Annotated in this window: 42 protein-coding genes (2 of these 42 only partly in view); 24 read left to right on the forward strand and 18 right to left on the reverse strand. The window is 68.3% G+C overall.

All coding sequences use genetic code 11. The features are described 5' to 3' along the window. Window positions 1-89: the 3' end of an MFS transporter gene (locus FBZ88_RS21850; RefSeq protein WP_186464546.1), read on the forward strand. It extends 1,168 nt beyond the left edge of the window; 89 of the gene's 1,257 nt are visible here — the last part of the coding sequence; its start codon lies off the left edge, out of view; the stop codon is at window positions 87-89. Continuing rightward, entirely contained in the window at window positions 86-1,078 is a 993-nt protein-coding gene (locus FBZ88_RS21855; RefSeq protein ID WP_145619248.1) for a dipeptide epimerase, read from the forward strand. Before FBZ88_RS21850 ends, FBZ88_RS21855 begins: the two co-directional genes overlap by 4 nt. A gap of 27 nt (window positions 1,079-1,105) precedes the next feature. Here the strand turns inward: FBZ88_RS21855 and FBZ88_RS21860 are convergent, their stop codons facing one another. After that, on the reverse strand, window positions 1,106-1,510 hold the full coding sequence (locus FBZ88_RS21860) for a group II truncated hemoglobin (RefSeq protein WP_145619249.1): 405 nt from the start codon (window positions 1,508-1,510) through the stop codon (window positions 1,106-1,108). Between the two features lie 377 nt (window positions 1,511-1,887). Here FBZ88_RS21860 and FBZ88_RS21865 point away from each other — a divergent pair, with 377 nt between their 5' ends. Next, complete coding sequence (locus tag FBZ88_RS21865) at window positions 1,888-4,083, forward strand: glycoside hydrolase family 3 C-terminal domain-containing protein (RefSeq protein ID WP_211102764.1); 2,196 nt, start codon at window positions 1,888-1,890, stop codon at window positions 4,081-4,083. A gap of 61 nt (window positions 4,084-4,144) precedes the next feature. On the opposite strand, the gene FBZ88_RS21870 is transcribed toward FBZ88_RS21865, so the two are convergent. The 13 genes from FBZ88_RS21870 to FBZ88_RS21930 form a co-directional block, all read right to left on the reverse strand. Further along, window positions 4,145-4,447 carry a hypothetical protein gene (locus FBZ88_RS21870; RefSeq protein WP_145619250.1) on the reverse strand — a complete coding sequence of 101 codons (303 nt, stop codon included), beginning with the start codon at window positions 4,445-4,447 and terminating at the stop codon, window positions 4,145-4,147. A gap of 188 nt (window positions 4,448-4,635) precedes the next feature. Further along, window positions 4,636-4,983 (reverse strand): hypothetical protein, encoded by a 348-nt coding sequence (locus FBZ88_RS21875; RefSeq protein ID WP_145619251.1) that lies wholly within the window; start codon window positions 4,981-4,983, stop codon window positions 4,636-4,638. Beyond that, the gene (locus tag FBZ88_RS21880) at window positions 4,970-5,224 is read right to left on the reverse strand and encodes an Imm74 family immunity protein (RefSeq protein WP_145619252.1); all 255 of its coding nucleotides are present in this window, start codon (window positions 5,222-5,224) and stop codon (window positions 4,970-4,972) included. The genes FBZ88_RS21875 and FBZ88_RS21880 overlap by 14 nt, the downstream gene beginning before the upstream one ends. A 37-nt stretch (window positions 5,225-5,261) precedes the next feature. Continuing rightward, window positions 5,262-5,621 (reverse strand): hypothetical protein, encoded by a 360-nt coding sequence (locus FBZ88_RS21885; protein ID WP_145619253.1) that lies wholly within the window; start codon window positions 5,619-5,621, stop codon window positions 5,262-5,264. A 14-nt stretch (window positions 5,622-5,635) separates the two neighbouring features. Continuing rightward, window positions 5,636-5,890: a hypothetical protein gene (locus tag FBZ88_RS21890; RefSeq protein ID WP_145619254.1), complete on the reverse strand. Its 255-nt coding sequence runs from the start codon at window positions 5,888-5,890 to the stop codon at window positions 5,636-5,638. 41 nt (window positions 5,891-5,931) lie between these two features. Further along, entirely contained in the window at window positions 5,932-6,351 is a 420-nt protein-coding gene (locus FBZ88_RS21895; protein ID WP_145619255.1) for a hypothetical protein, read from the reverse strand. A gap of 4 nt (window positions 6,352-6,355) precedes the next feature. Beyond that, window positions 6,356-10,738, reverse strand: a complete 4,383-nt coding sequence (locus FBZ88_RS21900; RefSeq protein WP_145619256.1) for an RHS repeat-associated core domain-containing protein — start codon at window positions 10,736-10,738, stop codon at window positions 6,356-6,358. A gap of 2 nt (window positions 10,739-10,740) precedes the next feature. Next, window positions 10,741-11,190: a DcrB-related protein gene (locus tag FBZ88_RS21905; protein ID WP_040847883.1), complete on the reverse strand. Its 450-nt coding sequence runs from the start codon at window positions 11,188-11,190 to the stop codon at window positions 10,741-10,743. A 12-nt stretch (window positions 11,191-11,202) separates the two neighbouring features. Then, entirely contained in the window at window positions 11,203-12,066 is an 864-nt protein-coding gene (locus FBZ88_RS21910; protein WP_145619257.1) for a hypothetical protein, read from the reverse strand. A gap of 54 nt (window positions 12,067-12,120) precedes the next feature. Then, the gene (locus FBZ88_RS21915) at window positions 12,121-13,839 is read right to left on the reverse strand and encodes a type VI secretion system Vgr family protein (RefSeq protein WP_145619258.1); all 1,719 of its coding nucleotides are present in this window, start codon (window positions 13,837-13,839) and stop codon (window positions 12,121-12,123) included. Between the two features lie 7 nt (window positions 13,840-13,846). Then, complete coding sequence (locus FBZ88_RS21920) at window positions 13,847-14,317, reverse strand: hypothetical protein (protein ID WP_145619259.1); 471 nt, start codon at window positions 14,315-14,317, stop codon at window positions 13,847-13,849. A gap of 6 nt (window positions 14,318-14,323) precedes the next feature. Further along, on the reverse strand, window positions 14,324-15,475 hold the full coding sequence (locus FBZ88_RS21925; protein WP_145619260.1) for a DcrB/PsbP domain-containing protein: 1,152 nt from the start codon (window positions 15,473-15,475) through the stop codon (window positions 14,324-14,326). Further along, window positions 15,472-17,922 (reverse strand): type VI secretion system Vgr family protein, encoded by a 2,451-nt coding sequence (locus FBZ88_RS21930; RefSeq protein ID WP_186464547.1) that lies wholly within the window; start codon window positions 17,920-17,922, stop codon window positions 15,472-15,474. The genes FBZ88_RS21925 and FBZ88_RS21930 overlap by 4 nt, the downstream gene beginning before the upstream one ends. A gap of 971 nt (window positions 17,923-18,893) precedes the next feature. Between FBZ88_RS21930 and tagH the strand changes: the two genes are divergently transcribed. The 21 genes from tagH (at window position 18,894) to FBZ88_RS22040 (ending at window position 45,850) form a co-directional block, all read left to right on the forward strand. Then, the gene (tagH, locus tag FBZ88_RS31400) at window positions 18,894-20,579 is read left to right on the forward strand and encodes a type VI secretion system-associated FHA domain protein TagH (RefSeq protein ID WP_186464548.1); all 1,686 of its coding nucleotides are present in this window, start codon (window positions 18,894-18,896) and stop codon (window positions 20,577-20,579) included. Between the two features lie 118 nt (window positions 20,580-20,697). After that, window positions 20,698-21,273: a type VI secretion system lipoprotein TssJ gene (gene tssJ / locus FBZ88_RS21940; RefSeq protein WP_145619263.1), complete on the forward strand. Its 576-nt coding sequence runs from the start codon at window positions 20,698-20,700 to the stop codon at window positions 21,271-21,273. 10 nt (window positions 21,274-21,283) lie between these two features. Next, window positions 21,284-22,627: a type VI secretion system baseplate subunit TssK gene (gene tssK / locus FBZ88_RS21945; protein ID WP_145619264.1), complete on the forward strand. Its 1,344-nt coding sequence runs from the start codon at window positions 21,284-21,286 to the stop codon at window positions 22,625-22,627. Next, complete coding sequence (gene icmH / locus FBZ88_RS21950; RefSeq protein ID WP_145619265.1) at window positions 22,627-24,018, forward strand: type IVB secretion system protein IcmH/DotU; 1,392 nt, start codon at window positions 22,627-22,629, stop codon at window positions 24,016-24,018. Before tssK ends, icmH begins: the two co-directional genes overlap by 1 nt. Beyond that, window positions 24,015-27,608 (forward strand): type VI secretion system membrane subunit TssM, encoded by a 3,594-nt coding sequence (gene tssM, locus FBZ88_RS21955; RefSeq protein ID WP_145619266.1) that lies wholly within the window; start codon window positions 24,015-24,017, stop codon window positions 27,606-27,608. The genes icmH and tssM overlap by 4 nt, the downstream gene beginning before the upstream one ends. Continuing rightward, complete coding sequence (tagF, locus tag FBZ88_RS31055; protein ID WP_246138797.1) at window positions 27,590-29,164, forward strand: type VI secretion system-associated protein TagF; 1,575 nt, start codon at window positions 27,590-27,592, stop codon at window positions 29,162-29,164. The genes tssM and tagF overlap by 19 nt, the downstream gene beginning before the upstream one ends. Further along, entirely contained in the window at window positions 29,161-30,447 is a 1,287-nt protein-coding gene (locus FBZ88_RS21970; protein ID WP_145619267.1) for a serine/threonine-protein kinase, read from the forward strand. Before tagF ends, FBZ88_RS21970 begins: the two co-directional genes overlap by 4 nt. After that, a complete protein-coding gene (tssA, locus tag FBZ88_RS21975; protein ID WP_145619268.1) occupies window positions 30,444-31,577 on the forward strand; it encodes a type VI secretion system protein TssA in 1,134 nt (377 codons plus the stop codon). The genes FBZ88_RS21970 and tssA overlap by 4 nt, the downstream gene beginning before the upstream one ends. Window positions 31,578-31,653: 76 nt before the next feature. Next, a complete protein-coding gene (gene tssB, locus FBZ88_RS21980) occupies window positions 31,654-32,163 on the forward strand; it encodes a type VI secretion system contractile sheath small subunit (RefSeq protein ID WP_040845788.1) in 510 nt (169 codons plus the stop codon). Next, window positions 32,163-33,656, forward strand: coding sequence for a type VI secretion system contractile sheath large subunit (tssC, locus tag FBZ88_RS21985; RefSeq protein ID WP_145619269.1), 1,494 nt, complete (start codon window positions 32,163-32,165; stop codon window positions 33,654-33,656). The genes tssB and tssC (FBZ88_RS21985) overlap by 1 nt, the downstream gene beginning before the upstream one ends. Further along, window positions 33,656-35,107, forward strand: coding sequence for a type VI secretion system contractile sheath large subunit (gene tssC / locus FBZ88_RS21990; protein ID WP_145619270.1), 1,452 nt, complete (start codon window positions 33,656-33,658; stop codon window positions 35,105-35,107). Before tssC (FBZ88_RS21985) ends, tssC (FBZ88_RS21990) begins: the two co-directional genes overlap by 1 nt. Before the next feature lie 14 nt (window positions 35,108-35,121). Beyond that, complete coding sequence (locus FBZ88_RS21995) at window positions 35,122-35,946, forward strand: type VI secretion system accessory protein TagJ (RefSeq protein WP_145619271.1); 825 nt, start codon at window positions 35,122-35,124, stop codon at window positions 35,944-35,946. Window positions 35,947-35,949: 3 nt separating this feature from the next. Beyond that, window positions 35,950-36,441, forward strand: a complete 492-nt coding sequence (gene tssE / locus FBZ88_RS22000; RefSeq protein ID WP_004273669.1) for a type VI secretion system baseplate subunit TssE — start codon at window positions 35,950-35,952, stop codon at window positions 36,439-36,441. Further along, window positions 36,434-38,269, forward strand: coding sequence for a type VI secretion system baseplate subunit TssF (gene tssF / locus FBZ88_RS22005; RefSeq protein WP_145619272.1), 1,836 nt, complete (start codon window positions 36,434-36,436; stop codon window positions 38,267-38,269). The genes tssE and tssF overlap by 8 nt, the downstream gene beginning before the upstream one ends. Continuing rightward, window positions 38,266-39,351, forward strand: coding sequence for a type VI secretion system baseplate subunit TssG (gene tssG, locus FBZ88_RS22010; protein ID WP_040848419.1), 1,086 nt, complete (start codon window positions 38,266-38,268; stop codon window positions 39,349-39,351). The genes tssF and tssG overlap by 4 nt, the downstream gene beginning before the upstream one ends. A 218-nt stretch (window positions 39,352-39,569) precedes the next feature. Beyond that, window positions 39,570-42,212 carry a type VI secretion system ATPase TssH gene (gene tssH / locus FBZ88_RS22015; RefSeq protein WP_246138798.1) on the forward strand — a complete coding sequence of 881 codons (2,643 nt, stop codon included), beginning with the start codon at window positions 39,570-39,572 and terminating at the stop codon, window positions 42,210-42,212. Window positions 42,213-42,357: 145 nt separating this feature from the next. After that, a complete protein-coding gene (locus FBZ88_RS22020; RefSeq protein ID WP_040848882.1) occupies window positions 42,358-42,834 on the forward strand; it encodes an Hcp family type VI secretion system effector in 477 nt (158 codons plus the stop codon). Window positions 42,835-42,937: 103 nt separating this feature from the next. Then, a complete protein-coding gene (locus FBZ88_RS22025) occupies window positions 42,938-43,798 on the forward strand; it encodes a hypothetical protein (protein ID WP_145619274.1) in 861 nt (286 codons plus the stop codon). A 135-nt stretch (window positions 43,799-43,933) separates the two neighbouring features. Continuing rightward, the gene (locus FBZ88_RS22030; protein WP_145619275.1) at window positions 43,934-44,425 is read left to right on the forward strand and encodes a hypothetical protein; all 492 of its coding nucleotides are present in this window, start codon (window positions 43,934-43,936) and stop codon (window positions 44,423-44,425) included. A 40-nt stretch (window positions 44,426-44,465) separates the two neighbouring features. Next, window positions 44,466-45,416, forward strand: coding sequence for a hypothetical protein (locus tag FBZ88_RS22035; protein WP_088875536.1), 951 nt, complete (start codon window positions 44,466-44,468; stop codon window positions 45,414-45,416). After that, the gene (locus FBZ88_RS22040; RefSeq protein WP_145619276.1) at window positions 45,413-45,850 is read left to right on the forward strand and encodes a hypothetical protein; all 438 of its coding nucleotides are present in this window, start codon (window positions 45,413-45,415) and stop codon (window positions 45,848-45,850) included. Before FBZ88_RS22035 ends, FBZ88_RS22040 begins: the two co-directional genes overlap by 4 nt. A gap of 4 nt (window positions 45,851-45,854) precedes the next feature. Here the strand turns inward: FBZ88_RS22040 and FBZ88_RS22045 are convergent, their stop codons facing one another. The 4 genes in view from FBZ88_RS22045 to FBZ88_RS22060 are tightly spaced (at most 35 nt apart) and all read right to left on the reverse strand, a layout consistent with a single transcriptional unit that may run on beyond the window. Further along, window positions 45,855-46,292: an ATP-binding protein gene (locus tag FBZ88_RS22045; protein ID WP_145619277.1), complete on the reverse strand. Its 438-nt coding sequence runs from the start codon at window positions 46,290-46,292 to the stop codon at window positions 45,855-45,857. Window positions 46,293-46,302: 10 nt separating this feature from the next. Next, window positions 46,303-46,635, reverse strand: a complete 333-nt coding sequence (locus FBZ88_RS22050; RefSeq protein WP_145613769.1) for an STAS domain-containing protein — start codon at window positions 46,633-46,635, stop codon at window positions 46,303-46,305. Between the two features lie 12 nt (window positions 46,636-46,647). After that, window positions 46,648-47,841, reverse strand: coding sequence for a PP2C family protein-serine/threonine phosphatase (locus FBZ88_RS22055; protein WP_186464549.1), 1,194 nt, complete (start codon window positions 47,839-47,841; stop codon window positions 46,648-46,650). 35 nt (window positions 47,842-47,876) lie between these two features. After that, window positions 47,877-57,671, reverse strand: partial view of an Ig-like domain-containing protein gene (locus FBZ88_RS22060; RefSeq protein ID WP_145619279.1) — the 3' end only. The gene runs 10,341 nt beyond the window's last position; only the last 9,795 of its 20,136 coding nucleotides appear in the window; its start codon lies off the right edge, out of view; its stop codon occupies window positions 47,877-47,879.

The following is a 57,671-nucleotide window of genomic DNA, read 5'->3' on the forward strand; positions in this document are numbered from 1 at the left end:
CGCTGACGCTGGTCATCGCCCCCCTGGCCGGGGCCGCCATCCTGCTTTTCCTCCATGCCGCCCGAACCGCTCGGAGTGTCAGTCGGTGAGCCTGTCCGTCACCTATCGCCGGGACGCCATGCGCATGCGTGAGCCGTTCCGTATTTCTGGCTATTTGCTGCATGCCATGCCCGCCACGGTCGTCACCGTGGGTGACGGCACCCACTTCGGCCGGGGCGAGGCGGCGGGCATCTATTACCTGAACGACGACCCGCCGCACATGGAGCGGGAGATCGAGCGGGTGCGCGATGCCCTTGAGGCCGGGGTGGACCGCCAGGGCCTGCAGTCCCTGCTGCCACCCGGCGGCGCCCGCAACGCGCTGGACTGCGCCCTGTGGGAGCTGGAGTCCCTTCAAAAGGCCACGCCCGTGTGGCGGCTCGCCGGGGTGCCGGAGCCCAAACCCCAGGTCACCACCTTCACCCTGCCGGCCGACGACCCGGCGGAGATTCTGCGTCGCCTGGAAGCCTTCACCAGCGCCACTTCCATCAAGCTGAAGCTGGAGGGCGACCTGGCGGCGGACACGGAACGGGTGCGCGCCGTGCGCCGAGCCAGGCCGGACGTCTGGCTGTCGGTCGACGCCAACCAGGGTTTCGGTGCGAAGGACTTGGAACCGCTGGCCGCCATGCTGGTGGACCAGGACGTGGCGCTGCTGGAACAGCCGGTGCGCCGGGGTGCCGAGTACCTGCTGGACGGCTGGGACGCGCCCCTGCCCGTGGCGGCGGACGAGAGCATCCTGGACCTGAAGGAACTGCGCGAACAGTACCGCCGCTTCGACGTCGTCAACATCAAGCTGGACAAGTGCGGCGGCCTGACCGAGGCGCTGGCCATGGCGGCGGAGGCCCGGCGCCTGGGCCTGGGCGTCATGGTGGGCAACATGGCGGGATCGGTCCTGGCGGCGGCCCCCGGCTTCGTCCTGGCGCAACTGTGTAACGTGGTCGACCTGGACGGTCCCTATTTCCTGGCCGAGCCGGGGGCGGACCGGGGCATTTTCAACGCCGGGAGAGTGATGATTCCAGCCGATTTCTGGGGCGTGGGCTGACCTTCGGTTTCCATTGTGCCCCGTCCCTCAGCCCGGCTGCTGGTTGCGCATCCAGTCGGCCAGCGGGGCCAGGGCGCCCAGGATGGCCTGGCGGCCGCGCGGGTCGGGAATGGTCTCATCCAGCGCCCGCTTCATGCACAGCAGCCAGGCGTCCCGTTCCGCCTCGCCCACCGAAAAGCCCATGTGGCGGGCACGCAGGCGGGGGTGGCCGCGCTCGGCGGAATAATCACCGGGCCCGCCCATCCACTGAGCCAGGTACAGCGTCAGCACGCGTTTGGTCTCGGTCAGATCCGGCGGGTGGATGGCGCGCAGGTCGCGCGCCTCCGGCAGGGTATCCATGGCGTGGTAGAAGGCTTCCACCAGGCGGCCGACGGGTTCCATCCCGCCGATCCATTGGTAAAGGGTGGTCTTCTGGTCACTGTCGCCGGTCATGTTCTGGGCCCTGGTGGGAACGCTGGCTTCCCTATATGGGATGCCCCTACGCGAAGTGGAGCGTTCTACCGCAAAGCCCTTCCCGCCGGAAGCGCGGGCGGACCGGGGCCAGGGGTGTGCGGCGGCGACGCCAATAGTCATGGGATATCCAATATCCGGGAATTATCGCCTTCGCCCATCCGGCCAGGGCTGGTATGAAGAAGAGTGCGCACCCGCCCGGGTACGCCAGGGAGGTCCGCGCCAGCGGTGTCGCCACCGGCGACGTCGCCTTGACGACTAAACGAAAATTGGAAACGTCCATGTCGGTTAAACATCACCTGCTGCTCTCGACTGCGTTGCTTATGACAACGCTTACCCATGCCGGATTCAGGTCCGCATTGGCCGCCGATGCGCCGGCCGCCACGGTCGCGCCGGTCACCGGCCCCTGGCAGGACGCCGCCCAGTCGCCCGAGGCGCGCACCAGCGCCCTGCTGAAGGTGATGACGCGGGAAGAGAAGCTGCAGCTGGTGTTTGGTTACTTCTCCACCGACTTCAAGCCCAAGGCCTACACCCGCATCGAGGGCGGCATGGCTGATTCCGCCGGCTACATCCCCGGCATCGCCCGCCTGGGCATTCCCGCCCAGTCGCAGACCGACGCCGGCGTTGGCGTGGCCACGCAGGCCAGCCCCACCCCGCGCCTGCGCACAGCACTGCCGTCCGGCCTGGCCACCGCCGCCACCTGGAACCCGGAGATGGCTTTCGCCGGCGGCGCCATGATCGGCGACGAGGCCCGCCGCTCCGGCTTCAACGTGCAGCTGGCCGGCGGCACCAACCTGATGCGTGAGCCGCGCAACGGCCGCAACTTCGAGTACGGGGGCGAGGATCCCCTGCTGGCCGGCACCATCGTCGGCCATGCCATCAAGGGCATCCAGTCCAACAACATCATCTCCACGCTGAAGCACTATGCCTTCAATGATCAGGAGACCAGCCGCAACTTCATCGATGTGAAGGTCGATGAGGCGGCCGGCCGCCAGTCCGACCTGCTGGCCTTCGAGATCGCGCTGGAGACGGGCAAGCCCGGCTCCGTCATGTGCTCCTACAACCGCGTCAACGGCGCCTATGCCTGCGAGAATGACTGGCTGCTGAACCAGGTTCTGAAAAAGGACTGGGGTTTCAAGGGTTTCGTCATGTCCGACTGGGGTGCGACCCACTCCACCGCACCGGCCGCCAACGCCGGCCTGGACCAGCAGTCGGGATATCCCTTCGACAAGTCGCCCTATTTCAAGGACGCGCTGGATGAGGCGGTGAACAACGGCCATGTCAGCGCCGCCCGCCTGGATGACATGGCCGGCCGCGTGCTGCACGCCATGTTCGCCAACGGCCTGTTCGAGCATCCGCTGAACGGCGACCAGGCGGCCACCATCAACTATGCCGCCCATGCCAAGGTCACCCAGGCTGACGCGGAGGAGGCCATCGTCCTGCTGAAGAACCAGGGCGACGTGCTGCCCCTGGCCAAGACGGTGAAGACCATCGCCATCATCGGCGGCCACGCCGACGTGGGCGTGCTGTCCGGCGGCGGTTCGGCCCAGGTCTACCCTTATGGCGCCCCGACCAACGGCCTGATCATCCCCAACGAGGGTCCCGCCTCCTTCCCCGGCCCCGTGGTCTACGACCCGTCTTCGCCCCTGAAGGCGCTGGAAGGCCTGACCCAGGCCAAGATCACCTATATCGACGGCAAGGACGCCAAGGCCGCCGCCAAGCTGGCCGCCGGCAGCGACGTCGCCATCGTATTCGCCACGCAGTGGACGGGTGAGAGCCAGGACGCCGTCGATCTGAACCTGCCGGGCGATCAGGACGCCCTGATCAAGGCCGTGGCCGGCGCCAACAAGAAGACGGTGGTGGTGCTGGAGAACGGCGGCCCGGTGGTGATGCCCTGGCTGGACCAGGTGGCCGGCGTGGTCAACGCCTGGTATCCCGGCACCAGCGGCGGCGAGGCCATCGCCCGCGTGCTGGCCGGCGAGGTCAACCCCTCCGGCCACCTGCCGGTCAGCTTCCCGGCCTCGGTCGACCAGCTACCGCGCAAGGTGGTGGATGGCGACCGCAAGGACAAGGCGGAGCATCCGCACGTCGATTACACCATCGACGGCGCCGCCATCGGCTACAAATGGTATGAGAAGAAAGGCCTGAAGCCGCTGTTCCCCTTCGGCTATGGTCTCAGCTACACCACCTTCGCCACGTCCGACTTGGCGGCCGCCCCCGAGGGCAAGGGCCTGAAGGTCAGCCTGGCCTTGCGCAACACCGGCAGCCGCGACGGCAAGGCCGTGGCCCAGGTCTACGTGGCCCCGGCCGCCGGCGGCTGGGAAGCGCCGAAGCGCCTGGGCGCCTTCCACAAGGTGGCGCTGAAGGCCGGTGAAAGCCAGAGCGTGAGCCTAACCGTGGATCCGCGCCTGCTGGCGACCTACGACGTCGCGGCGCACGCCTGGAAGATCAAGGGCGGCGACTACACGGTGATGACCGGTACCTCGTACCAGGACATCACGTCCAAGGTGACCGTGCACCTGCCCGACGCCACCCTGCCGGCGGCTGTGCAGTAATAGTGTTCGGCGGTTGACGTACGGGGAGGCGTCCTGCGGGGCGCCTCCCTTTCTTTTAAGCTCAGCCGGCCAGGCCGGCCTCGCTGCGGCAGATGGCGGCGATGGGCTTGGCCTTGTCCATCAGCAGGGCCGGCGGGGCGGTCACGCCCTTGCGCTCCTGCTCCGCCAGCACTGTCACGTCGGCATCGCTCAGGGCCTTGTTCACCCGGGTGGCGGTGCAGTCGCAAAAGCTGTGCAACTTGGCGTCGGTCACATCGGCCGGTGATGAGCTCCGCGCCGCCTTGAAGCACTGCGCGGCGAAGTTGGCTGCCATGGTGGCGCGGAACTCCGCCACCTCCGACGGCGGCTGCGATGACGTCCGCATGAAGGCGACCCCGAAACCGACCGCGCCGCAAAGGGCGACTATGGCGGCGGTCATCCAGGTCCTGTTCATGGGCATCGGCGGCTCTCCGTTCTATGTATCCCGAGTGTACAGGGATTTTAGACGGATGGGGCGGGTTTGTCGGGCAGGCTTGAGCTAAATGTTTTGAATCAAATACGGTTCCGTTGCCGTCACGCTTCGCGGATCCGAAAACTACTGGGATTATTCCAGGATATTACCCTGAACGGTTGGCGGATGTGCCCCGCGTCCCGATAATGGGCGACCACCTCCGCCGGACACCAGTCGCGCCCATCGGTGAACAGCGCACCGATGTCAATCAGCGCCCGGATGAGGGCGATCCTGTCCGCTACCGACAGGATGCTGCGCACCACCTGCCCGTCCTGCGGCAGGAAGCCCAATCGGCTCAGGCCTGCCTCATCGGTGGGTGTCATGGCCCGCGCCACCGCGCGTCCTCCGGCCAGTTCGGTGATGATGATCCCCTCGTCCGGCATGGCGGGCGGCGGCTCATTCGAAGTCAACGAGCGTCCCCCGGGTGTCGAAATGGCTCTGGATGGCCCTCACGATGTTTTCCTTCTCCACCCCGGTGGCCGGCCGCCGCGCGCCGGCCGAATCCAGCATGAAGATGGCGTTCAGGTAGACGACATAGCCGGGCAGGAACTGGTCGCCGGGCGCGAGGCCCTCGCCCTCGGCCACCGCCTTTCCGGCGTGGCTTTCCAGATAAATGCCTCCGCGGCAGACGGTGGTCACAGTGTAGTCCATCTTCGGTCTCTCGCAGGACGATCAGGCGCCGGCCCCATCAATAGGCCCGCCCTAGCCGGACCAAGGCGCGCTTCTGGGAGTCATAACCGAAATGCCAGTTCGGCCACTGTTCCGCCGGCATTTCCGCCGTGCAGACCACGGACATCCCGGCCTCGATGTGACGGGAGAGGTATTGGAAGACGTGGCCCGGTGGCGGGGGCAGCTCCGCCAGCGGCATGCCATCGCGGCCGAAGACCGTCAGCCTATGCGGCAGGGCGGGCGGGTCGGCGGTCAGGACGAACAGCATGTCACCCTGCGCATGGGCTGAATCGGCGCCGGGAACGGCTAGGGTGAGGGGGCCGTCCTTTCGCACCCAGCAAACGCTTCTGCCCTTCCGCACCGTCATCAGTCCATCCATGGCACCCTCCGCCCCTACGTCGCCACGCCGCGGTCTTCGCCCGGTGGCGTCATCAGCCGGTCGTCGGCCTGGCGGCGTCGGCACAGGGTCACCAAGGGCAGCGCTGCCGAAAGGTCCTGCCGATAGAGCTCGAATTCCGCCGGGCTGTTCTCGTAGTGCTCTTCGTAATCGACCAGGCGGTTACTGACCGGGATGGACAGATAGAACCGGCCGCCATCGCGTTCCACCCCAATGCTGAAGCGATGGTCGCGGCTGACGGCGATGTTCATGGCCCGTTCTCCGATTCGATCGTGCCGCTGGCATCAGTTTGTTATGCCCAAGCAATGATGACGCTGCAGGAGCCGCCGCGGGCGTCGTAGCTGGATGCGATCGTACCCCAGGGGAATACGTACCGCGTAATTCCCTTGTCGTGCATGGTTGGCGGTCCGAGCTTGTCCGACAGATATTGGTTATGGATATGAACTAAGTCTTCAATAGGCACGCCCTTCTGATTGAAGGAAAAACTGATTTTTTCCAGGGAACCTTGGGCGAAGGCCAAGGAGAAATGAGCGCGGTTTCCATCAATGTTACATGGCCCGATCAGCAGATATTTCCAGCCGGTTCCCATGTCATCTTCTCGGACGATTGGGAAACCGGCGGCTTTTACGGCGGAATAGTCCAAGCCCTTATGGAGCGATGGTTCATTCTCAAGCTCGACCGTGCCGCAGGTGATGTTGATGTTTGCTTTCATTGTCTCACTTGGCGAATGGTATTGAATACAAGGGCTTGAGAGAAGTCTTGTAGCTGGGAATGAAGATTTGATCCACGCCGCCTGTGCCATATTGCGGATTGGCCAATGTCTTTCCGGTCGCGGCGGGCGTGTCTTCCATCACCTCATAAACCGTGACGCCGCTACGGTACTTCGGATAGTCGGGATTATCGATGTTTGGCCGGATTTGTAGGCCATTGTAGTACCCTTCGGCAGTGCCTCCCGTCGCTTCAAAGCCTTCCAGCGTGGTGTGATACTCCGATGGCCCTGGCGAAGCGCCAACCACCAATTTCCCCTTGGGTAGAGTTATGTCGCGGTAATCATCGACGCCGGGGTATTTTTCATTGCCCTGCCATGCCTTGGCCTGCTGCGCAGGCGTAAGAGCTTCTTCCTCCAGCCCGCACGCCAACCCCATCGGATCGACCCACTGTACCGGGTTGGGGGCGTAGGCGGCGATGTTGCTGCCGCCGCGCAGGCGGATGGGGTCCTGGGTGATGAAGCAGCCTTCGGCCGGGGCGTAGTAGCGGTGGCGGTTGTAGTGCAGGCCGGTTTCGGGGTCGTGGTACTGGCCCTGGAAGCGCAGGGGGTTGGGGATGGTGGCGACGGCTTGGCGGGCCAGGGCGCCCCAGGCCTTGTAGTCGGCGGCCCACACCACCTCGCCATTGTCGTTGGTCAGCTCCTGGGGCGTGCCCAGATGATCCAGGTGGTAGTGGTAGGCCTGGGCGCGTTGTCCCGGTTCCGCCCGGCGCAGCTGGGCCAGGGGGCGGAAGGTGCCGGGTTCGTAGACGTAGACGGTGGCCAGGGGGTCGGCGGGCGTGGGGGCCGCCTCTGCCGCCTTGGTCTCCACCGGGGCGCTTTCGGCCAGCAGCGTGTCGCCGTCCCAGAAGAAGGTGGTGCGCTGAGCGGCGGCGGGTGGGGCGGTGCCGGCATCGTTGGCCGGGGTGGGGGCCGTATGCGCGCTTTCCTTCCACACGCGGCGGCCGAAGGCGTCATAGCCGAAGCGGGTGAGGGTGGTGCCCCGGCGGCCGCTCTCCTCCACCGCCGTCAGGCGGTTGCCGGCATCATAGCGGTAGTCCACGGTCACGGCGCCGCCGGCGGCGCGCCATTCCTTCACCCGGTTGCCCCAGGCGTCGTACTCGAACTTGGCGTCGCCATGGACCAGCAGGCGGTCACCCCGGGCCTCGCCACCCCAGAAGGCGGCGTCGGGGCCGGAGGCCAGGATGTTGCCGGCGGGGTCGGTGACGAAGCTTTCGGGGTTCGTACCCTCCACCGACAGCAGGCGGTCGCAGGCGTCGTAGTGATAGCGCTTCACGCCCCGCCGGGCGTCCTCGATGGCGGTCAGGGTGTCGGCGCCGTCATAGCCATAGGCGCGGGCGTAGATGGTCTCACCTAGGCTCCCGCCATTGGCGCGCCGCCGGCCCTCCTGGCGGACCAGGCGGCCCTGGGGATCGAAGGCCTGGATCTGGTGGACGTTGCCGGCCAGGCGCTCCACCTCCCGCCCCGCGGCGTCGCGGGCGAAGCGGGCCAGGGCCTTGCCGTCCAGCCCCACGGCCGCCGGCAGGTTGTCCAGCCCCCAGGCCACCTCCAGCCGGCGCCCATCCGGCAGAATGGTGGCGATACGCCGCCCCCGGGCATCGCGTTGGAAGCGGATTTCCTGGTCGCCCTGCCGCTCCGCCGTCGGCCGTCCGGCGGCGTCATAGCTGAAGGTCACCCGGGTGTCGGGCGTGTCGGCGGACAGCAGCCGCCCCAGCGGGTCGTAGCCGAAGCGATGGCTGTTCCCGTCGGCGTACAGCGTCTCCAGCAGGCGCCCGGCGGGGTCGCGGTTGAAGCGCGTCACGCGGCCCTGGTCCACGGCGGCGGTGACCAGGCCGGCCGTGTCGCGGTGGTAATCCAGCCGCCGGCCGTCAAAGCCGGTCTCCCCCACCAGCCGACCCGCCAGGTCATAGTCCAGCCGGTACTGCTCCCCTTTCTGGTTGCGCAGGGCCACCAGGTTCAGTTCGCTGTCGTAATGATAGCGGAAGACCGAGCCATCGGCGGAAGTGCGCTCCACCGGATAGGGCAGGCCGTCATAGCGCCAGCGGGTCACGCGGCCCAGCGGGTCGCGGTGCAGGGTGACATGGTCCTCGGCGTCGTACTCCAGCGTCACCGTGCCGCCGTCGGGGCGGTGGACGGTGGTGATGTTGCCGTTGGCGTCGCGCTCCAGCCGCACGGGCGCGTCCTCGCCCCGGCGCATCTCCACCACCCGGCCCAGCGCGTCATGGGCATAGCGGCGGCGATCGGCGCGCGCCGTGCCCTGGGCCAGCAGATCGCCGGTGGGGGACCAGGTGAAGCGCGCCAGCAGGCCCAGCGCATCCTGGATGGCCAAGGGCAGGCCACGGGTATCGCGGGTATAGCGGGTGGTATGGCCCAGCGGGTCGGTATGGGTCGCCAGGTTGCCGCGCCGGTCGTAGGTGAAGCTGTCTTCGGTGCCGTCGGCCCGTGTCACCCGCACGGGTTGGCCGAAGCCGGGCCGTGTGAGATCGGCGGGGATGTCGCCGCCGTCGTATGCCAGGCGGGTGACGGCGCCATCGACCTCGGTTCGTTGCGCCAGGCGGCCCAGGGCGTCGTAGGTCAGCCGCAGCGTGCGACCATCCGGCCCCGTCAGGGCCAGCAGGTTGCCGGCTTGGTCGTAGCGGTGGCGGGTGACGCCGCCTACCGGGTTCACCTCCTCCTCCACCAGGCCCAGGCCGTTCCAGCGATAGCGGGTGACGGCACCCAGGCCGTTGGTCACCACCGTGGTGTGTGCCTGGACGTCGTAGGCCATGCGGGCGCGGTACAGGCCCGCCTCGCCGGACAGGTGCACGCCCCAGGTATCGATGCAGCGGGCGCGGCGACCCAGCGCGACGTCGTCCCAGACGAACTGGAATCGCAGGCCGCCGCGCCGCGTCTCTTCCACCAGCAGGTGGTTGTCGTAGCGGTAATGCCAGGCGTTGCCCCGGGCGTCGCGTGCCTCCACCAGGTCGCCGGCCGCGTCATAGGTGTAGCTGACCAGGCGCAAGGGCTGGTCGCCGCCGGCAGGGTCGGGGCCATCGACGGCGGTGATGCGGCCCGCCTCGTCCGTGGTCACGACGAAAGCGCGGCCGGCGCTGTCCTGGATGCCGGCCAATCGGCCGCCAGGGCCGCGATGCAAGATGATGGCGTTGTCGTTGGGGTCGACGACATGCGCCAGGTGGCGCAGGCCGCTCTGTTCGTCCCGGTCGCCGAAGACGTAGGCCAAGCCGCCATAGGTGGCCAGCCAGTAGCGCTGACCGTCCGTATGCAGCACCAGCCGTTCCACCACGTTCAGGCTGGGGCGGCCGGGGGCCGGGTCGGTGAAGAAGGCCAGGCGCCCGTCGGCCAGGCGCGCGGCCCAGCCGCCGCCGTTGATCCAGCGGTACAGCACCATGTCGTGCGGGTGGTGCCAGCCGGACCCCAGCTCGCCCATCAGGGTGGAGCTGGACATCCAGGTGCGCGACCAGACCAGGGGCAGGGGGCCCGCCACCTCGAAATCCGTGGCCTGGGTGAACAGCTCGCCCGTGGCCACGTCCACCGGATGGCCGGCGGTGTAGCGGGTGGCCAGCTTGCCGCCGGCGAAGCCGCCCGCGGCCCCGCCCAGGGCCTCGCCGATGATGCGTCCGCGCTCCCCGCCCACCGCCTGGCCGATGGCGCCACCCACCTTGGAGCCGGCGTAGCCGCCCGCCATGCTGATGACCGTGGTCTCGCCGAAGGTCGCCAGGCCGCACAGCCCCTCCGCCATGAAGGCGCCGGCGGCCCCGGCGCCCAGCGCCAGAAGCGAGCCGCCGATCATCAGATACTCGGCCGCCGTGTTGGCCCAGTCCGGTACCTCGCCATGGATGGACATGTAGGTGCCGGGGTCGCGGCCGATGAAGACATCGTGCGAGCCATCCATGATGGACCCGTCGCACTCCAGCTTGTCGGCGATGCGGGCGGCGGGCTTGCCGTTGATGAAGACAGTCTTGCTGCCCTGGGCGATGTGCTGGTCGGGCGGCCCGTCGCGCGAACAGGCGGCCGCGTCCTGGATGGCGCGGGCAGCCGGCTTGTCGTTGATCAGCACGTTGTCGGAGCAGTCGGGCGAGATCACGCCGGTCTGGTCGGTGAAGGTGCTGCCCAGCGCCTCTCCCAGCAGGGCGCCGCCGCCGGTCGCCGCCATGGCGCCGCCCACCGCCGCGATGACGCCCAGCGCCGCACCGCCCGTGCCCACCACGGCGATGACCGCCAGGGCGGCACCCAGGCCGATGGCCGCGCCGGCGATGAAGCCGGACAGCGCACTGGTGTGTTGGATGGGATCCCCCAGCCGGGCAGCCCCGTATTGCGGCGCGCCGCCGTCCATGGTCAGGCCCCGGTGCCGGCCGGGCTCGGCCAGGCGAAGCTGTTCAGGATCTGCATGAACTGCGCGTCGGCGTCCGCGAACTCCGTCAGGCGGGCGGTGTTGACGATGGTGATGCAGCGGCCGTCGGGCAGCAGGCTGTAGATTTGGCGCTGCTTGATGGGGCCGGCGCCGCCGTCCCACTGGAACAGCAGTTCCACCGCCGGGCGGCCGGCCAGCATGACGTCCTGCCGGGTGATCAGCTGGAAGCTGCGCGCCCGGGCGATCAGGTCCTTCAGCTGCCGGTTGACGTACGCGCCCAGGCCTTCCTCCGCCTGTGGCCGGTCATAGGCGATCATGATGTTGGGCACCACGGGGCTGCCGCTGGGCGGGGCGGACCAGGCCACCATGGAGCGGTCGATCCAGCTGTCCGGCAGCTGGATGCTGAAGTCGAGCGTGCGGCAGGTCTGCGGCATGACGGATTTCCTTTAGATCTGGCCCAGGATGCGGGCGACCGCGACGGCGCTGTCGGCGTCTGCGTTGCCGGTGCTGGGCAGGGCTGAGGCGGTCTGGCCCAGGGTCGGCGTCTGACCCGGCAGGGGTGATTGCCCCGCGCCCGGTGTCTGGAAGGCGGGTGCCTGATAGCTTGGCGCCTGGTAACTGGGCGCTTGGTAACCGGGCACCTGGTAACCGGGTGTCTGATAGCTGGAGGCCTGGACACCGGGCAGAGTGCCGCCCTGGTTCCACGATCCAGCCTGCGGCCCGGCGGTGTAGGGCGAGAGGGGCGGCGTTGCGGAAGAGGTCGCGACCACCGGCGGCGGGGCGTAGGACGGCTGCGTCAGGCCCGTGGGCGACAAGGTCGGAGAGGTGAACCCAGGCGTGACCCCAGGTGCGGCCATCGAGGGCGTGCCCACGGTAGGCGCGGCCATGGTGGGTGCCGAGAGCGAGGGGGCGGCAACCGAGGGCGCCTGGGGCAAGGATGGCAGCCCGGTGTTCACGCCGGTGGCCGACGCCAGGTTGGACAGGCCTGACGCCGTCGACGCCCCCGGAATGCTGGAGGCGCCGGGGATGGCCGGGCTGGCCAGGGAAGGGGCGCCGAGAGCGGGCGTGCCCAAGGAGGGGGTGGCCAGGCCAGAGCCGCCGCCGAGCAGCTGGGCCGCCTGCGCCGCGCTGCCCAGGGGGGCGCCGACGGAAGAGGGCAGGGCCGGCGCGGCGGCGTTGGCCAGCGCCCCGAGGTCGCCGGCGGAACCGAAGCCGGCCGGGGCCGCCGATAGTGACAGGGGTGTGTAGGGCTGGATGCCGAGGCTGGCGCCGATGGCGCCGGGCTGGATCAGGGCGGGAAGGTCGAACATCCGGAAATCTCCCGGGGAATGAAGGTGTCTGGCCTGGGATTGCGCGCGTCGGCGTCAGCCGCTGCAGTTCAGCCAGATTTTCTGGCCGTCCTGGCTGATGCCGTCCTTGTCCAGAACCACGGTGCTGCCGTTGCTGGTCAGGATGATGTGGTCGGTGGTCATCTGCAGGGAGCTTTTGCCCACCTGCAGCACGACCATCTCGCCCGCCACGTTCACCATGGACTTGCCGACGGTTTCGAACATGTTGTTCTGGACGACCATGGAGAGGTCTTTTTGGGAGTGGAAGGCGATCTCCTCGGCGCCGGCCTTGTCCTCCAGGGTGAAGAGGTTGAAGCCGCCGCCGCCGGGGCTGCTGGCGGTGCGGAAGGTGGTCTGGGTTTTCTGGGCGGGCAGGCCGAGGGGGGCGGTGGTCTCGGAATTGGGGACGGAGCCGAGGATGACGGGGCGGTCCGGGTTGCCCTCCAGGAAGGCGACGACGACCTCCATGCCCATGCGGGGGATGGTCTGGGCGCCGAAGCCGCGGCCGGCCCAGCCCTGGGCGACGCGAACCCAGCAGGAACTGCCCTCGTTGGACTGGCCGCGCCGGTCCCAGAAGAACTGCACCTTCACCCGGCCGTGCTTGTCGGTGTGGATCTCCTGGCCCTTGGGGCCGACCACGACGGCGGTCTGCAGGCCGGAGACGGTGGGTCGGGGGGTGACGCGGCGGGGCACGAAGGGGGTGGCGGCCGGCAGGCAGGTGAAGTGGTTGGCGTAGCCTGAGTGGCTGGCGCCGCCGCCCTCATAGCTGAGGTCGCTGGCCCGGTGGCTGGCGGAGAGCACGACATAGGCGCCGTTCTCGGCGGCGACGGGATGGTCGGTCAGCTGGAAGCGGCCGCAGGGGGTCATGGATCGGCAGTCGCTGGCGCCCTGCACCGTCTCGCGCTCGACCTCCTCCGCCTGCATGGCCAGCTTGGCGCGGCGCTCGCCATCGCCGGCGCTGTCGTGCAGGCCGGGATAGTCGAAGTGCTCGTGCTGGGGGTCCTGGGTGTAGCTGGAGACGGTGGGGACGGTCCGCTTCAGGTCCAGCTTGCTGGTCTGGAAGTTGTAGTCGGTCATGGCCCAGGCGCTGGCCTGGTAGGCGTGGCTGCGGTGCCACTCGGTGATGTGGTTGGAGCGGGAGGAGGTGGCGCTGAAGGGGATCAGGGGCTCATCGCCCGTCTGGTAGGCGGAGGTCTGGGCACCCAGGACCAGGGTGTGCTTCCCCGCCTCGTGGCGAAAGAAGTAATAAAGGCCGTCCTCCTCCATCAGGCGGGAGACGAAGGCGAAGTCGGTCTCGCGGTACTGCACGCAGTACTCGCGGGGCGGCGGGGCGCTGACGCCGGAGAAGTCATACTGGGTGACGCCCAGCTCGCCGAAGATGGTCTCCAGGATGTCGAGCGTGGTCTTGTTCTGGAAGATGCGGCAGTCGCTGGTGCGGGTCAGGAACCACAGGCGCGGGACGACGCGCAGGATGTAGTGCCGCTGCCCGCGGGAGGCGGCGTGGCCGCCGGTGAGCGAGGCGACGATGCCGTTGAAGACGCGGTAAACGCCGTCATCCAGGCGCAGCTTCAGGTCCACGCTCTGCGCCACCAGGGCGGCGGGGTCGACATTGTCGTCCATGGCGCGCACGGTCGCGCGGAACTCGAAGGGCGTCGAAATACCCTCCGTCCCCTCCAGCGCCTCCAGCAAAAGCTGGTCGGGCCCCAAGGGGCTCTCGATCCCCAGCAACCGTTCCGCTTGCGTGTAACCGTCCATGGAGGCCTCACATAGGCTGGGCGCCGGCCGGTCGAACGCCGACAAGGGCGGCGATCACCAGGCCGGACACGATGATCATGATCATGGAAAAGGCCATCAACTCAGGCAGGCGGCCGGTCGCCGCCATGTGGTCGACGTCCGCCTTGCGGTAAGGCGCCAGGAACAGGCGCCACAGGCCGGGGAACTCGCCGGCTCCCCCCGTCCTGGCCATCCAGGCCTTGATGGTCGAACGCCACTGCAGCAGGCCGACCATGAAGAACAGCGATAGCGCGGCGACGCCGGCGGCGGCCAGCAGGGGGGCCGCCAGCACCATGGACATGGACTTGCCACCCAGGGCCAGCAGGGCCAGGCAGACGCCCAGCAGCCCGAACAGGGCCAGGAAGGCCTTAGGCGTCCGTTCCCTGTCCGGCAGGCGCGCGGCCAGGGAGGCCAGCAGGCCCAGGGTTGGCGGTGGGGTGGTTGGGGGGAACAGGGACATGGTGGGTCAGCCTGCCGGTGCCAAGGCGTTCAACAGGCTGGTGATGGCGATGTCGAAGGCGCGTTTGTTGATGGCCGTCACCAGATAGGGGTCGGAGGGGCCGGCAGGCGTGACCAGGGTGAAGACCGCCCAGCCCTTGGCCGTGGCGATCACCGTTTGCCGAACCAGGGCGGAGCGCTGGCCCAGCGTCGCGGGGGTGTCCGCCGTCCAGAAGGAAACCCCGGTGGTGCCCGTGGGTACCTCTCGCAGCGCGCCGTCAGCGAAGCTGGCGCCCAGGTGCCGCATCCCGTTCGCCACCAGGTGCGCGATCTGGTCGGGCGCCCGGAAGCGGTCGCGCGGGGCGGTGTAGACGTTGATCATGCCGGCCCGATCCGCGCCCGTGCCATTGGACAGGCCCCAGGACTGGCAATCGGCATCAACGCTGTCATCAGCCCGCACCGTCCAGGATGCCGGCACCTTGAAGCCCAACTGGAAGACCTTGTTCAGGGCGACGTCCTGAAGGATTTCCATGGTGGGCTGGGGCTTGGCCTCCGTCAGCTTGAAGGAGGCGGCCGCCACCAGGAAGGCGTCCTCCGCCGTGGCGTAGCGGCGTTCGGGGGCGAAGCTGTGCAGCAGGTAGATGAACTTGCCATTCTTGAACGTGCGCAGCCGGTACAGATAGGGCTGGCCTTGCACGCTGCGCGAGGCCAGCACATCGGCGTTGCGGCCTGCGTCCGACGGGACGCTGCGGCGGGCCACCACCGTGTAGTGGTTCGCCGCCATCCAGGGATCCAGCCAGTCCTCCGGCGCCACTTCGCGTTCGATCTGCTGGGCGTAGACCTCGGTGATGGCCTCCTGATTTTTTTCGCCATATCGGGCCAGCAATTGCAGGCCGCCGTCCGCCTTGGCGGGGCGTCCGTCCTTCTCGAACCACAGCCAGTCCTTGGGAATCATCAGCTCGAAGGCGAAGGCCGGAACCGGGCTGGGGAAAGCCTGGTGCAGATAGTCGCGTTCCACCTCTGCGCGGGTGGCTTGAACGGTGGTTCGCAGGTCGGCCATGGGTCGTTCCTTCGCGGTGATGGTCTCCGCGGCATGGGTACGCGGTGTAAGGATGGCAAGCAGCCCGGCCGCCAGGATGAAGAATAGGACGCCACGCTCCCGTCGGGCAGGGGATGTCATGGGGCACCTGCCTTGGGGGCGGGACCTATGCTGGCGTCCAGGCCGGTCTTGATGCCCAGGCCGGCTTCGATGTCGCCGAAGATGCCGGCGTGCGTCCGCTGGTCCACGCGGTCGTAGTAGCCATAGCCACCGGCGCCGATGCCGGCGCTGCCGGCAGAGACGCCCTGTTCGCCCTTGACGGCGATGGTCCAGTCATCGGGTACGCCGGGCAGCCAGCCGATGGGGATGGTCACGTTCTCTTCCGCGCTGGCCTGGGCCACGCGCGCGCCGGCTTTGCCGCCCAGCGCGGCGCCGACATAGCGGCCATCGTCCCCCAGCAAGGCCTGGCCCTTGGCGTCGGCGGAGAACAGCTCGCCCGTGCCCTTCACCCCGAGGCCGCCCTTGTTCAGGTCGCCCGCGATGCCTTCGCCGGTGACGCGCTGCATGGCCGCCTTGGCCTCACCCTGGGCGCCCAGGCCGTTGGTGGTCACCCCGGCGTGGCCGGTGCCCTCGGCCGCGAAGATGTCCATGCCGCCGGAAATCTCGCCCCAGCTGTTCTTGCCCTTGGCCGAAATGCGGGCCATGGCGATTTCGCCCTTGGCGTCCACGGTGGCCTTGGTTGGGTCGGCGTGGGCGGTGATCGATCCTTCCGCGCCCATGACCTTGGCGGTGACGGGGCCGGTGGTCTTGTTGGCCGCCCAGGCGGAACCCTCGGCCTTGAAGTCCTGGCCCGGCGGCTTGGCCGGTGCCGGCTCCTTCATGTTCAGCCAGATCTTGCCGCCCTTGTGGCGGATGCCATCCTTGTCCATCACCACGGTGCTGCCGTTGCTGGACAGGATGATGTTGTCCGGCGTGAATTGGATGGAGCTGTTGCCCACCTTGAAGGCCAGCACTTGCCCCGCCTGGCGCACCGACGCCTTGGTCACCGTCTCGAAGGCGTTGTTCTGGACGACCATGGAGAGGTCTTTTTGGGAGTGGAAGGCGATCTCTTCGGCGCCGGCCTTGTCCTCCAGGGTGAAGAGGTTGAAGCCGCCGCCGCCGGGGCTGCTGGCGGTGCGGAAGGTGGTCTGGGTTTTCTGGGCGGGGAGGCCGAGGGGGGCGGTGGTCTCGGAATTGGGGACGGAGCCCAGGATGACGGGGCGGTCCGGATTGCCCTCCAGGAAGGCGACGACGACCTCCATGCCCATGCGGGGGATGGTCTGGGCGCCGAAGCCGCGGCCGGCCCAGCCCTGGGCGACGCGGACCCAGCAGGAACTGGCCTCGTTGGACTGGCCGCGGCGGTCCCAGAAGAACTGCACCTTCACCCGGCCATGCTTGTCGGTGTGGATCTCCTGGCCCTTGGGGCCGACCACGACGGCGGTCTGCAGGCCGGAGATGGTGGGTCGGGGGGTGACGCGGCGGGGCACGAAGGGGGTGGCGGCCGGCAGGCAGGTGAAGTGGTTGGCGTAGCCTGAGTGGCTGGCGCCGCCGCCCTCATAGCTGAGGTCGCTGGCGCGGTGGCTGGCGGAGAGCACGACATAGGCGCCGTTCTCGGCGGCGACGGGATGGTCGGTCAGCTGGAAGCGGCCGCAGGGAGTCATGGAGCGGCAGTCGCTGGCGCCCTGCACCGTCTCGCGCTCGACCTCCTCCGCCTGCATGGCCAGCTTGGCGCGGCGCTCGCCATCGCCGGCGCTGTCGTGCAGGCCGGGATAGTCGAAGTGCTCGTGCTGGGGGTCCTGGCTGTAGCTGGAGACGGTGGGGACGGTCCGCTTCAGGTCCAGCTTGCTGGTCTGGAAGTTGTAGTCGGTCATGGCCCAGGCGCTGGCCTGGTAGGCATGGCTGCGGTGCCACTCGGTGATGTGGTTGGAGCGGGAGGAGGTGGCGCTGAAGGGGATCAGCGGCTCATCCCCCGTCTGGTAGGCGGAGGTCTGGGCGCCCAGGACCAGGGTGTGCTTCCCCGCCTCGTGGCGGAAGAAGTAATAGAGGCCGTCCTCCTCCATCAGGCGGGAGACGAAGGCGAAGTCGGTCTCGCGGTACTGCACGCAGTACTCGCGCGGGGGCGGGGCGCTGACGCCGGAGAAGTCATACTGGGTGACGCCCAGTTCGCCGAAGATGGTCTCCAGGATGTCGAGCGTGGTCTTGTTCTGGAAGATGCGGCAGTCGCTGGTGCGGGTCAGGAACCACAGACGCGGGACGACGCGCAGGACATAGTGCCGCTGCCCGCGGGAGGCGGCGTGGCCGCCGGTGAGCGAGGCGACGATGCCGTTGAAGACGCGGTAAACGCCGTCATCCAGGCGCAGCTTCAGGTCCACGCTCTGCGCCACCAGGGCGGCGGGGTCGATATTGTCGTCCATGGCGCGCACGGTCGCGCGGAACTCGAAGGGCGTGGAGATACCCTCCGTCCCCTCCAGCGCCTCCAGCAAAAGCTGGTCGGGCCCCAAGGGGCTCTCGATCCCCAGCAACCGTTCCGCTTGCGTGTAACCGTCCATCAAATCCTCGTGTGCCCGGCGGACGGATGCGCGCCGAACGTCCCCAGTCTTGGCGGCCCAGTAGCGGCGGCATGGCCGCCTGGCTGCTACTGTCATCACCTGTTAACTCACCGTTCACACGGTGTGATTTCAAAACCTTCCAAACCGCTCCTGTAACTTCGTGCGACACAGAACTATGGGCTGGCGGCGGGGCGTCAAGGGCCGCGCGCGCTTGGCGTGTTTCCTATGCTGTCATGAATACGGCAAGAAAGTGACGCAAATTATTCTTTAACCGCAGGTGAATGAGAGGCATCTTCATGTTGATGTGGCTTTAAAAATCGGCCGTTACTGTAGAATTGGGCGCCCATGCTTCAATTCTGTTTTGCTGCCGACGGCTTGGCCATTCCACGAATGGTTACGCCCTTCCGGTATAGGAAGCTTAATGCTGCATATCCTGATGGCAGACCCAATTGCCGGCCGGAACGCCAGCTTTCGCAGCCAGGTGGCGGGAAACCCTAGGGATTCCGCGCCGTTCACGGGGGCAGGCACCTTCGTATTAACGCGTTATTGGGTTGGACCGGGGGATGGAAAGCTGGTTCCAAGGGGTGTCGCGGCGCCTGCCGCCCGGGTCATATGACCTAGGTTTTGCAGGTATATATCCGATTCATCCCGGTGGTTATAGAACCGGAGGATAAGTAATAGGCTTCCGGAATTTTCTCAGCAATTACAAAGGCGATTGTTTAAAATATCGATTAAAATTGCGTTCAAAATATACTTTGAAGCTATGCCCTATGACTGGGGACAGGCGCCATCTGTGCACGGCTCTACCTCTATCTGGATACGCCACCGAGAACCGTTTCTGGGGGGTCGACGGAACTATCTTCCGAATTATATCAGCGTGCATTGCTTGGTAAATTTATCGTTAAAAGATTGGACACGTTGTCGACCTCTCAGTGACGTCGCCAATGCCGTCCTTGCGCAGCGAGGATCAGATGGCCCTTGTCTTACGTGTTCTTTCGGCCGGGGACTGCTCCATATCCGAAGGCGAAACCCGCGTCTGCGACGGCGCCAGTTTCACCATCGGCCGTGGCGCTGAGAACGATTGGGTGGTCAACGACCCCCAGCGCCACCTGTCGAAGCAGCACTGCCGGATAGAGCTGCGTGGCCAGACCTATTTCGTGACGGACACCAGCACCAACGGTGTCTACGTCGGCGGGGCGGCCACACCTCTGGGCCGGGGCAACAGCCAGCCGGTGAACGACGGCGACGTCATCAACCTGGGCCCCTGCACCCTGCGCCTGGAAATCAGCGGCCAGCCAGCGGCCTCGGTGTCCCCCATGGCGACCATGAGCGGCATCGGCATGACCGGCGGCACCCTGGCCGACCCGGACATGGATTACGGCATGGGGGGGCTGACCAACGGCCACACCGGCTATGTCCCCTCGCTGACCCAGGTCCTGGCCGGCGACCGCGTCGCCGAAATGCAGCTGACCGACATGCTGGGGGAAGGGGAGGCGGAGGTGGAGGCGCCGTTCGGTGGCGCGCTGGCCCCGTCGCTGGCCGCCCATTCCGGTACCGGCGCCTATTTCGAGGCGCCTGAGGTCAAGCACCCCGTCATCCCCATGGATTGGCAGGCAGAGGGCGTCGATGGCGTCGGCGCGCAGGACGAGTTGGAGTCCGTCAGCGCCGCCGCCCAGGTGATGGCGGAAGCCTTCGCCGGAACCCGCAACGGCCAGGCCACGGCCCGCGTGCCCAGCCCGGCCGTTTCCAGCCCCGCCCCGGCGGGTCCGGTCAATGGCGCCCCGATCAATGGCCCCGGCGCCACCATCCTGCCCATCAATCCCGCCGCCGCCCCGGTGCGGCCCCAGCCGGTGGCCGCCCCTGTGGCGCCGGTCCCGCCCGTTTCCCCCGCCATCGCACCCGTCGTGGGGCTGGGCACCATGAACCCGGTGGCGCTCGCCACGCCGGCCGTCCCCCCGCCGGCGCAGCCCGTACCGGTCGCCCCGCCGCAGCCGGCGGCGCAGGCCTCGCCCATTGCCCAGGCTCAGGCCCAGTCGGCGCCCGCCCAGGCCGCAAACTCCCATAACCCGGCTCCCCAAAATCCGGGCCCCCAGATTCCGGACGACGTGTTCGAGGCCTTCCTGGCCGGTGTCGGCCTGCCGCTGGACGCGGTGGACGCGTCCGACGCCCCGGCGCTGATGCACAAGATGGGCGTCGCCCTGCGCGAGGCGGTCAACGGCCTGCGTGAGCTGCTGGAACTGCGCGCCTTCCTGAAGTCCGAGTTCCGCATCGAACACACGCTGCTGCGCGCCAAGGAGAACAACCCCCTGAAGTTCTCCGCCAACCTGGATGGCACGCTGTCCGTGCTGATCGGCCGGCGGGTCATGGGCTTTATGGACGCGCCGGAGGCCATCCGCGAAAGCCTGCGCGACATCAAGGCCCATGAGGTGGCCCTGATCGCCGGCATGAAGACGGTGGTGGGCGATGTGCTGGAACAGCTGTCGCCCGAGACCATCAAGAACGACGTCAGCGCCTCCATGCTGCCGCAGGTGCACAAGGCCCGCTGCTGGGAACGGTACGAGCAGGTCCACCAGCGCATGATGGGCGAGCAGTCGTCGGGACCGCCCCTCGGCAGCAAGTTTTCCTCCGCCTACACCCAGCAGTTCAGAAGCCTCTGAACCGCCTGGGATCCGCCTTCGTCCCCGCCTGGCACCCGCCTCACTTCCACCCGTCCGCCAGCCGCCTGGGGATAACCCCAGCCCCGAGACTGCCCAGACTAACAGGGTCCTCTAGACGATGCCTTTCGCCACGACCACCGCCCGCCGCTCCACCCCGCACCCCATGGGCCGCGCGGCCCTCGCCACCATGCTCGCCGGCGCCGTCCTGCAGCTGGCGGCCTGCTCGCACGAGCCGCCGCCCCCGCCGCCGGTGCGCACCACCGTGCCGGTATCGATCAACGTCGGGCCCGACGCCAATCCCGACACGCTGGGCCGTCCGTCGCCCATCGTGACGCGCGTCTACCAGCTGGCGTCCAAGGACAAGTTCACCATCGCCGCTCCCATCCAGCTGATCCAGCACGATACCCAGGCCCTGGGCACCGATCAGCTGGGCCGGGACGAGTTCGTGCTGCAGCCGGGCGACAAGAAGCAGATGGTCCTGCCGCAGAACGACAAGGTGCATTACGTCGGCATCGTCGCCGCCTATCGCGCCATCGACCAGGCCAACTGGCGGGAGGTCGTGGCCCTGCCGGACACCGGCCCGGTGACGCTGAACGTCACCGTCGGCGCCAACGGCCTGGTGGTGAAGCGCGACACGGCCGACGCCGACACGCCGCCCGGCGCCGCCGCGTCCAAGCGCACCCCCACCAAGTGAGGCCCCGGCCATGATGTCCGCCAACCGCGTGGTCTGGACCGAGGGTATGTTCCTGCGTGTCCAGCATTTCCAGCAAGCCGACCGCCATGTGGAACGGCTGCTGCACGCGCGCACCGAACCGCTGACCCCCTTCGCCTGGGGCCTGAGCGAGCTGACCATAAACCGGGAACTGCTGGGCATCGGCAAGTTCGCCATCGTCTCCGCCAAGGGCATCCTGCCCGACGGCACGCCCTTTTCCATTCCGGACGAGGCCGATCATCCGCCGCCGCTGGAACTGTTCGACACCACCAAGAACTGCGTCATCTACCTGACGCTGCCCGTGCGCCAGCCGGGCGGGGCCGAGGTGGGGCTGACCAATTCCGAGGATGCCATCACCCGCTTCGTCCCGGCGCGGTATGAGGCCGAGGACGCCAACCTGGGCAGCGACCAGGCGGCCGCCATGGACGTCGCCCGCCTGCGCCTGCGCCTGGCGCCGGAGACGCAGCCGCTGGCGGGATATGAGAAGGTCGCCATCGCCCGGGTGGTCGAGGTGCGGTCCGACCGTGCCATCATCCTGGATGAGCAGTTCATCGCCCCGGTCACCTCGGTCGCGGCCCAGGCGCCGCTGGCCGCCTTCCTGACCGAGCTGCAGGCCCTGATCCAGCACCGGGCCGAGGCCCTGGCCGGCCGTCTGTCCGGCCCCTCGGCCAAGGGGGCGGCGGAGATCGCGGACTTCCTGCTGTTGCAGACCGTGAACCGCTATGAGCCGCTGCTGCGCCATTACGCCGCCACGGCGCCCATGCTGCATCCGGAGCGGTTCTACCGCCTGTGTGTCGAGGTGGCGGGGGAACTGGCCACCTTCACCACCGAGGCCAAGCGCGCCGCCGTGTTCCCCGAATACCGGCACGAGGATTTGCAGAACACCTTCCGGCCCGTCTTCTCCGACCTGCGCGCCTCCCTGAGCGCCGTGCTGGAGCAGACCGCCGTCGCCATCCCGCTGCAGGCCCGCCGCCATGGCATCAAGGTCGGTGTCATCGTCGACCGGTCGCTGCTGTTCAACGCCACCTTCGTGCTGGCGGTGAACGCGGACATGCCGGTGGAGCACCTGCGCCGCGTCTTCCCCAACCAGGTGAAGATCGGCCCGGTGGAACAGATCGCCCAGCTGGTGAACGTGGCGCTGCCCGGCATCAATGTCCGGCCCCTGCCGGTGGCGCCCCGCCAGCTTCCATACCGCAGCGGCCAAGTCTTCTTCGAACTGGACCGCAGCAGCCAGCATTTCAAGCAGCTTCAGAAGTCCGGCGGTATCGCCCTGCATCTGGCGGGTGATTTCGCGCAGATCGAAATGGAGCTGTGGGCCATCAAGGGGGGTGCGTGATGTCCTATCCCAGCTACGGCCAGACGGCGCATGAGCCGACCATCGTCAAGCCGACGCCCGGTGGCCGCCGTCCGGCGCCGGTGCAACTGGTGGCGCCGCCCACCGACTACGCGCCGGAAGACACGGTCGACCTGACGTTGGGCGGCCTCAACCCGCTGGTGGCCGCCGCCGGCCCCATCCTGACGCTGGCCCGCCGCCTGCGCACGTCCGCCGCCCAGTCCAATATCGAGGAACTGCGCGAGCGCGTCGCCGACGAGATCAAGACCTTCGAGAAGCGGGCGCAAGGCACCGGCGTCACCAACGAGGCGGCGCGCGCGGCCCACTACGCCCTGTGCGCCACCATCGACGACATCGTGCTGAACACCCCGTGGGGCGCCAGCAGCACCTGGGCGCGGGCCGGCATGGTCATCACCTTCCACATCGACGTGACGGGGGGTGAGCGCTTCTATGACCTGCTGAACCACCTGCTGAAGGATCCGGCCGCCAACTTCCAGGTGCTGGAGCTGATGTACCTGTGCCTGTCGCTGGGGTTCGAGGGCCGGCTGCGCATCCTGCCGCAGGGCTCGCTTGAACACTCCCGCATCCGCGACAACCTCTACCGCATCCTGACCCAGCGGCGCGGCGAGGCCGAGCGCGAGCTGTCGGTGCATTGGCGCGGGGTGGAGGCGCCCTTCCGCCCCCTGCTGCCCAGCATCGAGTTCTGGACCGTCATGGCGGCCACCCTGATCATCATCACCGTGATGGCCACGGGTTTCAGCTTCGCACTGAACGGCAGTTCCGACGCCACGCTGGAAAAGATGGCCACCCTGCCGCCGGTGGGACAGCCCAGCGTCGCCCTGGCGCAGCCCACGGCACCGGTGCAGCCCAAGTCGAAGGATCTGGACCAGTTCCGCGCCTTCCTGGCGCCGGAGATCGCCCAGGGCCTGGTGACCGTCGTGCCCCAGGGCACGGACACCGTCGTGCGCATCCGCAATGCCGGCATGTTCGCGTCCGGCAGCAGCGAGGTGAACGAAAGCTACACCGCCCTGCTGAACCGTATCGGCGAGGCCCTGAACACCCGGCCCGGTGCGGTGCTGATCACGGGACATACCGATAATATTCCCATCCGCACCATCCGGTTCCCGTCGAACTGGCATTTGTCACAGGCCCGTGCCGACGCGGTCGCCGCCGTCATCGCCACCCATCTGACCGACAAGTCCCGTCTGAAGGCCCAGGGCATGGCCGACACCCAACCCATCGCCACCAACGACCAGGACGCCGGCCGGGAAGCCAACCGCCGCATCGACGTGATCCTGAGCTCGCCCGCGGCCGCCGTGCCGGCGCCGTCGGCCGCCTCGGTGACCCCCGCCGCGCCGCCTGCCCCGACCCCCAACCAGGGAACGGCCCAATGAACGTCCCAAGCAGCGTTTACTTCGCGCAGCCCCTGATTTCCGCCCTGGCGCAGCCCTTCCGCGCCCGTTGGGTCTGGTCCCTGGTGTGGGCTATCGGCTTTGCGCTGGTCATCTGGTTCTTCGGCGCCCTGGTGGCGGTGGGCAGCCACCGCCCGCTGGAAGGCGACCTGGTGCGCCTGATCGCCTGTTGCGCCGTGTTCGCCACCTGGGCCGCCTTCAACCTTCAGGTCAATCTCAAGGCCCGGCAGACCGACCGGCGCATGGTCCACGACCTGACCGATCCCAGCGAGGAGGAGAAGCGCCGGGGTGCCGACGCCGCGTCCGCCGAGGAACTGCGCCTGCTGCGCGACCGCCTGCAAGAGGCGCTGAGCCAGCTGCGCAAGAAGGCCGGCCGCAAGGGCATGGGCCGGGGTTATCTCTACCAGCTGCCCTGGTACATCATGGTCGGGCCGCCGGGCTCGGGCAAAACCTCGGCCCTGCTGACCTCGGGCCTGAACTTCCCGCTGTCCACCACCATCGGCCGCGACCCCCTGAAGGGCATCGGCGGCACCCGCAACTGCGACTGGTGGTTCACGGACGAGGCCATCCTGCTGGACACGGCCGGCCGCTACACCACGCAGGACAGCGACCCGCATCAGGACCAGGCCGCCTGGCTGGGCTTCCTGGACCTGCTGAAGAGCTACCGCCCGCGCCAGCCGGTGAACGGCGCCATCGTGGTGATGAGCCTGGCCGACCTGATGGCCCCCGACCCCACGGAGCGCCTGAACCACGCCCGCGCCATCCGCCTGCGCCTGAACGAGCTGTACGACCGCTTCGGCCTGCGCTTCCCGGTCTACATGCTGTTCACCAAGGTCGATCTGGTGCCCGGCTTCGTCGAATACTTCGACAATCTCGGCAAGTCGGAACGCGAACAGGTGTGGGGCATGACCTTCCCCCTGGACGACGGCGCCGCCGACAGTCCCGGCGTGGTCGAGCAGTTCCCGCAGGAGCTGGAGGGCCTGGTCATCCGCCTGAACGAGCGGCTGCTGGAACGGGTGCAGCAGGAGGCGGACATCGAGCGCCGCGGCCTGGTGTTCAACTTCCCCAACCAGGTGGCCAGCCTCAGCGACGCGCTGCTGGAGATCCTCACGGAAATCTTCCGCGCCAGCCCCTATGAGACGCGGCCCCTGCTGCGCGGCAGCTACTTCACCAGCAGCGTGCAGGTGGGCATGCCCATCGACCGCACGATGGCCACCATCGCCGCCACCTTCGGCCTGGATCCGGTGCGCATGCCGGCCAACAACCGCCAGGGCCGCAGCTATTTCCTGACCCGGCTGTTCAACGAGGTGATCTTCGCCGAGGCCGCCGTCGTCAGCCTGAACCCCAAGGTGGAGCAGCGCCGCCGCCGCCTGCGCATCGCGACGTACGCCTCCGCCGCCGTCATCCTGGCCGTGCTGGCCTATGCCTGGAGCACCGGCTATCAGGAGAACAAGCGTCAGGTGGCCCTGATCGACGATGGCCTGCAGGCCTATGACAAGGCGGCCGCCGGCATCCCCAGCCAGGGTGTGACGGACGCCGACCTGGTGCGCGTGGTCAAGCCGCTGAACATCCTGCGCAACCTGCCCACGGGCCTGGAGAACAACGAGGGTGTCGCCAGCCAATGGCTGACCTTCGGCCTCTACCAGGGTGACAAGCTGAAGACGGTGCACGCCGCCGTGTATCACCGGGCGCTGAACGGCCTGATGCTGCCCCGCCTGCTGGTGCGGCTGCAGGACCAGATCCGGGCGCACGAGGATGACGACGACTTCGTGGCCGGCGCGCTCAAGATCTACCTGATGCTGGGCAGCCGTGGCCCCTTGGACGCCAATGCCGTGCGCCAGTGGATGGTGGCCGACTGGGCCGCCACCTGGCCGGGCGAGGCCAACAAGGGCCTGCGCGACGACTTGGCCCGCCACTTGGACAGCCTGCTGACCCGGGGCAGCCTGACGCCCATTCCCTTGGACGCCAACCTGATCACCCAGTCGCGCCGCAGCCTGGAAAAGCTGGCCCCGGCCGAGCGGGTCTACGCCCTGGTCCGCCAGCACGAGGGCATCAGCCAGCTGCCGCAGTGGCGCCCCGTCGACCATGCCGGCGCCACGGCCGACCATGTCTTCACCCGCGTTTCCGGCAAGCCGCTGACCGAGGGCATTCCCGGCCTGTACACGCCGGAAGGCTACAAGGCCTTCCAGCCGGCGCTCTCCGCCGTCATCGCCGAGGTGCAGGGGCAGAGCTGGGTGCTGGGCGACAAGCCCGCCGGGGCCAACGCCCAGGCGCAGCAGGCGGCCCAGGCCGATGACCTGCGCGAGCGGGTGACCCAGCTGTACTACGCCGACTACATCCAGCAGTGGGACACCATGCTGGGCGACCTGCGCATCGTGCCGCTGGCCGACATGCAGCAGACCATCGCCGTGCTGAACCTGGTGTCCAGCCCCGACATGCCGATGCTGAAGCTGCTGAAGGACGTGGCGGCGGAGACGCAGATCGTCCCCCTGCCGGGCCTGCCCAAGGCGGTCCCGGCTGCTGGCGGTGCCGCCGCCCCGGCGGCCCTGCCCACGCCGGACGCGCCGGCCGGCGCCGTGGCCGTGGCCCAGCACTTCCAGCCCATCGCCGATTTCGTCACGCCCAGCAACGGCGCGCCGGCGCGGGCGGAGGATCTGGTGCGCCTGCTGGGCGAGGCCTATCAGGAGCTGAGCAATGTCGCCAGCGGGCCCGGCAACGGCCGCATGGCCATGTACACCCGCGCCTCCCACGGCGGTGCCGGCGGCCCCATCCAGATGCTGAACAGCCAGGCGGCGCAGATGCCGCGCCCGGTCAACGGCTGGATCGCCACCATCACCGGCAGCGCGTCGGAACAGTCGGTGGGCGGCGCCCGCGCCCAGCTGAGCAACCTCTGGGGCGGCGAGGTGGGCGGCTTCTGCACCCGCGCCGTCAAAGACCGCTACCCCTTCGCCAAGGACAGCACCAAGGAAATCTCGGTGGGTGACTTCACCCGGCTGTTCGCCCCCAACGGCATGTTGGACAACTTCTTCAACAATCACCTGAAGACGCTGGTCGACACCTCGGGTGCCAAATGGCGGTGGACCAAGGTTGGCGACACCGGCCTGGGCATCCCCGACAGCGTGCTGGCCTCCTTCCAGTATGCCGCCCAGATCCGCGACGCCTTCTTCCCCGATGGCGGCCAGCAGCCCCGTGTCGCCCTGCAGGTGACGCCGGTGACCCTGGATCCGAAGTCCACCGGCGTGCTGTTCGCCAGTGGCGGCCAGCAGATCGAATACCAGCATGGGCCGCAGTGGCCGGCTTCGCTCCAATGGCCGGACAACGATCCCAACGGCGTCAGCCGCGTGGTGTTCGAGGTAACCGACGGCCTGCCGCAGAGCGTGCTGAAAAGCGGTCCCTGGTCGCTGTTCCACCTGGTGGACCAGGGCACGGTCACGCCGCTGGGCAGTGACAACTTCCGCGTCAACTTCGCTTCCGGCACCCACAACGCCGGCTTCGAGGTGAAGTCCAGCACCTCGCTCAACCCCTTCATCCTCAAAGAACTGAGGGCGTTCCGTTGTCCAGTCTCTTTCTGAATGGCGCCGTCTCGGCTCACGAGCCGGGTTTCTTCGGCAAGATCCCGGCGCGGGGGGACTTCGTCTCCCGGCGGCTGGATCCCGCGACCGTCCGCCCGCTGGACGAATGGCTGCAGGCGTCGCTCGCCACCAGCCAGCGGCAGATGGGTGAGGCGTGGCTGCCCAGCTACCTGGACACGCCGGTCTGGCGCTTTGTCCTGGGGCCGGGGGTCTGCGGCGACACGGCCATGGCCGGTGTGCTGATGCCCAGCGTCGACCGGGTGGGGCGCTACTTCCCCCTGGTGCTGGCGACCCCGCTGCCCGGCTGCGTCGCCCCCATCCGCCTGATCGAAAGCGGTCGCGCCTGGTTCGACAAGGTGGAGGACCTGGCGCTGACCTCGCTGGACGACGACTTCAACTTTGACAGCTTCGACCAGGCCGCCCGTGTGCTGGGCGCACCGCCCTACGACACCACGCGCGGGCCGGTGGAAAGCAGCGCCTTCCGCGTCGGGCTGGCCAACAATGGCGGCGCCAACGGCCGGGGCGCCCTGGGCGGCGCCTATGCCGAACTGCTGGACCAGGTGCTGATCGGTTTCAACAATCGCTTCAGCCTGTGGTGGACCACGGGGTCGGACAAGGTGGCGTCCTCGCTGCTGATCTCGCCCGGCCTGCCGGCGCCGCAGAACTACGCCGCCTTCCTGGATGGACGCTGGGAGCGCTGGGGCTGGGAACGCCCGGCCGACACGGCGCTGCACCTGGCGGACGAGGAACTGCCCATCCTGCTGCTGCGGCCCGTGGTGGCGCTGCCCAGCCATGGCCGCACCCATCCCGGCACCCGCCGCACCATCAACCAGGACGCCCTGCTGCTGCGGCCCGACCTGGGCCTGTGGTGCGTCGCCGACGGCCTGGGCGGCCATTCGGCGGGCGAGGTGGCCAGCGCCCTGACCGTGAAGGCGCTGGACGCGGTGATGCCGCCCCTGTCCTACGGCGGTTTCGTGGAAGAGGTGCGCGAGGCCCTGGTCGAGGCTAACGACAAGCTGCGGGCCCAGGCTGCCACCCTGGGCGACCAGGCGCTGATCGCTTCCACCGCCGTGGTTCTGCTGATCTACGCCAACCGCTTCAATTGCCTGTGGGTGGGCGACAGCCGCATCTACCTGTTGCGCGACGGCCGGCTGCGCCAGCTGACCACCGACCACGTGGCCGCCGGCATCAACCAGCAGCAGCGGGCCACCATGCTGGTCACCCGTGCCGTGGGCGCCGCCGACACGCTGGAAATCGACATGGTGCAGGACGTCGTCCAGCCCGGCGACCGCTTCCTGCTGTGCAGCGACGGCGTCACCAAGGTGCTGAGCGAGACCGAGATCGCCACGCTGATGCGGGGCATGCCCCCGCGCGAGACGGTGGATGCCCTGGTGGAGAACATCCTGGTCAGCGGCGCGCCGGACAACCTGACCGCCGTCATCGTCGATGTGCCGGAAAGCGATCATCCGGTGGCCGAGGCCGCCCTGCAGGCCACGGCCGTGCCGGCGCCGCACCCGTCGGCGCTTGAAGACGTGCGTCAAGGGGGTGCGGAATGAGCCAGGCCGCCGTTCTGACCAATCCCGGCGCCACCGTGGCGAACGAGGGGCCGCAGCAGCCCGACGAGATGACCTCGCTGCTGCTGAGCCCCGAGGCGCCGGATGAACTGACCCGCTTCGCCCCGGCCGAGCTGACCGAGGTCATGGTGGCGGCGGACGTCGCCGCGCCGAACGCCGCCCCGGTGGTGCCAACGCGCGAGGTGGTGGAAAGTCAGGTGGCGGGCTTCATCGCCGGCGTCCGGGCGCAGGCGCACCGCGCCGGCCTGGACGAGGTCGCGTCGCTGGACCTGCTGAGCGGCGCCCGTGCCGCGCTGGACCGCCACATCCAGGCCGCCCAGCGCCCTTGGGAGGATGGACCGGAGCCTGCGGCCAGTGCTGCGCCGGCGGTCAAGGCCGATCCCACCGGCTGGTCGGTGGCGCCGGGCAGCACCATGCTGAACACCTTCATCGTGCGCACCCTGCTGGCGCGCGGCGGGATGGGGGAAATCTATCGGGTGCGCCATCGCGACCTGAAGACCGACCAGGCCATCAAGGTCATCATCCCGGAATACCGGGACGACGCCAAGATCGTGGGCCTGTTCCACGAGGAAGGCCGCCTGCTGCAGCGCATCCGCCATGACGCGGTGGTCAGCTGCGCCGGCCTGTACCGCGACGGCGACGGCCGGTCCATGCTGGTGCTGGAGTATATCGACGGCCAGTCGCTGTCCTACTTCCTGCGGCGCGGGCCTTTGGGCCTGACGGCGCTGGAGGCCCTGCTGCGCCGCCTGGCGGCGGGCCTGACGGCGGTGCACGCCGTCGGCATCGTCCACCGCGATGTCAGCCCCGACAATATCCTGCTGCCCGGCGACAATCCGGCGGCGGCCAAGCTGATCGATTTCGGCGTGGCGCGGGAGATGCGCAACGGCGTCACCCCGCGCGACGGGCTGGATTTCGCCGGCAAGTTCTCCTTCGCCTCGCCCGAGCAGCTGGGCATGCACGGCGGCGCCATCGGCGTCGCGTCCGACATCTACAGCCTGGGCCTGGTCATCGTCGCGGCCGCGCGGGGCGAGAAGCTGGCCATGGGCCAGACGGTGGAGGAGGCGACGGCCGCCCGCCGCCAGGTTCCCGACATCAGCGCCGTGCCCGACCGGCTGCGCGGCTTGGTGGAGGCCATGCTGCAGCCCGATCCCAAGCGCCGGCCCACCGACCTGAACACGCTGCTGCGGGCGCTGGACGCCAACAGCGGTTCGTCGGCCAAGGGCGGCTTCTGGGGCCGGCTGTGGACGTCGCGGAAAGGTGCATGATGGATAACGGCGTTATCGTGCCCCCCGGCGTCCTGGACCTTCCCGCCCTGCTGGCCCCCATCCCGGGCGACCAGCCCTGCGGGCCGGACCTGCGTGTGCACAACGGCGGCGATGCCGCCTATTTCCAGCTGAAGGATCTGCGCGCCACCGCGCGTGCCATTGAGCGGCGGGCGGATTCCGAGGATGAGGCCCAGACCTCTCTGGCGGAATGGCAGCGTATCCAGGACCTGGCGCGCAGCGTCCTGGCCCAGCGCACCAAGGACATCGAGGTCGCCGTCTGGCTGACCGAGGCCGCCGTGCGGCTGGAGGGTTTCGCCGGCCTGGCCGATGGCTTCCGCCTGCTGGCCGGCTTGGTGGAGCAGTATTGGGACGGCGTCCATCCCCAGCCGGACGAGGATGGCATCGCGGTCCGCCTGGCGCCGATCGGCGGCCTTAACGGCCACGGGGCGGAAGGCACGCTGATCCAGCCCATCCGCAAGGTGCCGCTGCTGCGCGAGGACCAGCCCATCGCCTACTGGCACTACGCCCTGGCCCAGCGCGCCAGCCAGACGCCGGACACGCGCAGCCGCCCGGGCCGCACCCCGCCGCCCACGCTGGACGCCTTGTCCCAGCGCATGAGCCAGGTGCCGGCGGCCCGCAACCGGGCGCTGCTGGCCGACATCCGCGCCTGCCGCCAGGCCTTCCGCGACCTGGATCGGCTGCTGACCGAACGGGCGGGCGCCGACGCCCCGCCCACCTCCACCATCACCCACATCCTGGAGGAGGTGGAGGACGCGGTGGTGTTCCTGACCGGCCTGTCGGCCAAGGAAGAGGTGGAGGAGGCCGCCGTGCCCGACGTCATCCTGCATTCCGCCACCGGCGCCCCCGTCGTGGACGAGGCGGCGGCGCCCCAGCGGCCGGCCAAGGGCATCACCAGCCGGGAAGAGGCGCTGACCCTGCTGGCGGAGATCGGTCAGTACTTCCGCCGCACCGAACCCCATTCACCCCTGTCCTACACCATCGAGGACCTGGTCCGGCGCGGCCGCATGCCGCTGCCCGAACTGTTGGCCGAGCTGCTGACGGACGCGGGTGCCCGCAACACCCTGCTGACCACCGCCGGCATCCGGCCGGTGCAGGGCAACGGACAGTAAGACACTGATGAGAAATCATTTTTATTTCGGGGCAACCCCAGACGACATGCAGCAACCCATGGGTAGGAGAAGGTAGATGGCCAGCGTTCATGACAAGCTCGAGCGGGTTCGCAAGCCGCGCGTGCACATCAAATACGAGGTCGAAACCGATGGGGCGATGGTCGAGAAGGAGCTGCCCTTCGTGGTCGGCGTGCTCGGCGATTTCTCCGGCGACCCGACGGATGACCTGAAGCCGCTGAAGGACCGCAAGTTCATCCAGATCGACCGCGACAACTTCAACGAAATCCTGGCGCGCATGAAGCCGTCGCTGTCGTTGCGCGTGCGCAACGAGCTGGAGGACGACGGCAGCGAGATGGCCGTGGAGCTGAAGTTCTCTTCGCTGGAGGACATGGAGCCCGGCCAGATCGTTCGCCAGGTGCCGGCGCTGCGCAAGCTGTTGGAGACGCGCAACCAGCTGCGCGACCTGCTGACCAAGGCCGACCGCTCGACCCAGCTGGAAGACCTGCTGGAATCCATTCTTCAGGACGACACCCAGCTGCGCAAGCTGTCGCAGCAGCTGGGCGCCACCGCCGAGGAGGTGAAGTGATGACCGACACCCTGACCGCTTCCCGCGAGGAAGCCGCGGCCGGCACCGTCGAAGGCCTCTCCCTGCTGGACCAGGCCATCGGCGCCACCAAGCAGACCGAGCCGGCGCGCGTGCAGGAACTGCTGCGCACCCTGACGGAAGAGGCGCTGGGCGGCACCGTCACCTACAGCCGCAACCTGACCCAGACGCTGACCGCGGCGGTGAAGGCCATCGACGCCAAGCTGTCCAAGCAGCTGGCCGCCATCATGCACCACCCGGAATTCCTGAAGCTGGAAGGCAGCTGGCGCGGCCTGCACCACCTGGTCATGAACACCGAGACCAGCGCCAACCTGAAGATCCGCGTGCTGAACGTGCGCAAGCGCGAACTGGCGAAGGATCTGGCCAAGGCGGTGGAGTTCGACCAGAGCGAGCTGTTCAAGAAGCTCTATGAGAACGAGTTCGGCACGCCCGGCGGTGAGCCCTACGGCATGCTGATCGGTGACTATGAGTTCACCAACCACCCCGAGGATGTGCAGATGCTGTCCAGCATCTCCAGCATCGCGGCGGCGGCCTTCGCCCCCTTCATCTCTGCCGCCAGCCCCAAGTTGTTCGGCTTCCAGGATTACCAGGAGCTGGCCAAGCCCCGCGACCTGGAGAAGATCTTCGAGACGGCGGAATACGCGCAGTGGCGCAGCTTCCGCGACAGCGAGGACAGCCGCTTCACCACGCTGACCCTGCCGCGCGTGCTGGCGCGCCTGCCCTACGGCGCCGCCACCCTCAGCGTCGACGACTTCAATTTCGAGGAAGCCCCCTTGGACCCCTCGGGCAAATCGCTGGCGCTGGAGCACAACGAATATTGCTGGATGAACGCGGCCTACGTCCTGGGCTCGCGCGCCACCGAGGCCTTCGCCAAGTACGGCTGGTGCACGGCCATCCGTGGCGCCGAGGGTGGCGGCAAGGTGGAAACCCTGCCCACCCACGTCTTCGTCAGCGATGACGGCGACCCCGACCAGAAGTGCCCGACGGAGATCGGCATCACCGACCGCCGGGACGCCGAGCTGGGCAAGCTGGGCTTCCTGCCGCTCTGCCATTACAAGAACACCGACTATGCGGTGTTCTTCGGCGCCCAGACGGTGCAGAAGCCCAAGAAGTACGACCGCCCGGACGCCACGGCCAACGCCGCCATCTCCGCCCGCCTGCCGTACATGATGGCCACGTCCCGCTTCGCCCATTACCTGAAGGTGATGGCGCGCGACAAGATCGGCTCCTTCCTGGAGGTCGAGGATTGCGAGGCCTGGCTGAACCGCTGGATCAACAACTACGTCAACGCCAACGAGGGCGCCGGCCAGGAAATGAAGGCCGCCTACCCGCTGCGCGAGGCCAAGATCACGGTGAAGGAAATCCCGGGCAAGCCCGGTTCCTATAACGCCATCGCCTGGTTGCGGCCCTGGTTGCAGATGGAGGAACTGACGACCTCGCTGCGCATGGTGGCACGGATACCGAGCAAGCTCTGATGCAACAGACCCTTGAGGCGGCAGCCCCGGGGGTGGAACGACGGATCGACGCGACGGAAGGCCGGGCACCCCGGCCCGACGCGCCCCCGGCTTGGCGGCTGGACCTCAGCCGCCATCCCGACAAGCGCCTGGTCATCGACCAGCTGATCGCGGCGATCGACGCTCTGCTCACGGCCCAGGTCAACGCCATCCTGCACAATCCCCGCTTCCAGCAACTGGAGGCGTCGTGGCGCGGGCTGCTTCAGCTCGTGGAGGCCTCGGCCTCCACCCGCGCCATCAAGATCCGCGTGCTGGACGTGTCCTGGCGCGAGCTGTGCCGCGACTTCGAACGCGCCATCGAGTTCGACCAGAGCCAGCTGTTCACCAAGGTGTACAGCGATGAGTTCGGCACGCCGGGCGGGGAGCCGTTCGGCCTGCTAATCGGCGACTACGCCGTGCAGCACCAGCGCGATGCCGACCACCCCACCGACGACGTGGGTACGCTGAAGGCCATCGCCGCCGTGGCGGCCGCGGCCTTCTGCCCCTTCGTCACCAGCTGCTCCCCGGCGCTGTTCGGGCTGGACAGCTTCGGCGACATGGCCAGCGACGTGGACCTCGCCCGCTCTTTCGAGGGGCACGAGTTCATCCGCTGGCGGGCCCTGCGTGAGGCGGACGACGCCCGCTTCATCGGCATCGCTTTGCCCCGGGTGATGATGCGGCCGCCTTACCGCCACGACCCCAACCGTATCGACGGCTTCCGCTTCATGGAACGCACCGGCCGGCCGGGGGCGGGGGACTACCTGTGGGGCAACGCCGCCTTCGCCTTTGCCACCGTGGTCATGCGCGCCTTCCACCAGTACGGCTGGTTCGCCGACATCCGGGGCGCGCCGGACGACCTGAGCGGCGGCGGCCTGGTGGACCGTTTCCCAGGCCATACCTTCCCGACCCTGGGCGGGGCAGCGGCACCGGCCGCACCCCTGGACGTCTACCTGTCCGATCGGCAGGAGAAGCAGTTGAGCGATCTGGGCATCGTGCCCCTGTCGCGGGTCAGCTACGTCGACGCCTGCGTCTTCTACAGCTGCCAGTCGCTGCACCAGCCCAAGGTCTATGACCGGGCGACGGCCACGTCCAACGCGCGGCTGTCGGCCATGCTGCAGTATGTGCTCTGCGCCTCGCGCTTCGCGCACTACATCAAGATGATCGGCCGGGATAAGATCGGCTCCTTCGCCACGGCGCATGATTTCGAGGAACATCTGCGCGATTGGCTCAGGGGCTATTGCCTGGCCAACGACGACGCCAGCACCTCGTTCAAGGCCCGCTATCCCCTGCGCGAGGCCGAGGTGCAGGTTCGCGACATCGCCGGCCGGCCGGGCGCCTTCGGCTGCGTCATCCATCTGAAACCGCATTTCCAGCTCGACGACGTTCAGACCAGCTTCCGCCTGGTCACGGAACTCGTCGGCCCGCAGGCCTGACGGGAGAGGACCCCATGAGCCAGACCGCCATCACCAACGCCCTGGAGGCCGGCGACCTGTTCGGCGCCTTGTCTGCCGCGACGGCCTGCGTCCAGAAGGCCGCGATCGATACCGGCGCCCGCTATCTGCTGGCGGAGATCCTGTGCGTGGCGGGACAGCTGGAGCGGGCGGATAATCAGTTGTCCGTCGTGCTGAACCAGGACCCCGGCTCGATGGTGCCGGTCTCGCTGCTGCGCCAGCTGATCCGGGCGGAGACGGCGCGCCAGGATTGGTACCGCGAGGGCCGTCCGCCGGAATTCCTGACCGACATCACCGCGGCCGCCCGCCTGCATCTGGAGGCGGGGGTGAAGGCCCGCGCCGGGGACGCGCAGGGGGCCGCCGCCACGCTGGCGGAGGCGGAGACGCTGCGCCGCGCCCCTACCGGCCAGCACAAGGGTGCGGCCTTTACCGACTTCCGCGACCTGGACGACACCTGCGGCGGCCTGCTGGAGATGCTGAGCGCCGATGGCAAATACTTCTGGGTGGGCGCTGACGAGGTTCTGGGCCTGGATTTCGCGCCGCCCAAGCGCCTGTCGGACCTGATCTGGCGCCCCGTGCGCCTGACCCTGCGCGACGGCACCGCCGGCAGCCTGTACATGCCCATGATTTACGCCGGCGCCGGGACCGACGGCCTGACCGACCAGCACCGGCTGGGCCGCCTGACGGATTGGGTGGATCGGCACGGCGCCATCCTGGGGCGGGGCCAGCGCTGCTTCCTGCTTGGCGACGACGCCGTGGGGGCAGCCGACCTCACCTCCCTGCGCTTCGATGAAACCCAGGCCGATGTGGAGGCGGCGTAAGCCATGCCGGCGCAACAGCCCGCCACCATCGTGCCCTCCGTCCTCGACCGGCTGATCCAGCCGGTGGAAGGGCCGGCCGTGCGCAGCCTGGGCTGGAACGCGGCGTTGTCGCAGCTCAAGAACTCCATCCGCCGGGATCTGGAGGCCATGCTGAACACGCGGCGGCGGCCGGGCAAGCTGGGCAATGATGTCGGCGAGCTGCATCGGTCCCCCCTGCAGTACGGCATCCCCGACTTCACGGCCATGAGCATGGCCGCACCGGAGCGCCAGGCCGCCTTCGGCCGCGCGCTGGAGGTGGCCATCCGCGAGTTCGAGCCGCGCCTGTCGTCGGTGGCGGTCACCCTGCTGAACGGCGGCCGCAACCTGGACCGCACCCTGCGCTTCCGGGTGGAGGCGGTGATCCGCCTGGATCCCTCACCCGAGCCCATCGTCTTCGAATCCGTGCTGGACCCCGTCAGCCAGACCTTCCTGATCAAGGGCGACCCCCATGCCTGACACCTTCCTGTCCTTCTACAACCAGGAACTGGCGGCCATCCGGCGGGCGGCGACCCGCTTCGCGGGTGAGCATCCCAAGGTGGCGGGCAACCTGCGCATCAGCCCGACCACGGTGGACGATCCCCACGTCGCCCGGCTGATCGAATCCTTCGCCTATCTGACGGCGCGTGTGCGCCAGAAGCTGGACGACGATTTCCCGGAACTGACCGACGCGCTCCTGGGCGTGCTCTATCCCCACTACGTGACGCCACTGCCGTCGATGGCCATCGTGCAGATGAAGGCGGCGCCGGAACTGACGGGCAGCTTTACCGTGCCGCGCGGCGCCCAGGTGGAGACGGAGGCGGTGCGGGGCGAGGCCTGCCGTTTCCAGACCACCATGCCGGCCGAGATCTGGCCGGTGGAGGTGACGGCGGCCAGCCTGGCGGCCCTGCCGGCGGCGGCCCCCCTGGTGGCGGCCACCCGCCAGGCCAAGTCGGTGCTGCGGCTGAAGATCAGCTCCACCGCGCAAGGCCAGGGCCTGACCGACCTGGGCGTGGATCGCCTGCGCCTGTTCCTCTCCGGCCCGCCGGAGGTGGCGTTCACCCTGCATGAGCTGCTGCTGAACAACGTCGTCGGCATGGCGGTGGTGGAGGATGTGACCGACCCCAACCCCGTGGAACTGGGCCCCGACCATTTGGCCCCGGTGGGCTTCGAGCCCGAGGACGGCATGGTGCCCTACGGCGCCCAGTCCTTCCTGGGCTACCGCCTGCTGAGCGAGCTGTTCACCTTTCCGGAAAAGTTCCTGTTCGTCGATTTGCACGGCCTCAGCGCGCGCTCCCTGCGCGGGGTGGGCCAGCATATGGAGGTCTACCTCTACCTCGACCGCGTGTGGACCGAGGGGGAACGGCTGGTGCGCCCCCAGGTGTTCGCCCTGGGCTGCGCCCCGGTGGTCAACCTGTTCCGGCAGTCGGCCGAGCCCATCATCCTGGGCCATGATGCCACCGAATACCTGGTGCAGGCGGACGCCCGCCGGCCGGAGGCGCGCGAGATCTATGCCATCGAGCGGGTGCGGGCCTCATCCCCCCGGGGGGAGAAGGCGGAGTTCCTGCCCCTCTACGGCAACCATCACGGCACCGATCCGTCGCGCCACCAGCATTTCTGGCACGCCATGCGCCGCCCCCGGGGCGGGCGCGACGCCAGCAGCGAAATGTACCTGTCGCTGGTGGATCTGGGCCTCAACCCCAATGCCCCGCCCGACTGGACGGTCAGCGTGGAGACGCTGTGCTTCAACCGCGACCTGCCGGCGCAGCTGCCCTTCGGCGGCGGCCATCCGCGCATGCATCTGACCGAGGGCGGGCCCATTGCCGGCGTCACCTGCCTGACACCGCCCACGGCGGTGGTGCGGCCGCAAACGGGCGACGGCGCCCGCTGGCGCCTGATCTCCCACCTCAACCTTAACCATCTGTCGCTGGTGGACGGCCAAGGGGGCAGGGATGGTCAGGGCGGGGCGGCGGCCCTAAGGGAGCTGCTGAAGCTTTACGACCTGAAGGACACGCCGGAGACACGGGCCATCATCGATAGCGTCACCGGCATCGGCTACCGCCGCGCCACGGCCCGGGCACCGCACGCCGACTTCGCCGCCCTGTGCCGGGGCGTGGACATCGACCTGGTGATGGACCCGGAGCGGGCGGGCGCCATGGGCATCTACCTGCCCTCGGCGGTGCTGGAGCGCTTCTTCGCCCTCTACACCTCCATCAACTCTTTCACCCGGCTGACGGTGCGGGCCAAGGGCCGGAAGGAGGCGCTGGTCCGCTGGGGTGCCCGCATTGGCGCCAAGGTGACGGCATGAACGCCATCGTGCCCCTGCCGACGCTCAGCGGTTCGCCCGCCCTGCTGGACATGCTGCGGCATGAGCCCTTTCGCTTCGACCTGTTCCGCGCCATCCAGCTGCTGGAACGGCAGTTCGGCGCCTCGGCCGAAGAGGACGAGCTGCCCATCCGTTTCGCCGCGCACCAGTCGTTATGCTTCCCTGCGCATGAGATCCAGCGCCTGCACCTGCCCCATCTGGCGGAAGGCGGGCTGGAGGAAGGCGGGGAAGAGGGCGCAGCGGCGGAGCCCGCCCGGCTGGATCTGAACGTCATGACCCTGACGGGGCCCGTCTCGGCCCTGCCGCAGGCCTATACCGAGACAGCCATCCGCAGCCTGCGCGATCGCACGCCTGGCTTCGCTGCCTTCCTCGACCTGTTCAACGACCGAATCGCCACCCTGCTGTTCCGCGCCTGGCGGCGCTATCGCCTGCCCGCCTTGTATGAGCATCGCGGGCTGGAGGGCGGGGACGCCGCCACGGCCGCCCTGTTCGGCATCGCCGGCTTCGGCACCGGGCACCTGCGCGGCCGCCTGTCGGTGCGGGATGAGGTGGCGGTTTACTACGCCGGCCTGTTCAGCCAGCAGCCGCGCGCCGCCATCTCACTGGAGCGCATGCTGGCCGACGCCTGCGGCTTGCCTGTCAAGGTGCAGCAATTCGCCGGCCGCTGGATCGCCATCCCGGCGGAGGAGCAGACCTGCCTGCGCCTGGGTGGAAAGGCACCCGCCTACAATCGCCTGGGCGTGGACGCCGTTGCCGGTGCCCGCATGTGGGACGTGCAGGGCCAGTTCCGCATCATCCTGGGCCCCCTGACGCGACGCCAGTTCATGGACCATCTGCCGGGCCGGCCGGGGCTGACACGTCTGGTGGAACTGGCGCGTCTTTATGCCGGGCCTGAGTTGGGCTTCGACGTGCAGCTGGTGCTGCACCGGGAGGAGGTGCCGCCCTGCCAGCTGGACGGGCGGGACGGCGCGGGCCCGCGCCTGGGCTACGACAGCTGGCTGGCGTCGCTGCCCATGCTGCACGACCCGGATGATGCAATCATCAGTATCAATGACACTGATTAGTATCACCTGAAGCATATATCGGAAGTAATGCTGTTCTATTAATGTAATGTTACATGAACGGTATAATAACGGGCGGAAAATTCGATACTATAACTATTGGGTAAGTTCCAATTGCCGTTCGAGTTTTATTTTTGCAGTCGTGCCATCGGCGGACCTGGGTCGGACGATGGGGGTAGGGGAATACGTCAACCAAAAGCGCGGGTCTTGAAATGGATTCGATGGATCTAAGGACGCTGGTCGATGGGCTGGATGCCACGGCACGGCGGGCGCTTGAAGCCGCCGCGGGCGGTGCCATGGCCAAAACCCACTATGAGATCGAGATCGAGCACTGGCTGCATGCCTTGCTCGACCGGCCGGACACCGGCCTGCGCCAGGCGCTGCCCAAAGTGGGTCTGGGGCCGGAGGCGCTGGAGCGCGCGCTTGAGCGCGGGCTTGCCCGCTGCCGCACCGGCAGCAGCCGCGCCCCGGCCTTCTCGCCGCGCGTCGTGTCGCTGATGCGCGAGGCCTGGTTCCTGGCCACCTTGCGCTTCAAGGCCGGGGCGGTGTCGCCCCTGCACCTGCTGGCGGCCCTGGTGGCCGATGACAAGGGCGCCTTAGCCTTTGGCGATCTGGCCGCCGCGCTGGAGGCCATCGACCCGCAGGCGCTGGACGCCCTGATCGAGGCCGAGCTTCCCGAGGCCACCGCCGCCGCTGATAGCCAGGCTGCGCGCAAGCCCGGCGGACGTACGCCCAACCTGGACGCCTACACCATCGACCTGACGGCGGAGGCGGCCCAGGGCCGCATCGACCCCATTACCGGCCGCGATGCCGAGGTGCGGCAGGTGATCGACATCCTGACCCGCCGCCGCCAGAACAACCCTATCCTGGTGGGCGAGGCCGGCGTGGGCAAGACCGCCGTGGTGGAAAGCCTGGCCCTGCGCATCGCCGCGGGTGAGGTGCCGGCGGCCCTGCGCGAGGTCAGCATCCGCACCCTGGACCTGGGCCTTTTACAGGCCGGCGCCGGGGTGAAGGGCGAGTTCGAGAACCGCCTGAAGGGCGTGATCGATGAGGTCAAGGGCTCGATCAAGCCCATCATCCTGTTCGTGGACGAGGCGCACACCCTGATCGGTGCCGGCGGCCAGGCGGGGCAGGGTGACGCCGCCAACCTGCTGAAGCCCGATCTGGCCCGTGGCGCGTTGCGCATGGTGGCCGCCACCACCTGGGCGGAATACAAGCGCTATATCGAGCGCGACGCCGCCCTGGTCCGTCGCTTCCAGCCGGTGAAGGTGGACGAGCCGGATGAGGAGACCGCCATCGCGATGATGCGCGGCCTGGTCCCGACGCTGGAGAAGCACCACGGCGTGCGCATCCTGGACGCGGCGGTGCGGGCGGCGGTGCACCTGTCCCACCGCTACATTACCGGGCGCCAACTGCCCGACAAGTGCGTCAGCGTGCTGGACACCGCGTCCGCCATGGTGGCCATGAGCCAGGCCGGCCGGCCGGAGGCGCTGGACGCCGTGGCCCGGGAGACGGAAGGGCTGGAGGCGGAAAAGGCCTCCTTGCTGCGGGAGGTGGCGCTGGGTGCCGACCATGGCGACGTCATCGCCGCCCTGGACGAACGGCTGGCCGACGCCCAGGTGCGCCAGGCCGACCTGCACCGGCGCTGGACGGAAGAGCGCCGCCTGATCGACGAAATCGTCGGTGTGCGGGGATCGCTGGAAACGGCGCAGGGCGATACGGAGGCGGCCGCCCTGCGCGGGCGCCACGCCCGCCTGCACCAGGATCTCACCGACTATCAGGGTGAGGAGCCCTTGATGCACCACGACGTCACCGCGCAGGCGGTGGCCGAGGTGGTGGCGCGGTGGACCGGCATCCCCGTGGGCCGCATGCTGTCCAGCGAGATCGAGACGGTGCTGGGCCTGGAAGGGCGCCTGGGCCAGCGGGTGGTGGGCCAGGACGACGCCCTGCATCTGATCGCCGACGTGCTGCACACCGCCCGGGCCGGTATCGCCGACCCGCGCAAGCCGCCGGCCATCTTCCTGCTGGCCGGCCCCAGCGGCGTGGGCAAGACCGAGACCGCCCTGGCGCTGGCCGACATGATGTATGGCGGGGAACAGAGCCTGACCGTCATCAACATGTCGGAGTTCAAGGAGGAGCATAAGGTCTCCCTCCTCATGGGGTCACCGCCCGGCTATGTCGGCTATGGCGAGGGCGGCATCCTGACCGAGGCGGTGCGCCGCCGGCCCTATGGCGTGCTGCTGCTGGATGAGATGGAAAAGGCGCACCCCGGCGTGCAGGACATCTTCTACCAGGTGTTCGACAAGGGCGTGCTGCGCGACGGCGAAGGTCGCGACATCGACTTCCGCAACACCACCATCCTGATGGCGTCCAACGCCGGGTCCGACCTGCTGACGGCCCTGGCCGCCGACCGCGAGACCCTGCCGGATTTGGCCGGCCTGACGGCCGCGCTGCATCCGGAACTGCTGAAGCACTACAAGGCGGCCTTCCTGGGCCGGGTCACGGTGGTGCCCTACCTGCCGCTGACGGCGGAACGCCTGCGCGACATCGTCGGCCTGCAATTGGGCCGCCTGCGCCAGCGGGTGGAGCAGACCTACGGCGCCGTCCTGTCCGTGTCGCCGGCGGTGATCGAACGGCTGGTGGCCCGGTGCGGCGAAAGCGACGTCGGGGCCCGCGCCATCGACCATGTGCTGTCGCGCAGCCTGATGCCGGCGCTGTCCAAGCGCCTTCTGGAAACCCTGGCCGCCCGGCGCACCATCGCCGCCGCGACCGTGGATTGGGATGACGAGGCCGGGGATTTCCGGATCGACATCCAAACGGTGCCACTGGCCGAAAGGCCGATGGTGGAGTCCGCGGCGGAATAAGCCGCCAAGGCACCGCCCGGACCCAAGCCGCTTGGGGTCACCCGGCGCACCGTACCTACCGCACCGGCCGCTGGCCGCCCGCCAGTCCGGTGCATCGACGCAAACCCGCGTTCAACCAAAGTCCATGAAGTGAGGAGAACTACGAATGCCCATTTACCTGCAGATCGACGGCATCTCCGGCGACGCCACCCAGCAGAACCATCAGCAGTGGACCGACATCAAGACCCTGCAGTGGGGCGTGACCCGGTCCATGAACACCCTGGCCGGCGCCACCGCCAACCGCGAAGGTTCCGAGCCGTCGGTGCGTGAAGTCGTGCTGACCAAGACCAGCGACAGCTCCTCCGTGAAGCTGTTCTCCCAGGCCTGCAGCGGCCGTTCGGGCGTGACCGCCAAGATCCACATCGTCACCAGCGGCAACCCCGGCGACACCTACATCGAGTTCACCCTGACCAACACCCTGATCTCGTCCTACAACATCTCGGCCTCCAGCGACCGGCCGGAAGAGCAGATCGTGCTGAACTTCACCAAGGTGGAGATGAAGTACACCCCGTACGACAGCCAGCACAACCCGCAGTCCCCGATCATCGCCTCCTACGACCTGGCCACCACCAAGTCGGCTTGATCGATCGCTTGAGCGACCACGCGGGCGGGCAGCTGCCCGCGTGGTTCCAAGTTGGTGGCCTGGACCGTATGTGTCTATGCATCCAAGGATGGAGCGCCGGACTATGAATCCTCAATTCCAGCAACGGGTCATCACTCAGGCTAATCGGGTGTCGCATGAGGATCATGAGGTCTTCATCTTCGACCTGAACGATATAATGAAACTGAACGACAGTCTGAAAGACAACTACGACACCGACGCTGTATCGCTGACCCAGCTGGTCCAATCAGGAATCCAGGTTTCCAAGCAGATCAAGTTGTTGGGTGTCCTTGGCTTGGCCTACATAAAAACCGCCAGCGATGGCCGCCAATACCTGATTTTCAAAGGCTATGCCGGCCACCGGCCAAATCTGTCTGGAACCCGGTATGCTCTGGAGAACCCCAAGGTCGGCTGTTTTGTTGTCGGCACGCGGGAGCTTTTGAAGGATGCGGCCAAGGCGACCCGCATTGCGGTCATCGCCTTCATCGCCATCGATATCGTCAAGGAGTGTCTTGCCGACCATTTCTCCCTTGCCCGGCTAGGTGTCCAAATCGCAAGCGATATCGCGCAGGCCGTGGCAGCCAGCGCGATTGGTGTCGGCGTGGGGGCGGCGGTCATTTCCGTGGTGGGTACGGCGGCGATGCCCGTCGTGGCTATCTTTGCGCTTACCGTGGCGGCCGGCTTCTTCGCCGGCATGGCTCTTACTTGGTTGGATAACAAGTACCAGCTGACCAACCAACTGGTCGCGGCGGCGATGAAGATTGAGGACGATCTGGCAGCTCGGGAAGCCGGCTTCTTCGCGGATGTCAGGCAGGCCGCGACCTCCATTTATGAAACGACGGTGGAAGTGTACGGCGTCACGGTCAAAATCTATCGGCTTTGGCAGCGTGCTGAGGACCTTGTTCACTATGATTGGACCCTGCCGCGACTTTCCAGCGGGTTTTAGTGAGTGTTTGGTCAACGGTGACATGGAAAAAGGCGCATCACGTCCGCTTATTGTCCACTGTGCGGCGGCTGTATAAGGCGGACATGAAGCGTGGACGGATTGGCCACGCGCCGTTGGCTGTGAGCGGAGAATGAGATGACGTCGGTTGCGAATACTCGTGACAATGGGCCGCATCAAGGGCGTGCTTCGCTTAAGACTTGGTATTTTTACTTTCTCGACATATTGTTTGTATTCTCTGTCTGGTTGATCTGGGTATCATATCCGGATCTTCTAGTGTTTAATGGTGGTGCTAGCCACGTGCTCTTTAGCAGATATCTGTTTTGTTTTTTTGCTGGACCGTTCTTGTACGGCATCCGAATTGCGATGTACGTCGCAATCTTTAGAAAATATAGAAAACCAATGACGACGGAGATTCGCATCATTCAAATCTCCGCCGTGGCCTTTATTGCGATTATGATTCTTGGAATATTCGCAGGAGATCTGTGGGCGACGGCTCATGGGTATAAGAGATGTTTCAAGGTAGCAGATCGTTCAAATGACTATTTATACGTATTGCAAGGAACGGAATGCCCGCCGGGGCCCAGCCTCGGCGAATACCTACACCCGGAAGACAGTAAGCGGCAGTAGAAGCCGCTTTCGGCAGAAATAGAAGAGTGGGAGAAACGCGATGGCTGTCGTCCTGAACAGTGATTGGGGACCGTTCCGCAATGAGACCGAGGCCACGACCTGCCTGTGCGCCTATGTCGACAAGGTGTGCGGTCCCGGGGTCGGCATTTCCTGGGCCACCAACGGCTATGTCTACCCCCTGCGTGGCCCTACGCGCGATGCCGGCGGCTTTGGCGACATCTTCGTTTTCCAGTGGAGCCACATTCCCGCTCCGCCGCCCAAGCATCAGCCGCCGCCCGACTTCTGGCATCGGGTGAAGGCGTTCATAGAGAGCTGCATGGAAGCGCAGGGCAAGGCCGCCATCGCGCAGAGCGAGGCCGACCTGGCCATGAGCCAGGCCGTGGGACGCGTCTTCAACCGCATGTTTACCTCGCACGGCGATGACGCCCTGGGCGTGGCGCTGGACGTGCTGTGCGTCGCGGCCTCCATCGCGCTCATCCCCACCGGGCTGGGCGTGCTGGGTGTCGCCGGCCTGGTGGGCGGCGCCTTCCTGCTGGTGGCCGACGGTACCGCCTACGGCATGGAGCTGGCCGGCAACGATGAAGGGGCCGAGGCCTTCAAGCAGCACACCGAGAAATACCGCATTATCGCGACGGTCATGACCCTGCCTGACATCGTCGTCGGTGGTCCCAAAGCCATCAAGGAACTGGCGGAGGCGCGGGAACTGTTGCAGGCGGACTTGACGACGGCCCGTTCGGCGGAGACGCTGGCGGCGCGCACCGCCAATGCCTCCCGCGCGGAGCGGTATGCGCAGATTGCGGAGCGTGCTCATTTGCGGTCCCAACTTCGTGCCAAGCAGATCCACGCCGGTATGACGCTGGAGGTCGCCCCCCGCGCCGCTGGCGTCGGCTCCGGCTTCCTTATGATCCGGGAAGAGATCTTGGGTGATGAATCGGCCCTGCATGAAATCGCCCGCCGTCTTCAGGTTCACAGCGTCGCGGTGCACAAATGATGACAGACACCCACTCCGCCCCCGCCTGGCGGCGCCCCTCTCCCGGATATCTCTTCCACCTGGCGCTCGCGGTGGTGGGCATCACTTTCCTGGCCATCGGCCTGGACGGTTCGCTGAAGCTGCGGGCGCAGCTTGATCCGGTGGAAGCGCTGGATGGGGCGGGGCTGGTGGGTTTCCTGTTCAGCTGGGCGCTGGTCTTCGGCTTTCGCCTGATCTTCTGGGGCCGCGTGCCCAGCCAGACCCAGGGCCTGGTTCGCCTGTTGCTCAGCGCCATCTTCGCCGTCGAGGTCGTGGCTACAATCGTGGCCTTGGGCCTGCTGTTCACCCAGCCCGGCGGTGTTGGCGGCAGCGTCCTGGTGACCGTCTTCACCCTAGCGGCCGCCCTCTGCCAGATTTCCACCATCATCTGGCTGCTGCGCTACCGCAAGGAATAGCGCGTCACAGCGGGACGGTCTCTCGCGCCAGCGGGTAGTACAGGGTCACGCGGTTCACGCCGTCCTCGTTGCGGAAGCGGGCGTCGCTGAAGCAGTGGCGGACCAGGGAGAAGCCGCGGCCGGACAGGGCCATGACATCGCTCATGTCGCCCGCCCGCTCGAACGCCGACTGGGTGTCGGACGGCATGGGCAGGCCGTTGTCTTCGACCTCCACCACCAGCTGGCCGTCCCGGATGTCCGCCTTCAGGGTGACGTGCCCGTCGGGCAGGCCGCCGGCGGCGTATTTGATGGCGTTGTTCACCACCTCCGCGAGGCCGATTTCCAGCAGGATCCAGTCCGCCTGGATGGCCTGGCCGGCCGCATCGACCAGCAATTGTGTGAGGAAGCCGACATCCTCCAGGCGACTCCGGATCGAGACGTGCAGGATCGATCCGGCGTCCATGGAGGCTTGCTCACTGGGCAGGGGTGGCGAGAGCGGTGGCGACGTCGGGGTATATGGCGAAGACGCGATCCATACGAGTCAGCGAGAACATGGTCTTGACCGATGGCTGCAGACCGCAGATGCCCGGGCGGCCCGGCAGTTTCAGGTGCTTGACGATGGAAATGAGGGCGCCCAGGCCGCTGGAGTCGATGAACGACACGCCCGTCATGTCGATCAGCACCGGCCCCGGCGACAGTTCCTGCGCCAGGAAGGTATCCTTGAACCGAACGGCGATTGCGGCGTCCAGGCGGCCGGCGTCGATGGTCAGGACGTTGGTACCGTTTGCTTGCGTGATGGTAAGCATGCTGCTCCGACCTCAACTATGAATTTCAAATGCCAGTACGCTTACATCATCGTCGAAACCGGTACCGCCACGCCAGGCGTAAAGATCCTCACGCACCGCGTCGCTGACCTGGTCGATGGGCAGCTCCCGTACTTCATGCAGCAATTTATGCAGGCGCGCTTCGCCGTAGAACTCCCCATCGGGGGAGGCGCATTCCGTCACGCCATCGGAATGCAGCACCACCCGTGTGCCGGGTGCCAGCGACACGATGGTGTCATCGTAGTCCATGCCATCCAGCAGGCCCACGGGGAATCCGCCGGAGCCCACGGCGTAGGGCGCCCCATTCCGCGGCACCACCACCGGGTGGGGATGGCCGGCCTGGCAGAAACGCAGCTGACCGGTGTCCTGGTCCAGCACACCGCAGATCATGGTGAAGTAGTCCACGATCTCGCTGTCGGGCACGAAGCGGCGGTTGAGTTCCGACACGACGGAGTGGGGCGCGTGCGGCCGGCCGTGGTGCTGGCGCCCGTCACCGTTGACGAAGGCGTCGGCGTTCAGCAGGCGGTTCAGCGTCACCGACATCAGGGCGGCGCGGGCGCCGTGGCCCGCGACGTCCACCATGTAAAAGCCGATGGAGCCATCCGGCAGCTCGAAGAAATTGTACATGTCGCCGGAGATGTCGGCCGATGGCACCAGGCAGGAGGCGAAATGCGCCCGCCCCATGGTTTTCAGCGGTTCCGGCAGCAGGCGGCGCTGGGCGCGGGCGGCGGCGTCCATATCCTCCTGCAGCTTGGTGTAGGTTTCCGTCAGCCGTTCATTGGTCCGCGTCAGCAGTTCATTGTTCTGCATCAGGCGGCTTTGCAGGGCCAGCAGGCGCTTGGTCACCCCCAGCCGGGCCGACAGCATGGCCGGGTTGAAGGGCTTGCTGAGGAAATCGTCCGCCCCTGCCTCCATCGCCGCCAGGAAGTCCGCCTGCCGCTGACGCGCGGTCAGCAGCAGGACGTGGATGTATTTGGGCATATGCAGCGCCCGGATCTGGCGGCAGAATTCGACGCCGTCCATGAACGGCATCTCCCAGTCGCTGATCACCAAATCGATGCGCGGGGCGTTGCGGATGATGGACAACCCTTCCGCCCCGTCGCTGGCCTGCAGGACCTCGAAGCCCTGGGCCATGGTGATGACGCTGACCAGGTCCCGCATGACCGGATCGTCATCGACGATAAGCACGCGTGGTGTTTCTGGCATCTCTCAGTCCGATGTGGTCAGAACCCGGTGTGGATGGTCGTGTCGTGGTGGACGGTGGTGTCCACCGTCGACGACCCGCTGAAGGGATCGGCCACGGCGCTGTCCAGCCCCGAAGACGAGGTAGAGCTGTCAAAGGTGGTGTCCAGGCCCGTGCTCAAGGTTGTACTGAGTGCCGTCAACGTGTCCCCCACCGTGCCCACCGTGTGGCTGAGGTCGAAGTGACCCAACGCCATGTGCGCGCCGCCCTGGTCGTACAGGTCGATGCTGATGGCCCGCGTGCCGTTGTCGGCGCCGGCGTTCAGGTTCAAGGCCTGAAGGACGGACTGGTAGGTGCTGGCATCGGCGTCGCCGGCGAGCGTCAGGCTATGGTGCACGCTGTCGAAGCCGCCGCCAACCACCTCGATATTGGTACTGGCGATCATGGTGCGGCCGTCCGCCGTCGTGTCCAGTTGCAGGCCGGCCAGCGACAGGCTGTCGCCCGTGTGGAAGGCCAGCGGGTCCAGTGACACGATGGCGTGCGACACCGTCTGTCCACTGACCGCCGACAGGCTGAGGCCGGAGGCGAGCAGCCCGTCGGTGGCCAGGCTATGGCTGTCGGCCACCGCCACGTGCAGCAGGCTGCTGGTGCTGGCCGTGCTGCCGTTGGCCTCCTGCGCCGTGGCCGTCACGGTCAGGGCCAGCGTGCCCGTCTCGGTGCCCGAGGGAACCAGTGAGACGTGCGCCAGGTCGGACGACTGCAGCGTCCAGGTGCCGTCATGGTTGTCCGTCCCCGCCGTCAGCATGGCGCCGACGGGCAGGCCGCCCACGGTGACATGCAGGTTTTCCGACCCGTCCGTATCCACCAGGGCAGACTGAATGTTCAGGGCGATGGGGCCGTTGTTGCTGCCGCTGGTGTCCGTCGTCTGCAGGGCAGGGGCGTCGGCCACCGCGGTGACGGCGATGTGGACGTCGCCGCTGGTGGTGGAGATGGCACCGGCCCCGGTGGTGGCGGTGGCCGCGACGTGCGCCGTGATGGCGCTGGCGTCATTGTGGCCCGGGGTCAGGGTCAGGCCCGCCAGGTCGTCAGTGGTCAGCGTCCAGCTGCCGTCGGCGTTGTGGGTGCCGTGGTTCAGCACGGCGTCGCTGGCCAGGCCGGTGACCGTCACCGACACATGGCCGTTGGTGTCCAGGTTGTCGGTCGATACGCCCAGGGTCAGGGCCACCGCCGTATCCTCCGTCGTCGCCGTATCCAGGGCCGCCAGATGGACGCCGGCGGCAGCCGGGGTCACATGCAGGGTGACGGTGCCGGTGGTGTCCGCCGCGCTGCCCGTGCTGGTTTCCACCGCGTGGGCCGTGACCGTCAGGTTCACGTCACTGGTCACGGTGCTGGGCAGGGTGACCTTCAGGCCGGCCAACTGCGCCGCCGTCAGGGTCCAGGTGCCGTCGCCGTTGTTCAGGCCCGCCGACAGCACCGCACCCGTGGGCACGTTGCCGATGGTGACGGACAGATGCTCCGACCCGTCGGTGTCGACCAGCGCCCCGGCGATGTTCAGGGCCGTGGCCGCCCCGGCCGTCACCGCCACCGGCGTGGTGGGCAGGGTCAGGGTTGGGGCGTCGGCCACCGCCGTGACCGTCAGGGCCAGGGTGCCGGTGGTGGTGGCCGTGGCCGCCGTGCCGTCCTGCGCCGTGGCGCTGACCGTCAGGTTCAGCGTACCGCTGTAGCCGGTGGGCGGCGTCACCGTCAGGCCGGTGAGGTCAGCGGTGGTCAGGGAATAGACCCCGCCGCCCAGGCTGGTGCCATGGTTCAGGGTGGCACCGGTGGGCAGGCCCGCCACCAGGATGGTGGTGAAGTGTTCCGACCCGTCGGTATCGCCCAGGGCCGCGCCGACATGCAGGGCGATCGGCGTATGCTCCGCTCCCGTCGATGGCGTGATGGTCAGTATGGGCTGCTGCGTAACTGGGGTGACGGTCACCGACAGGCTCTTCGATGTGCTGGTGTAGTTGCCCTCCAACTCCGAGGAGATGGCCACCACCTGCAGGTTCAGCGTGCCGCTGTAGTTGGTGGGCGGGGTGAGGGTCAGGTTGGCCACTTCCGACGCCTTCAGGTCCCAGTCGCCGGTCAGGGCGTTATAGTGACCTGCGCTGAGGGTGGCGCCGGCCGGCAAGCCCTTGATGGCATAGGACAGGGTTTCCGACCCGTCGGTGTCCGTCAGCGCCCCGGTGATGGTCAGCGGGATGCCATGGTTCTCCGTCACGCTGGCGGGGCCGGTAACGGTGAGGGTGGGGGCGTCGGCCACGGCATCGACCCGCACGTTCAGCAGGCCGATCTGGGTGGTGATGCCCAGCACCTTGACCGAAAGGCCCAGTTGGAAGTCGCTGGCATCATTGGTGGGCGGGGTGATCTTCAAGGTGCTCAGCAGGCCGCTGGCCACCGTCCAGGTACCGTCGCTGTTCTTAGTGCCGCCCGACAGGGTGGCGCCGGCCGGCACGCCAGCGATGGTGACGCTGGCCGCCCCCAGCAGGTTCAGGCTGACCAGGCTGGTGCCCAGGGTGATGGCCGTGTCCTCCAACCCGTGTACGGGGGTCAGCAGCAGGCCGGTCAGCGCCCCCACCACTTCAGAGGCCACCGTGACCGCCAACGGCTGGGTGGCGGAGACGGCGACGGAACCGTTCGCGTCGCGCGCCACTTCCGTCACCGTCAGGTTCATGGTGCCGCTGTAGCTGATGGGCGGGGTGACGGTCAGACCGGTGATCTGGCTGGGCAGCACCGTCCAGGTGCCGTCGCCGTTGTTGATGCCGGCGGACAGGTGGGCGCCGTTGGGCACGCCGCCGATGATGTACGACTGCTGCTGCGTCCCCACCGTGTCCAGCAGCGAGCCCACGACGTTGAGGCCCAGCGCGGTGTGGTACAGCCCACTGACGGCCGAGGTGACGACCGAGCCGACATTGGCCACGGCCGCGACCTGCACGCCCAGGGTGCCGCCCACCGTTTCCGCCTGCGCGCCGACGCCGACACCGTAGGAGACGTTGAGGTTGAAACTGCCGCTGTAGCTGGAGGGCGTGGTGATGGTCAGCCCCGTCAGCTGCGAAGGCGTCAGCAGATAACTGCCGTCCAGCTGCAGGACGCCGTGATTCAGCGAGGCGCCGGCGGGCAGGCCGCTGACGACGACGGAATTGAGGTCGCTCACCGACGCGGCGGCGGACAGCCCCGTGGTGAGGTCCAGCGCGGTGGCCGTCCCCTGCACGCCGACGGCGGCGCCCAGACTGACCGAGACGTCGCTGTGCAGCAGGTTGGGCACGCCCAAGGACCCCAGGACGGTGACCCCCAGGGTGCCGCTGACGCTGGCCGCGCTGCCGCTGCCGGTTTCGGTGGCGATGGCGTTGACGGTCAGGTTCAGCGTGCCGCTGTAGTTGTGCGGCGGGGTCAGCGTCAGACCCGACAGGTCGCTGGGCGACAGCGACCACACCGTGGTGCCGTTGGCCAGCACGGCGGTGAGCTGGCCATGGTTCAGCGTGCCGCCGGCCGGGATGCCCGACACGGTGACCGACAGCTGCTCCGACCCGTCGGTGTCGCCCAGGACGGGGGCCACCCCCAGGGGAATGGCGGCATTGGCCACGCCCAGGGCCGGGGTCATGACCAGGGTGGGCGTATCGGCCACGCCGGCCACCGTGACCGGCAGGGTCAGGCTGGTGGCGGCGTCGTTCAGGGTGCTGGTCTCGGTCGCGTGCGCCGTGACCGTCAGGTTGAAGGTGCCGCTGTAGTTGGTGGGCGGCGTCACCGTCAGGCCGGACAGCTGGGCCGGGGTGAGGAGGTAGCTGCCGTCCAGTTGCAGGATGCCGTGGTTCAGCGTGGCACCCAGCGGCAGGCCGCTGACGACGACGCTCATGACCTCTGACCCGTCGGTGTCGGACAGGCCGCCCATGATGGTCAGCGGGACGGCGTGATCCTCCAGCCCATTGGCGGGCAGGACGGCCAGGTGGGGTGTGTCGGCCACGGCGTTGACGACCACCAGCAGGATGGCGCTGGTGGTGCTCTCCACCGAGCCCAGGGCCGCGTGGGCGGTGACGCCCAGGCTGAGCGTGCCGTTGTAGTTGGCCGGCGGGGTCAGGGCCAGGCCGGACAGCTGGGCGCTCGTTACCGTCCAGCTTCCGTCGGCGTTATGGGTGCCGGCGGACAGGGTGGCCCCCGCCGGGACGCCGGTCAGGGTGACGGACAGCGTCTCACCCGCCACCGGCGCCACCAGGGAGGTGGCGATGGTCAGGGCGATGGGGTGGTCCTCCAGACCCACGGCGGCGGCGACCGCCAGGGTGGGCGCCTGGGTCGTGGCCAGCACGGTGACCGACAGGCTGCCGGTGGCATCCGCGCCGGTGCCGTTGACTGAGGTGTGGGCGTCGACCGACAGGGTCAGGGTACCGGTGTAGTTGGCCGGCGGCGTGATGGTCAGCCCCGTCAGCTGGGCCGGGGTCAGCAGGTAGCTGCCGTCCAGTTGCAGGACGCCGTGGTTCAGGGTGGCGCCCAGGGGCAGGCCGCTGATGGTCACGGCCAGGGTCTCGCCCGTGATCGCCTCCGGCAGGCTGGTGGCCAGGTTCAGGCTGATGGGCTGGTTCTCCAGGCCCAGCGACGTGCCCAGGTTCAGGTTGGGGACATCGGCCACCGGCAGGACGGTGACGCCCATGCTGGCGCTGGCCGCCGCGTCGGTGCCGTTCAGGCCGGCGTGGGCGGTGACGGTCAGGTTCAAGGTACCGTGGTAGTTGGCGGGCGGCGTCAGGGTCAGGCCGGACAGTTGCGCGCCGGTCAGGGTCCAGCTTCCATCGGCGTTGTGGGTGCCGGCCGACAGGGTGGCGCCGGCGGGCACGCCGGTGACGACCACGGACAGCGTCTCGCCCACCACGGGGGCCAGCAGGCCGGCCCCCAGGGTCAGGGCGATGGCGTGGTTCTCCAGGCCCAGGGCGGGCAGGACGGTCACGGTCGGAATGTCCGCCACCTGCAGAACATTCACCGCCAGGTTGGCGCTGGCCGTGGCGTCGGTGCCGTTCAGGCCGGCATGGGCGGTGACGGTCAGGTTCAGGGTGCCGTGGTAGTTGGTTGGCGGCGTCAGGGTCAGGCCGGACAGTTGGGCGCCGGTCAGGGTCCAGCTGCCGTCGGGGTTGTGGGTGCCGGCCGACAGGGTGGCGCCGGCGGGCACTCCGGTGACGACCACGGACAGTGTCTCGCCCACCACGGGGGCGGCCAGGCCGGCGGTCAGGCTCAGGGCCACGGGCTGGTTCTCCAGGCCCACGGCCGGCAGGGTGACCAGGGTCGGGATGTCCGCCACCTGCAGCACGGTGACGGCCACGGTGGCGCCGGCCGTGGCGTCGGTGCCGTTCAGGCTGGCGTGCGCCGTGACGCCCAGGTTCAGGGTGCCGTGATAATTGGCCGGCGGCGTGATGCTGAAGCCCGTCAGTTGGGCGCCGGTCAGGGTCCAGCTGCCATCGGCGTTGTGGGTGCCGGCCGACAGGGTAGCGCCGGCGGGCACGCCGGTGACGACCACGGATAGCGTTTCGCCCACTACGGGGGCGGCCAGGCCGGCGGTCAGGCTCAGGGCCACCGGCTGGTTCTCCAGGCCCACGGCCGGCAAGGTGACCAGGGTCGGGATATCCGCCACCTGCAGGACGTTGACCGACAGGTGCGCGCTGGCCGCGGCGTCGGTGCCGTTCAGGCCGGCGTGGGCGGTGACGGTCAGGTCCAGGGTGCCGTGGTAGTTGGCCGGTGGCGTCAGGGTCAGGCCGGTCAACTGGGCGCCGGTCAGGGTCCAGCTGCCATCGGCGTTATGGGTGCCGGCGGACAGCGTCGCGCCAACGGGCACACCGGTGACGACCACCGACAGCGTCTCCCCCGCCACGGGCGCGGCCAGGCCGGCGGTCAGGCTGAGGGCCACGGGCTGGTTCTCCAGCCCCACGGCCGGCAGCACCGCCAGGGTGGGAACGTCGGCGATCTGCAGGACGTTGACGGCCACGTTGGCGTTGGCCACCGCGTCGGTGCCGTTCAGGCTGGCATGGGCGGCGACGGTCAGGTTCAAGGTGCCGTGATAGTCGTGCGGCGGGGTGATGCTGAGGCCCGTCAGTTGGGCGGCCGTCAGGGTCCAGGTGCCGTCGCTGTTGTGCGTGCCGGCGGACAGCGTGGCGCCCGCGGGCACGCCGCTGATCACCACCGACAGGGCCTCTCCCACCACTGGGGTGGCGAGGCCGGCGGTGATGTTGAGCGCCACCGGCTGGTTCTCCAGGCCCACCACGGGCAGGGTCACCAGGTTGGGGACTTCGGCCACGGGCAGGACGGTGACGGCCAGGTTGGCGCTGGCCGTGGCGTCCGTGCCGTTCAGGCCGGCGTGGGCCGTGACGGTCAGGTTCAGGCTGCCGCTGTAGTCGTGCGGCGGGGTCAGGGTCAGGCCGGTCAGCTGGGCGGCCGTCAGGCTCCAGCTGCCGTCGGCGTTGTGGGTGCCGGCGGACAGGGTGGCGCCCAGGGGCAGGCCGCTGACGACCACGGACAGGCTCTCCCCCGCCACCGGGGTGGCAAGGCCGGCGGTGAGGTTCAGCGCCACGGGCTGGTTTTCCAGCCCGACGGCCGGCAGGACGGCCACGGTCGGGATGTCCGCCACCTGCAGCACGTTGACCGACAGGTGGGCGCTGGCCACGGCGTCCGTGCCGTTCAGGCCGGCGTGGGCGGTGACGGTCAGGTCCAGGGTGCCGTGGTAGTTGGCCGGCGGGGTCAGGGTCAGGCCGGTCAGCTGGGCCCCGGCCACCGTCCACGTGCCGTCATGGTTGTTGGTGCCGGCAGACAAGGTGGCACCGGTGGGCACGCCGCTGACCACCACCGACAGCGTTTCTCCAACCACCGGGCTGACCAACCCGGCGGAGATGTTGAGCGACACCGGCTGGCTTTCCAGGCCCACCACGGGCAGGACCACCAGGGTGGGGATGGTCGCCACCGGCAGCACGGTGACGGCCAGGTTGGCGCTGATCGCCGCGTCCGTGCCGTTGATGTCGGCGTGGGCGGTGATGCCCAGGGTCAGGCTGCCGGTGTAGTCGGCAGGCGGGGTCAGGGTCAGGCCGGTCAGCTGAACCCCGCTCAGGGTCCAGGTGCCGTCGCTGTTGTGGGTACCGGCGGACAGGGTGGCGCCCACCGGCACGCCGCTGACGACGACGGACAGGGTTTCGCCCAGGGCCGGGGCCACCAGGCCGGCGCCGATGGTGAGGGCGATGGGCTGGTTCTCCAGCCCCACCGTGGGCAGCACCGCCAGGGTGGGGATGTCCGCCACGGGCAGGACGGTGACGGCCAGGTTGGCGCTCGCCGTCGCTTCCGTGCCGTTCAGGTCGGCGTGGGCGGTCACGGTCAGGTTCAGGGTGCCGTTGTAGTCATGTGGCGGGGTGACGGTCAGGCCCGTCAGCTGGGCACTGGTCAGGGTCCAGGTGCCGTCGCCGTTGTGGATGCCGGCGGACAGGGTGGCGCCGGCGGGCAGGCCGCCCACCACCACGGACAAGGTTTCCCCCGCCAGCGGGGTGGGCAGCCCGGCGGCGATGTTCAGGGCGATGGGCTGGTCTTCCAGGCCCACCACCGGCAGGGCCACCAGGTTGGGCACCTCGGCCACCGGCAGCACCGTCACCGCCAGGTTGGCGCTGACCGAGGCCTGGGCCCCCGCCAGGTCGGCATGGGCGGTGACGCCCAGGGTGATGGTGCCGTGGTAGTCGGCGGGTGGGGTCAGGGTCAGGCCGGTCAGTTGGGCGCCGGTCAGCGTCCAGGTGCCGTCGTGGTTGTCGGTACCGGCGGACAGGGTGGCGCCCACCGGCACGCCGGTGACGACGACCGATAGGGTTTCCCCCACCGCCGGCGTGGCGATGCCGGCGGTGATGGTCAGGGCGATGGGGTGATCCTCCAGCCCCACCACCGGCAGGACCGCCAGGTTGGGAATGTCGGCCACCGGCAGCACCGTCACCGACAGGCTGGCGTTGGTGGTAGCCTCGACACCGGCCAGGGTGGCATGGGCGGTGATGCCCAGGCTCAACGTGCCGTGATAGTCGGCCGGCGGGGTCAGGGTGACGCCGGACAGCTGGGCGCCGGTCAGGGTCCAGGTGCCGTCGTGGTTGTCGGTACCGGCGGACAGGGTGGCGCCCACCGGCACGCCGCTGACGGTAACGGTCAGCGTCTCACCTGGCGCCGGGGCCGCGATGCCGGCGGCGATGTTCAGGGCGATGGGCTGATGCTCCAGTCCCACCACGGGCAGGACGGCCAGGTTGGGCACGTCGGCAACGGGCACGACGGTGACGGCCAGGCTGGCGCCCACCGACGCCTCCGTCCCGTTCAGGTCGGCATGGGCGGTGACGGTCAGGTTCAGGGTGCCGTGATAGTCGTGCGGCGGTGTCAGTGTCAGGCCGGACAGCTGGGCGCCGGTCAGGGTCCAGGTGCCGTCATGGTTGTCGGTGCCTGCCGACAGGGTGGCGCCCGCCGGCAGGCCGCCAACCACCACGGACAGGGTCTCTCCCACCGCCGGCGTGGCGATGCCGGCGGTGATGGTCAGGGCGATGGGCTGGTCTTCCAGGCCCACCACGGGCAGGACCACCAGGTTGGGCATGTCGGCCACGGGCAGGACGGTGACGGCCACGGTGGCGCTGGCCGTCGCTTCCGTGCCGTTGACATCGGCGTGGGCGGTGACGGCCAGGTTCAGGGTGCCGTGGTAATCGGCGGGCGGGGTGAGGGTCAGGCCGGTCAACTGGGCCGTGGTCAGGGTCCAGGTGCCGTCATGATTGTCTGTGCCGGCGGACAGCGTGGCGCCCGCCGGCATGCCGGCAATGGTGACGCTCAGCGTTTCCCCCGCCACCGGGGCCACCAGGCCGGCGGCGATGGTGAGGGCGACGGGCTGGTCTTCCAGGCCCACCACGGGCAGGACCGCCAGGTTGGGGATGTCTGCCACGGGCAGGACGGTGACGGCGACGGTGGCGCTGGCGGTCGCCTCGGTGCCGTTCACGTCGGCGTGGGCGGTGACGGACAGGTTCAAGGTGCCGTGATAGTCAGCCGGCGGGGTGAGGGTCAGGCCGGTCAACTGGGCCGTGGTCAGGGTCCAGGTGCCGTCATGGTTGTCGGTGCCGGCCGACAGGCTGGCGCCGGCCGGCAGGCCGCTGATGGTGACACTCAACGTTTCCCCCGCCACCGGGGCGGTGAGGCTGGCGGCGATGGTCAGGGCGATGGGCTGGTCTTCCAGGCCCACCACGGGCAGGACCACCAGGTTGGGGATATCCGCCACCGGCAGCACCGTGACAGCCAGCCCGACATTGGCTGAGCCTTCCGTGCCGTTGACGTCGGCGTGGGCTGTCACGGCCAGGTTCAGGGTGCCGCTGTAGTCGGCCGGCGGGGTCAGGGTCAGCCCAGTCAGCTGAGCCCCGGTCAACGTCCAGGTGCCGTCGTGGTTATCGGTGCCGGCGGACAGGGTCGCCCCCGCCGGCACGCCGCTGACCACCACGGACAGGGTCTCGCCTGCCGCCGGACTTGCCAATCCGGCGCCGATGTTCAGGGCGATGGGCTGATCCTCAAGGCCCACCACGGGCAAGGCCACCAGGTTGGGCACGTCGGCCACGGGCAGGACGGTGACGGCCAGGTTGGCGCTGGCGGTCGCCTCCGTGCCGTTGACGTCGGCGTGGGCGGTGACGGTCAGGTTCAGGGTGCCGTTGTAGTCGGCGGGCGGGGTGACGGTCAGGCCGCTCAACTGCACCCCGGTCAGGGTCCAGGTGCCGTCATGGTTGTCAGTGCCGGCCGACAGGGTGGCGCCGGCGGGCAGGCCGGCCACGGTGACCGTCAGGCTTTC

Origin of the sequence: Nitrospirillum bahiense (genome assembly GCF_007828025.1) — a bacterium.
Taxonomy (GTDB): domain Bacteria; phylum Pseudomonadota; class Alphaproteobacteria; order Azospirillales; family Azospirillaceae; genus Nitrospirillum; species Nitrospirillum amazonense.

Excerpts from the sequence above, each read along its gene's own strand:
- tssM (WP_145619266.1), top strand. The coding sequence starts at position 24,015 with ATGAACGTCCCAAGCAGCGTTTACTTCGCGCAGCCCCTGATTTCCGCC.
- tssC (WP_145619269.1), top strand. The coding sequence starts at position 32,163 with ATGACCGACACCCTGACCGCTTCCCGCGAGGAAGCCGCGGCCGGCACC.
- tssG (WP_040848419.1), top strand. The coding sequence starts at position 38,266 with ATGAACGCCATCGTGCCCCTGCCGACGCTCAGCGGTTCGCCCGCCCTG.
- FBZ88_RS22025 (WP_145619274.1), top strand. The coding sequence starts at position 42,938 with ATGAATCCTCAATTCCAGCAACGGGTCATCACTCAGGCTAATCGGGTG.
- FBZ88_RS21880 (WP_145619252.1), bottom strand. The coding sequence starts at position 5,224 with ATGGACTACACTGTGACCACCGTCTGCCGCGGAGGCATTTATCTGGAA.
- tssA (WP_145619268.1), top strand. The coding sequence starts at position 30,444 with ATGATGGATAACGGCGTTATCGTGCCCCCCGGCGTCCTGGACCTTCCC.
- FBZ88_RS22020 (WP_040848882.1), top strand. The coding sequence starts at position 42,358 with ATGCCCATTTACCTGCAGATCGACGGCATCTCCGGCGACGCCACCCAG.
- tssB (WP_040845788.1), top strand. The coding sequence starts at position 31,654 with ATGGCCAGCGTTCATGACAAGCTCGAGCGGGTTCGCAAGCCGCGCGTG.
- tssH (WP_246138798.1), top strand. The coding sequence starts at position 39,570 with ATGGATCTAAGGACGCTGGTCGATGGGCTGGATGCCACGGCACGGCGG.
- tssJ (WP_145619263.1), top strand. The coding sequence starts at position 20,698 with ATGCCTTTCGCCACGACCACCGCCCGCCGCTCCACCCCGCACCCCATG.
- FBZ88_RS21995 (WP_145619271.1), top strand. The coding sequence starts at position 35,122 with ATGAGCCAGACCGCCATCACCAACGCCCTGGAGGCCGGCGACCTGTTC.
- FBZ88_RS22040 (WP_145619276.1), top strand. The coding sequence starts at position 45,413 with ATGATGACAGACACCCACTCCGCCCCCGCCTGGCGGCGCCCCTCTCCC.
- FBZ88_RS21890 (WP_145619254.1), bottom strand. The coding sequence starts at position 5,890 with ATGAACATCGCCGTCAGCCGCGACCATCGCTTCAGCATTGGGGTGGAA.
- FBZ88_RS21895 (WP_145619255.1), bottom strand. The coding sequence starts at position 6,351 with ATGAAAGCAAACATCAACATCACCTGCGGCACGGTCGAGCTTGAGAAT.
- FBZ88_RS21925 (WP_145619260.1), bottom strand. The coding sequence starts at position 15,475 with ATGACATCCCCTGCCCGACGGGAGCGTGGCGTCCTATTCTTCATCCTG.
- FBZ88_RS22050 (WP_145613769.1), bottom strand. The coding sequence starts at position 46,635 with ATGCTTACCATCACGCAAGCAAACGGTACCAACGTCCTGACCATCGAC.
- FBZ88_RS21920 (WP_145619259.1), bottom strand. The coding sequence starts at position 14,317 with ATGTCCCTGTTCCCCCCAACCACCCCACCGCCAACCCTGGGCCTGCTG.
- tagH (WP_186464548.1), top strand. The coding sequence starts at position 18,894 with ATGGCCCTTGTCTTACGTGTTCTTTCGGCCGGGGACTGCTCCATATCC.
- FBZ88_RS21860 (WP_145619249.1), bottom strand. The coding sequence starts at position 1,510 with ATGACCGGCGACAGTGACCAGAAGACCACCCTTTACCAATGGATCGGC.
- FBZ88_RS21910 (WP_145619257.1), bottom strand. The coding sequence starts at position 12,066 with ATGTTCGACCTTCCCGCCCTGATCCAGCCCGGCGCCATCGGCGCCAGC.
- tssC (WP_145619270.1), top strand. The coding sequence starts at position 33,656 with ATGCAACAGACCCTTGAGGCGGCAGCCCCGGGGGTGGAACGACGGATC.
- tssE (WP_004273669.1), top strand. The coding sequence starts at position 35,950 with ATGCCGGCGCAACAGCCCGCCACCATCGTGCCCTCCGTCCTCGACCGG.
- icmH (WP_145619265.1), top strand. The coding sequence starts at position 22,627 with ATGTCCTATCCCAGCTACGGCCAGACGGCGCATGAGCCGACCATCGTC.
- FBZ88_RS21930 (WP_186464547.1), bottom strand. The coding sequence starts at position 17,922 with ATGGACGGTTACACGCAAGCGGAACGGTTGCTGGGGATCGAGAGCCCC.
- FBZ88_RS22045 (WP_145619277.1), bottom strand. The coding sequence starts at position 46,292 with ATGGACGCCGGATCGATCCTGCACGTCTCGATCCGGAGTCGCCTGGAG.
- FBZ88_RS22035 (WP_088875536.1), top strand. The coding sequence starts at position 44,466 with ATGGCTGTCGTCCTGAACAGTGATTGGGGACCGTTCCGCAATGAGACC.
- FBZ88_RS21915 (WP_145619258.1), bottom strand. The coding sequence starts at position 13,839 with ATGGACGGTTACACGCAAGCGGAACGGTTGCTGGGGATCGAGAGCCCC.
- FBZ88_RS21905 (WP_040847883.1), bottom strand. The coding sequence starts at position 11,190 with ATGCCGCAGACCTGCCGCACGCTCGACTTCAGCATCCAGCTGCCGGAC.
- FBZ88_RS21900 (WP_145619256.1), bottom strand. The coding sequence starts at position 10,738 with ATGGACGGCGGCGCGCCGCAATACGGGGCTGCCCGGCTGGGGGATCCC.
- FBZ88_RS21870 (WP_145619250.1), bottom strand. The coding sequence starts at position 4,447 with ATGCGGACGTCATCGCAGCCGCCGTCGGAGGTGGCGGAGTTCCGCGCC.
- tssF (WP_145619272.1), top strand. The coding sequence starts at position 36,434 with ATGCCTGACACCTTCCTGTCCTTCTACAACCAGGAACTGGCGGCCATC.
- FBZ88_RS22030 (WP_145619275.1), top strand. The coding sequence starts at position 43,934 with ATGACGTCGGTTGCGAATACTCGTGACAATGGGCCGCATCAAGGGCGT.
- tssK (WP_145619264.1), top strand. The coding sequence starts at position 21,284 with ATGATGTCCGCCAACCGCGTGGTCTGGACCGAGGGTATGTTCCTGCGT.
- FBZ88_RS21970 (WP_145619267.1), top strand. The coding sequence starts at position 29,161 with ATGAGCCAGGCCGCCGTTCTGACCAATCCCGGCGCCACCGTGGCGAAC.
- FBZ88_RS21885 (WP_145619253.1), bottom strand. The coding sequence starts at position 5,621 with ATGGATGGACTGATGACGGTGCGGAAGGGCAGAAGCGTTTGCTGGGTG.